Origin of the sequence: Streptomyces cinereoruber (assembly GCF_009299385.1) — a bacterium.
GTDB classification, from domain to species: Bacteria; Actinomycetota; Actinomycetes; order Streptomycetales; family Streptomycetaceae; genus Streptomyces; species Streptomyces bikiniensis.
Map to the genome: position 1 here is coordinate 5621553 of NZ_CP023693.1, position 57325 is coordinate 5678877.

A 57325-nucleotide genomic window follows, 5' to 3' on the forward strand; every position below is an offset into this window, starting at 1 on the left:
GGAGAAGGGGGGCCATCACCGGTGATCGGACTTGCTCCGTGAGCTGGGGGTGGCCGCAGAGACCAGCGAGAAGCGACTGTTTACTAAAAACACAGGTCCGTGCGAAGCCGTAAGGCGATGTATACGGACTGACGCCTGCCCGGTGCTGGAACGTTAAGGGGACCGGTTAGTGACCTTTCGGGGTTGCGAAGCTGAGAACTTAAGCGCCAGTAAACGGCGGTGGTAACTATAACCATCCTAAGGTAGCGAAATTCCTTGTCGGGTAAGTTCCGACCTGCACGAATGGCGTAACGACTTCTCGACTGTCTCAACCATAGGCCCGGTGAAATTGCACTACGAGTAAAGATGCTCGTTTCGCGCAGCAGGACGGAAAGACCCCGGGACCTTTACTACAGTTTGATATTGGTGTTCGGTTCGGCTTGTGTAGGATAGGTGGGAGACTGTGAAACCGTGACGCCAGTCATGGTGGAGTCGTCGTTGAAATACCACTCTGGTCGTGCTGGATGTCTAACCTCGGTCCGTGATCCGGATCAGGGACAGTGTCTGATGGGTAGTTTAACTGGGGCGGTTGCCTCCCAAAGGGTAACGGAGGCGCCCAAAGGTTCCCTCAGCCTGGTTGGCAATCAGGTGTTGAGTGTAAGTGCACAAGGGAGCTTGACTGTGAGACCGACGGGTCGAGCAGGGACGAAAGTCGGGACTAGTGATCCGGCGGTGGCTTGTGGAAGCGCCGTCGCTCAACGGATAAAAGGTACCCCGGGGATAACAGGCTGATCTTCCCCAAGAGTCCATATCGACGGGATGGTTTGGCACCTCGATGTCGGCTCGTCGCATCCTGGGGCTGGAGTCGGTCCCAAGGGTTGGGCTGTTCGCCCATTAAAGCGGTACGCGAGCTGGGTTTAGAACGTCGTGAGACAGTTCGGTCCCTATCCGCTGTGCGCGTAGGAATATTGAGAAGGGCTGTCCCTAGTACGAGAGGACCGGGACGGACGAACCTCTGGTGTGCCAGTTGTCCTGCCAAGGGCATGGCTGGTTGGCTACGTTCGGGAGGGATAACCGCTGAAAGCATCTAAGCGGGAAGCCTGCTTCGAGATGAGTATTCCCACCTCCTTGAGAGGGTAAGGCTCCCAGTAGACGACTGGGTTGATAGGCCGGATGTGGAAGCCCTGTAAGGGGTGGAGCTGACCGGTACTAATAGGCCGAGGGCTTGTCCTCAGTTGCTCGCGTCCACTGTGTTAGTTCTGAAGCAACGAACTCCCTTTGCCGGTTGAGTTCGACAGTTTCATAGAGTTTCGGTGGTCATAGCGTTAGGGAAACGCCCGGTTACATTCCGAACCCGGAAGCTAAGCCTTTCAGCGCCGATGGTACTGCAGGGGGGACCCTGTGGGAGAGTAGGACACCGCCGAACACCTGCCCTTTTAGCTCAGTCGGTAGAGCGTCTCCATGGTAAGGAGAAGGTCAACGGTTCGATTCCGTTAAAGGGCTCTAGAGAAAAGGCTCCCGCCTTGTGGCGGGGGCCTTTTTGCGTTTCCCGGAAGAGGAACGAGTAAAAGGCGCCTTCCCCACAGGGAAGGCGCCGTGCCGTCAGCGGTCGTCCGGTTCGCGGAGGCGCATCGCGAGGATGGCCATGTCGTCCGAGGCGGGGGCCTGGGCGAAGCGTTCGACCGCGCGCAGGACGCGGGCCGCGACCGCGCCGGCCGTCAGGCCCGTACAGGTCTTGAGGACGTCGGCGAGGCCGTCGTCGCCCAGCATGCGGGAGCCCTCGCGGCGCTCCGTGACGCCGTCCGTGACGCACAGGAGGACGTCGCCCGGGTCGAGCGTGACCGTCTCCTCGTACAGCTCCAGGTCGTCCATGACGCCCAGGAGCGGCTGCGGTTCGGCCGCGGGGCGGACCGTGCCGTCCGGGCTGAGGCGCAGGGGCAGCGGGTGGCCGGCGCAGACGACCTTGAGGATCGCGGAGCCGTCCTCCTGCGGGCGCATCTCGCCGTACAGGAGGGTGAGGAAGCGGCTGCGGGCTCCCTCGTCGAGGATCGCCGCGTTCAGGCGCTCCAGGACCGCCGGGCCGCCCAGGCCCTCGCGGGCCAGGAGGCGCAGGGCGTGGCGGGCCAGGCCGGTGACGGCGGCCGCCTCCGGACCCGTACCGCAGACGTCGCCGATGGCGAACCCGTACGCGCCGTCGCTGATCGGGAAGAGGTCGTAGAAGTCGCCGCCGACCTCGTTGCCCTCGCCGGCCGCGCGGTAGATGACGTCCACCTCGACGCCCGGGATCTCGGGGAGGCCGGGCGGCAGGAGGCTGCGCTGGAGGGACTGGCTGATGGCCACGCGCTCCGAGTAGAGGCGGGCGTTGTCCAGGGCCAGGGCGGCCCGGCGGGACAGGTCCTCGGCGAGCTCCAGGATCTCCTGGCGGAAGTGGTCCTCGGAGGGCCTGCCGAGCGTCAGCATGCCGATGACCCTGTTCCGGGCCACCAGGGGCAGGACGACCGTCTCGCCGGCGACCGTGCTCGCCGTGGCCAGCGTGGCGTCGATGCCCGGCGCGTGCGGGCTCGACGGGTGGTCGAGAGCGTGGACCGAGGCGGTGAGCGCGGCCCGGTGGGCGGCGTCGCCCGGCGCGGTCCAGACCCGGGCGCCGGGCGTCGGCACCGGGTCGGGCGGCGCGATCGAGGAGAGCAGCTCCTTGAGGCCGTCGATGCGGTCCTCGTCCTCGTGGAGCACGTACGAGAGGTACGGGTCGGAGGACTGGTCGGCGATCGTGTAGACCGCGCACCAGGTCGCGAGGGTGGGGACCGTCATCTGGGCCATCAGGGCCAGGGTCTGGTCGCGGTCGAGGGTGCCGGCCAGGAGGTCGGAGGCCTCGACGAGGAAGCTGAGGGAGCCGCGGCGCAGCCGCTCCAGCTCACCGAGGCGGGCGGACTCCACGGCCAGGGCGATGCGGTCGGCGGCGAACTGGAGGCGGAGGGCCTCCTCGTTCGAATAGCGGTTCGCGGCCTCGGCGGCCACGCCCAGGGAGCCGGTGAGGCGGCCCTCGACCTTGAGGGGGACGGTGACCACCGAGCGCATGCCGGTGTCTTCCAGGAGCGGGACGGCTCCCGGGACGGCGGCCAGGTCCTCGTGGACGGCGGGCATCCGGGCGGAGCCGTACCGGCTGGCGCCGGTTTCCACGGGCACGCGCGCGAAGCGCTGGCGGGCGGCCGGGAGGCCGGTGGTGGCCCGCACCTCCAGCTCCGTCTCGTCGTCCGTGGCGAGGAGGAGGAAGGCGGCGTCGCCGTCGAGCATGTCGCGGGCGCGCTCGACCGTGCGCTGGAGCAGGCCGTCGAGGTCGTCGGGGGCCGGAGAACCGATGAAGACCTCGAACGGGTCGGCGGAGCGGTTCTCGGCGCCGTGATCGGCCGCGGGGCGCTGCGGGGTCTGCAGGACCGCCCGCTCGTGCTCGCGGACCAGGAGGCAGACCGTGGAGGGCTCGCCCTGGGAGTCGCGGACCCGCAGGTGCGAGGCGTAGACGGGGACGATCCGGCCGTCGGCGCAGCGGATGCCGTAGCTGCCCTCCCAGCGGGAGAGGCGCAGGGCCTCGGCGAGGCCGGTGCCGATGCCGGGGGTGTGGGGCCAGGCGGCGAGGTCGCCCAGGGGCTTGCCGGTGACCTGCTCGGAGGCGTACCCGAAGAGCTCCCCGGCATCCTCGTTCCAGGCGGTGATCGTGCCGCCACGGTCGATCTGGACGACGGCGACGCGGACGCGGCTGTCGGCGACCGGGAGGAGGGCGTCGGGGAGGACCGGGCCCGCGGAGCGGGTGCCGACGGGACGCTGCGGGAGGTCGAGGTGGAACCAGACGTGCTTGCGGGTGGGGGAGTAGTCGACGCCCCAGCGGTGGGCGAGGGCGGCGCAGAGCAGCAGGCCGCGGCCGTTCTCGCGGTCCGGGGACGCGAGGGTGCGGCCGCTCTGGACCGGGATCTCGCGCTCGGGGTAGCGGTCGGAGACCTCGACGCGGACGCTGTCGTCGGAACGCAGGCAGAGCACGTCGGCGGCGGTGCCGGCGTGGACGACGGCGTTCGTGACGAGCTCGCTGGTGAGGACGACGGCGTCGTCCACCAGTTCGGGGTGTCCCCAGCCCTGGAGGGTGTCCCGGACGAAGGCCCGTGCGGCCGCGACGGACCGCCCGACGGGCTCGAAGCTGGCAGTCGCCCGCGCGGTGATCACAGCACTCCTCGTACGCGTCTCGACGCCCGGCTCTGCCATGCTCGGTCTGTCCTTCCCGCTGCCCGGTGGTCGTGCGCGCACCACACCGTCCCCGCCGGGCGGACCGGGGCGGCTGGACAGCCGGATGCCAGGTTACTTACCTTCGCTGTCCGAGCGGATGCCGGTCACCGCTGATTCCGTCCCTCGGGGGTAGGGACGCCGTCGAAGCTGCCGAACTGTTATCGCCTGGTTCGGACACGGTGAAACACTGGGCAGGCTACCGGCAGAGCCGGAGCGGTACGGTCGACCCCTTTCGGGAGGGACACGGTGGAGTCTGGCACGGCGGCGCGACGCGGCGGAGGCAGCGGTACGCGCGCGAGGGGCGGGCGTTCCCGTGGGGGGACGGTCCAGGTGGACGCCGCGGCGCTGGAGCGGTTGCTCTCCGCGCTGGTGTCGATGCGGGACGGGAACTTCCGCAGGCGGCTCACGGTGTCCGGCGACGGGGTCATGGCGGAGATCTCCGCCGTGTTCAACGAGGTCGCGGACCGGCAGATGCACGTGACGGGGGAGCTGTCGCGGGTACGGCGGGTGGTCGGGCGCGAGGGCAAGCTGTCCGAGCGCCTGGAGGCCGGGGCCAGCGAGGGGGCGTGGGCGGCGGCGATCGAGGCCGCGAACGCGCTCGTGGACGACCTGGCCCGGCCGGTGTCCGAGGTGGGACGGGTGCTCTCGGCGGTGGCCGAGGGCGACCTGGAGCAGCGGATGGACCTGCGGTCGGAGGGTTCCGACGGGACGGTCCGGCCGCTGCGGGGCGAGTTCCTGAAGGTCGCGCGTACCGTCAACAACCTCGTCGACCAGCTGTCGGTGTTCGCCTCCGAGGTGACCAGGGTCGCCGTCGAGGTGGGGACCGAGGGGAAGCTGGGCGGTCAGGCGCAGGTGCGCGGGGTGTCCGGTTCGTGGAAGGACCTCACGGACTCGGTCAACACCATGGCGAACCAGCTGACGGCCCAGGTGCGGGACATCGCCCTGGTGACGACGGCGGTCGCCAACGGCGATCTGTCGCAGAAGGTCACGGCGAACGTGGCCGGCGAGATGCTGGAGCTGAAGAACACCGTCAACCGGATGGTGGACCAGCTGTCGTCGTTCTCCTCCGAGGTGACCCGGGTCGCGCGCGAGGTGGGCACCGAGGGCGAGCTGGGCGGTCAGGCCGAGGTGGCCGGGGTCGCCGGCGTGTGGAAGGACCTCACCGACTCCGTCAACACGATGGCGGGGAACCTCACCAATCAGGTGAGGGGGATCGCCGAGGTGACGACGGCGGTCGCCAACGGCGACCTGTCGCAGAAGGTGCGGGTCTCGGCGCGCGGCGAGATCGCGCAGCTCGCGGACACGATCAACCAGATGACCGAGACGCTGCGGACGTTCGCCGACGAGGTGACCCGCGTCTCGGGCGAGGTCGGCGCGCAGGGCCTGCTCGGCGGGCAGGCGCAGGTGCCGGGCGCGGCGGGCACCTGGAAGGACCTCACCGACTCCGTCAACACGGTCTTCCGGAACATCACCACGCAGGTGCGTGACATCGCGCAGGTGACGACGGCGGTGGCCAACGGTGACCTGTCGCAGAAGGTCACGGTCGACGTGGCCGGGGAGATGCTGGAGCTGAAGAACACCGTCAACACGATGGTGGACCAGCTCTCCGCCTTCGGTTCCGAGGTGACCCGGGTGGCCCGGGAGGTCGGCGTCGAGGGTCTGCTCGGCGGCCAGGCCGAGGTGCCGGGCGCGGCGGGCACCTGGAAGGACCTCACCGACTCGGTGAACACGGCCTTCCGCAACCTGACCGGTCAGGTGCGCGACATCGCGCAGGTGACGACGGCGGTGGCCAACGGTGACCTGTCGCAGAAGGTCACGGTCGACGTGGCCGGGGAGATGCTGGAGCTGAAGAACACCGTCAACACGATGGTGTCGCAGCTGTCGTCCTTCGCGGACCAGGTGACCCGGATGGCCCGGGACGTGGGCACCGAGGGCCGGCTCGGCGGCCAGGCGCGCGTGGACGGCGTCTCCGGGCGCTGGCGGGAGCTCACCGACTCGGTGAACTTCATGGCCGGGAACCTGACCTCGCAGGTGCGGCAGATCGCGCAGGTGACGACGGCCGTGGCGCGCGGCGACCTGTCGCAGAAGATCGACGTGGACGCGCGCGGCGAGATCCTGGAGCTGAAGAACACCATCAACACGATGGTCGACCAGCTCTCCGCGTTCGCGGACCAGGTGACGCGGGTGGCCCGAGAGGTGGGCACCGACGGGCGGCTCGGCGGTCAGGCGCAGGTGCCCGGCGTGGCCGGTGTGTGGCGCGACCTGACCGACTCGGTGAACGGCATGGCCGGCAACCTCACCACCCAGGTCCGCAACATCGCCCAGGTCGCCACGGCGGTCGCGCGCGGCGACCTGTCGCAGAAGATCGACGTGGACGCGCGCGGCGAGATCCTGGAGCTGAAGAACACCCTCAACACGATGGTGGACCAGCTGTCGAACTTCGCCGAGCAGGTGACCCGGGTGGCCCGCGAGGTGGGCACCGAGGGCATCCTCGGCGGCCAGGCCGAGGTGCAGGGCGTCTCGGGCACCTGGAAGGACCTCACCCAGTCGGTGAACGGCATGGCGAACAACCTCACCATCCAGGTGCGGAACATCGCCGAGGTCACGACCGCGGTCGCCATGGGCGACCTGTCGAAGAAGATCACGGTCGACGCCCGGGGCGAGATCCTGGAGCTGGTGACCACCGTCAACACGATGGTCGACCAGCTGTCGAACTTCGCGGACGAGGTCACGCGCGTGGCCCGCGAAGTGGGTACGGAGGGCATCCTCGGCGGCCAGGCACGCGTGCGCGGGGTCACGGGCACCTGGAAGGACCTCAGCGACAACGTCAACCTGATGGCCAACAACCTGACCAGCCAGGTGCGGAACATCTCCCGGGTCTCGGCGGCCGTCGCCAACGGCGACCTGACCAAGAAGGTGACCGTCGAGGCGCGCGGCGAGGTCGCCGAACTCGCCGAGACCGTCAACACGATGGTGACGACCCTGTCGTCCTTCGCGGACGAGGTCACCCGCGTGGCCCGCGAGGTGGGCACGGAGGGCGAGCTGGGCGGTCAGGCCCGGGTGCCGGGTGTCTCCGGCACCTGGAAGGACCTGACCGAGTCGGTGAACTCGATGGCCGACAACCTCACCGGCCAGGTGCGGCAGATCGCCGCCGTCACCACCGCCATCGCCAAGGGCGACCTCACCAAGAAGATCGACATCGACGCCCGCGGCGAGATCCAGGAGCTGAAGAACACCATCAACACGATGGTCGACCAGCTGTCGAACTTCGCCGAGGAGGTCACCCGGGTGGCCCGCGAGGTGGGCACCGACGGGCAGCTCGGCGGCCAGGCCCGGGTCCGGGACGTCGAGGGCACCTGGAGCGACCTCACCGAGTCCGTGAACGAGATGGCCGGGAACCTCACCCGGCAGGTGCGGGCGATCGCCGCCGTCGCCACCGCGGTGACCCGCGGCGACCTGAACGTCAAGATCGACGGCGTGGACGCGGCCGGCGAGATCCAGGCACTCCAGGACAACATCAACACGATGATCGCCAACCTGCGGGACACCACCCTCGCCAACGACGAGCAGGACTGGCTCAAGAGCAACCTGGCCCGCATCTCCGGCCTCATGCAGGGCCGTCGGGACCTCGACGACGTCGCCTCGCTCATCATGAGCGAGCTGACCCCGGTCGTCTCGGCCCAGCACGGCGCCTTCTTCGTGGCGATGCCGACCGGCTCCGCCCACGGCGACGCCGAACTGGTCGGCGAGGGCGACGGCTCGTACGAGCTGCGGATGCGCGGGAGTTACGGGTACTCGCCCGGCTCCATGCCGACCTCGTTCCGGCCCGGCGAGACCCTCATCGGGACGGCCGCCGAGGAGAAGCGGACCATCCAGCTCAACGCGCCCCCCGGCTACCTGAAGATCTCCTCCGGGCTCGGCGAGGCCTCGCCCGCGCACGTGATCGTCCTCCCGGTCCTCTTCGAGGGGAAGGTCCTCGGCGTCATCGAGCTGGCCTCCTTCCAGCCGTTCACCCAGATCCAGCGGGACTTCCTCAACCAGATCGCCGAGCTGATCGCCACCACCGTCAACACCATCAGCGTCAACACCAAGACGGAGGTGCTGCTCAAGCAGTCCCAGGAGCTCACCGAGCAGCTCAAGGAGCGCTCGGCCGAGCTGGAGCACCGGCAGAAGGAGCTCCAGGGCTCCAACCTGGAGCTGGAGGAGAAGGCCGAGCTGCTCGCCCGGCAGAACCGCGACATCGAGGTGAAGAACACCGAGATTGAGGAGGCCCGGCAGGTCCTGGAGGAGCGGGCCGAACAGCTCGCCGTCTCCATGCGGTACAAGTCCGAGTTCCTGGCGAACATGTCGCACGAGCTGCGCACCCCGCTCAACTCGCTGCTCATCCTGGCCAAGCTGCTCGCGGACAACGCCGAGACGAACCTGACGCCCAAGCAGGTCGAGTTCGCGGAGACCATCCACGGGGCCGGTTCGGACCTGCTCCAGCTGATCAACGACATCCTCGACCTGTCCAAGGTCGAGGCGGGCAAGATGGACGTCTCGCCGACCCGGATCGCGCTCGTGCAGCTCGTCGACTACGTGGAGGCGACCTTCCGGCCGCTGACGGCGGAGAAGGGGCTCGACTTCTCGGTGCGGGTCTCGCCGGAGCTGCCGGCCACGCTCCACACCGACGAGCAGCGGCTCCTCCAGGTGCTGCGCAACCTCCTGTCCAACGCGGTGAAGTTCACCGACACGGGCGCGGTGGAGCTGGTGATCCGGCCGGCCGGCGCGGACGTGCCGCAGTCGATCCGCGAACAGCTCCTGGAGGCCGGTTCGCTGCGCGACCCGGAGGCCGACCTGATCGCGTTCTCGGTCACCGACACCGGGATCGGGATCGCGGCCGGCAAGATGCGGGTCATCTTCGAGGCCTTCAAGCAGGCCGACGGCACGACCAGCCGGAAGTACGGCGGTACGGGCCTGGGCCTGTCGATCAGCCGGGAGATCGCGCGGCTGCTCGGCGGCGAGATCTTCGCCGCGAGCGAGCCGGGCCGCGGCTCGACGTTCACCCTGTACCTGCCGCTGAACCCGACCGAACTGCCCGCGCCGGGCCACGGCCAGGGGGCGCAGGACGGCGAGGACCCGCAGCAGGGCGCCGAGGAGGGGACGGTCGGGGCCGTCCAGCCGTTCCCGCACTTCCCGTCGGCGCCCGTGCGGACGGAGGCGCGCTCCGGGGCCGGGGCGCTGTTCCGGCACCGCCGGAAGGCGGCCGCGGAGGCGTCCGGGGCGCGGGGCGCGGTGCCGGGGCAGTCCGGGCAGCAGCCCGTACCGGAGCGGGAGGGACCGGAGGAGGCCGCGCCGCGGCGCACCTTCGACTTCTCCGGCGAGAAGGTGCTCATCGTGGACGACGACATCCGCAACGTCTTCGCGCTCACCAGCGTCCTGGAGCAGCACGGGCTCGCGGTGCTGTACGCGGAGAACGGGCGGGAGGGCATCGAGGTCCTGGAGCAGCACGACGACGCGGCGGTCGTCCTGATGGACATCATGATGCCGGAGATGGACGGGTACGCGACGACGACCGCGATCCGGCGGATGCCGCAGTTCGCCGGTCTTCCGATCATCGCCCTGACGGCGAAGGCGATGAAGGGCGACCGGGAGAAGGCGATCGAGTCGGGGGCCTCGGACTACGTGACCAAGCCGGTCGACCCCGACCACCTGCTGTCCGTCATGGAGCAGTGGATGCGGCGGAAGTGACCCGGGCCGGGGCCGCGCGGCCCCGGCTTCCGCGGACGCGTCCCGGGGTCTTCGCCGGCGCGCTCCGGAAAGATCTCCGGCGTGCCGTCGCCACGGGCGTGTGAGGTGCCGGGATACGGGGAACCTTCTGGTCTCCTGCCGCGTTTTTCCTCTGTGCACAGTGACATCGCGGTGACAGGGTGTGGCGACGGGCGGGGTGCGGCTACGATGACCGGCACAAGGACGGACGGCGCTAGGGAGTCGTCTTCTGGGGCGGCGCCCGGTGCCTCCCCCGGTTCGGGGGACCGGGCGGAGCCGTTGCCGGGACGAGGAGGACGGGGCATGGTGCAGAAGGCCAAGATCCTCCTGGTCGATGACCGGCCGGAGAATCTGCTGGCGCTGGAGGCCATTCTCTCCGCGCTCGATCAGACGCTGGTGCGGGCATCGTCCGGGGAGGAAGCGCTCAAGGCGCTGTTGACGGACGACTTCGCGGTCATCCTGCTCGACGTCCAGATGCCGGGAATGGACGGTTTCGAGACCGCCGCCCACATCAAGCGGCGCGAGCGGACCAGGGACATCCCGATCATCTTCCTCACCGCCATCAACCACGGCCCCCACCACACCTTCCGGGGGTACGCGGCGGGCGCGGTCGACTACATCTCGAAGCCCTTCGACCCGTGGGTGCTGCGCGCGAAGGTCTCCGTCTTCGTCGAGCTCTACATGAAGAACTGCAAGCTGCGCGAGCAGGCCGCCCTGCTCCGGCTCCAGTTGGAGGGCGGCGGCGAGAGCGGCCACGGCAAGGAGTCCGCCGGTCTGCTCGCCGAGCTCTCCGCCCGGCTCGCGGCCGTCGAGGAGCAGGCGGAGGCGCTGTCGAAGCAGCTCGACGACGACTCGGCCGACGCGGCCGCCGTCGCCACCGCCGCGCACCTGGAGCGCAAGCTGACCGGTCTCCGGCGGGCCCTGGACGCCCTGGAGCCGGGCGCCGGCGCCGCGCCGACCCTGCCCAGCCAGAGCTGACGACTCGTCACGAAGCGCCCCGGTCCGTCACGGTCCGGGGCGCTTCGTCATGATGCGGCGTCAGCATCGCGCCTCCGTGCGGACGACACGAACGGGTGAGGCGGACAGCCGGTTCCCACACGGGTAACCTCGGCATCATGGCTTCACGTACGTCCGGCAAGGCCCAGGGCACGGCGGGCGCCGCAAAGCCGCGCGCCGGCCGTACGACGGGCGCCGCGAAGAAGGCGGCCCCCGCGAAGTCCCCCGCCAAACCGCCCGCGAAGAACCCTTCGGCGAAGAAGGCGCCGGCCAGAAAGGCCGCGCCCGGCAAGCGCGCGCCCGCGCGGAAGACCGCGGCGAAGAAGGTCCCGCCCCGTCCCGCGCCGTCCCCGACCGGGGGCGTCTACCGGCTCGTGCGCGGCGCCTGGCTCGGACTCGCCCACGCGGTGGGCGCGGTCTTCCGGGGCATAGGACGCGGCGCCAAGGGACTCGACCCGGTCCACCGCAAGGACGGTCTCGCATTGCTCCTCCTCGGCATCGCGCTGATCGTCGCCGTGGGCACCTGGTCCAATCTGCGCGGCCCGGTCGGCGACCTCGTCGAACTCCTCGTCACCGGGGCCTTCGGCCGGCTCGACCTGCTGGTGCCGCTGCTGGTCGGCGGGATCGGCGTGCGCCTGATCCTCTATCCGGAGCGGCCCGAGGCCAACGGCCGGATCGTCATCGGCCTCTCCGCCCTCGCCCTCGGCGTCCTGGGCCAGGTGCACATCGCGTGCGGCTCGCCCGGCCGCGGCGACGGCGCCGACGCCGTGCAGGACGCGGGCGGCCTGATCGGCTGGGCCGCGTCCCAGCCCCTCGTCTTCATGATGGGCGAGGTCCTCGCCGTACCGCTGCTGGTGCTGCTCACCGTCTTCGGCCTGCTCGTCGTCACCGCCACCCCGGTCAACGCGATCCCGCAGCGGCTCCGTGCCCTCGGCGTCAGGCTCGGGATCGTGGAGGCGCCGTACGAGCCGGCGGAGGTCGAGGAGTACGACGAGGACTGGCGGGACGCGGAGCCGGGCCCCGTACGGCCCGCCCGCCGCCGTGCTCCCGGCCCTGCGGAGCCGTACGACGTGGACCGGGCCGAGGCGGAGGTCCTTGAGCGGCGCGGCCGCTCGGCGCGCCGCCCCTCCCGGCGCGCCGGCTCCGAGGCCGGTCTCGACCCGGTGGACGTCGCCGCCGCGGCGGCTGCGGCGCTGGACGGCGCGGTCCTGAACGGCATGCCCCCGTCCCCGGTCGTCGCCGACCTGACCAAGGACGTCACCGCCGAGCGGAACGCCGCCGTGGCCGGGGAGGTCGCGGAGAAGGCGACCGCGCCCGTGCCGCCCGCCCGGGGCGAGGACTCGCGCGGCGGGGGCGTACCCGATCTGACCAAGCCCGCGCCCGAGCCGACCGACCTGCCCGCGCGGGCCGAGCAGCTCCAGCTCTCCGGCGACATCACGTACGCGCTGCCGTCGATGGAGCTCCTGGAGCGCGGCGGGCCGGGCAAGACGCGCAGTGCGGCGAACGACGCGGTGGTGGCGTCGCTGTCGAACGTGTTCGCCGAGTTCAAGGTGGACGCGGCGGTCACCGGCTTCACGCGGGGGCCGACGGTCACGCGGTACGAGGTGGAGCTCGGGCCGGCGGTGAAGGTCGAGAAGATCACGGCCCTGGCCAAGAACATCGCCTACGCGGTCGCGTCCCCGGACGTGCGGATCATCTCGCCGATCCCCGGCAAGTCCGCGGTCGGCATCGAGATCCCCAACAGCGACCGGGAGATGGTCAACCTCGGGGACGTGCTGCGGCTCGCGGACGCGGCCGGCGACGACCATCCGATGCTGGTGGCGCTCGGCAAGGACGTCGAGGGCGGCTACGTGATGGCCAACCTGGCGAAGATGCCGCACATCCTGGTCGCCGGCGCCACCGGCTCCGGCAAGTCCTCGTGCATCAACTGCCTGATCACCTCGGTGATGATAAGGGCGACCCCCGAGGACGTCCGGATGGTGCTCGTGGACCCCAAGCGGGTCGAGCTGACCGCGTACGAGGGCATCCCGCACCTGATCACCCCGATCATCACCAACCCCAAGAAGGCCGCCGAGGCCCTGCAGTGGGTGGTGCGCGAGATGGACCTGCGCTACGACGACCTGGCGGCCTTCGGCTTCCGGCACATCGACGACTTCAACGAGGCCATCCGGGCCGGCAAGGTCCAGCTCCCGCCGGGCAGCGAGCGCGAGCTGAGCCCCTACCCGTACCTCCTGGTGATCGTCGACGAGCTGGCCGACCTGATGATGGTCGCGCCCCGGGACGTTGAGGACGCGATCGTGCGCATCACCCAGTTGGCCCGCGCCGCCGGCATCCATCTGGTCCTGGCCACGCAGCGGCCGTCCGTGGACGTGGTCACCGGTCTGATCAAGGCGAACGTGCCCTCCCGGCTCGCCTTCGCGACCTCCTCGCTCGCCGACAGCCGGGTCATCCTCGACCAGCCCGGCGCCGAGAAGCTGATCGGCAAGGGCGACGGGCTGTTCCTGCCGATGGGGGCCAACAAGCCCGTCCGCATGCAGGGCGCCTTCGTCACCGAGCACGAGGTCGCCGCCGTCGTGCAGCACTGCAAGGACCAGATGACGCCGGTCTTCCGGGACGACGTCACCGTGGGCACCAAGCAGAAGAAGGAGATCGACGAGGAGATCGGCGACGACCTCGACCTGCTGTGCCAGGCCGCCGAGCTGGTCGTCTCCACCCAGTTCGGCTCCACCTCCATGCTCCAGCGCAAGCTGCGCGTGGGCTTCGCCAAGGCCGGCCGGCTGATGGACCTCATGGAGTCGCGGAACATCGTCGGTCCCAGCGAGGGCTCCAAGGCGCGCGACGTGCTCGTCAAGCCCGACGAGCTGGACGGGGTCCTCGCCGTGATCCGCGGCGAGTCGGGGGAGTAGGCGGGGTCCGGTGCAAGGGCGGGGCGGGCTTCGGCGCGGGGGGCGGGGCGGGCTTCGGTACGGAGCCGGGTATGGGTGCCGGAAGGCGGGGTACCCGTTCGAGACCCGGCCGAGACTCACTCGTAAGAAACGGGTGAGCAACCGTTTCCCCTGGCCGTACGTCAAGTTGGACGGAGGGACAGAAGGATGTCCCAGCCTCATGGCGTACAAACAGCACCCGCCCGGTTGCCCCACCCTTTCGTACCACCCATAGACTGAACGTCCAGCAGGTGGCTACACGCTCGAAAGGCGCTCTCGTGTCCATCGGCAACTCCCCCGAAGACGACCGGACCTTCCCGGCAGACGACCGGGAAGCGATCGGTCGTGCCCTCCAGCAGGCCCGTATCGCCGCCGGTCTCACCGTCGAAGAGGTCAGTGCCTCCACCCGTGTCCGGATCCCGATCGTGCACGCGATCGAGGAGGACGACTACTCGCGCTGTGGCGGCGATGTCTACGCCCGCGGCCACATCCGTACCCTCGCGCGCGCCGTCGGCCTCGACCCGGCTCCGCTGATCGAGCAGTTCGACGCCGAGCACGGCGGCCGTCCCGCACCCACCCCCGCCGCCCCGCTGTTCGAGGCGGAACGCATCCGCCCCGAGCCGCGCCGGCCCAACTGGACCGCCGCGATGGTCGCGGCCATCGTCGCCGTCGTCGGATTCGTCGGCTTCACGATGTTCGACGAGAACGACGCCCCGAAGGGGACCACCGCGGCCGACGGCGGCCCGGCGCCCGCCCCCGAGCAGGCGACCTCCGCCGCCAAGCCGAAACCGGTCAAGCCCGTCGCGCCCAAGCCCACCGAGAGCGCGATCGCCGCGGTCCCGCAGGACAAGGTCACGGTCAAGCTCTCCGCCACCGACGGCAAGAGCTGGATCTCGGCCAAGGCCCACGACGGCAAGATCCTCTTCGACGGGCTCCTCATGGAGGGCGAGTCCAAGACCTTCCAGGACGACGAGCGCGTCGACCTGGTCCTCGGCAACGCCGGCGCCATCGAGCTCTACGTCAACGGCAAGAAGGTCGCCGACACGTTCGAATCCGGCCAGGTCGAGCGGCTCACCTACACCAAGGGCGACCCCCAGGCCGGCTGAGCCGGTCCGGCGCCGCCGTGATGTGACCTCCGTCGCGCGGGTGAACCCTGCGCGACGGGGGAACGGCCGGGACGAAGTAGTCTTGAGCCCATGCCCGAACGCCGTACCGTCGCCCTTGTCACTCTTGGCTGCGCCCGTAACGAGGTGGACTCGGAGGAGCTCGCAGGCCGCTTGGCAGCGGACGGCTGGGAGCTCGTCGAGAACGCCGAGCAAGCCGATGTCGCCGTCGTCAACACCTGCGGATTCGTCGAGGCCGCCAAGAAGGACTCCGTCGACGCCCTGCTCGAAGCCAACGATCTGAAGGACCACGGCCGGACCCAGGCCGTCGTCGCCGTCGGCTGCATGGCCGAGCGGTACGGCAAGGAGCTCGCCGAAGCCCTCCCGGAGGCCGACGGCGTCCTCGGCTTCGACGACTACGCCGACATCTCCAACCGCCTCCAGACCATCCTCAGCGGCGGCAGCGTCGAGGCCCACACCCCCCGCGACCGGCGCAAGCTGCTGCCGCTCTCGCCCGTGGAGCGCCAGGAGGCCGCGGCCGCCGTGGCCCTGCCGGGGCACGGCGACGGCGCCGAGGCGCCCACCGACGCCCCGGCCGACCTGCCCGAGGGCCTCGCGCCCGCCTCCGGCCCGCGCGCGCCGCTCCGCCGGCGCCTGGACGCCAGCCCCGTCGCCTCCGTGAAGCTGGCCTCCGGCTGCGACCGCCGCTGCACCTTCTGCGCCATCCCCTCCTTCCGCGGCTCCTTCGTCTCGCGCCGCCCCTCGGACGTGCTGAACGAGACGCGCTGGCTCGCCGAGCAGGGCGTGAAGGAGATCATGCTGGTCTCCGAGAACAACACCTCCTACGGCAAGGACCTCGGCGACATCCGCCTCCTGGAGGGCCTGCTGCCCGAGCTGGCGGCCGTGGACGGCATCGAGCGCGTCCGCGTCAGCTACCTCCAGCCCGCCGAGATGCGCCCCGGCCTGATCGACGTCCTCACCTCCACCGAGAAGGTCGTCCCGTACTTCGACCTCTCCTTCCAGCACAGCGCCCCCGACGTGCTGCGGGCCATGCGCCGCTTCGGCGACACCGACCGCTTCCTGGAGCTCCTGGAGACCATCCGCTCCAAGGCCCCCACGGCCGGCGCCCGCTCCAACTTCATCGTCGGCTTCCCCGGCGAGACCGAGGCGGACTTCGCCGAGCTGGAACGCTTCATCACCCACGCGCGCCTCGACGCCATCGGCGTTTTCGGCTACTCCGACGAGGACGGCACCGAGGCCGCCACGTACGAGCACAAGCTCGACCAGGAAGTGGTCGACAAGCGGCTCGCCCACCTCTCCCGGCTCGCCGAGGAGCTCACCGCCCAGCGCGCGGAGGAGCGGATCGGAGAGACCCTGGAGGTACTGGTCGAGTCCCTGGACGAGGAGGACGGCTGGATCGGCCGCGCCGCCCACCAGGCCCCCGAGACCGACGGGCAGGTGGTCCTCGTCACCGCCGACGGCACGGACCCCGACCTGGCCCCGGGCCGTATGGTCAGGGCGAAGGTCGTCGGGACGGAGGGCGTCGACCTGGTGGCCGAGTGTCTTTTCGAGGAGGCGGGCAGATGACCGGAGTCCCGGCGTCCGCGACGGGCGGGACCGGTAGGCCGACGCCCCGCGGCAAGCTGGGCGCGGCGGCCGTCGACCAGGCCAGCCTGTGGAACATCGCGAACATCCTCACCATGATCCGGCTGGTGCTCGTGCCGGCCTTCGTGGTGCTGCTGCTCCAGGACGGCGGGCACGACCCCGCGTGGCGGGCCTGGGCCTGGGCGGCGTTCGCGGTGGCCATGATCACGGACGTCTTCGACGGGCACCTCGCCCGTACGTACAACCTGGTCACCGACTTCGGGAAGATCGCCGACCCGATCGCGGACAAGGCGATCATGGCGGCCGGTCTGATCTCCCTGTCCGCGCTCGGGGATCTCCCCTGGTGGGTGACCGCGGTGATCCTGGCCCGGGAGCTGGGGATCACCCTGATGCGGTTCTGGGTCATCCGGCACGGGGTCATCCCCGCCAGCCGCGGCGGCAAGATGAAGACCCTGGCCCAGGGCACGGCCGTCGGCATGTACGTGCTGATGCTCACCGGGCCGCTCGCCACCCTCCGCTTCTGGGTGATGACGGTGGCCGTCGTGCTGACGGTCCTCACCGGCCTCGACTACGTGCGCCAGGCCGTCGTGCTGCGGCGCCGGGGCCTCGCCGCCGAGCGGGCCGCCGCCGAGCGGTCGGAGGCGGCGGCACGATGACGGAGGCGGCCCGGGTGCTCGCGCTGCTCGCCGAACGCGGCCAGACGCTGGCCGTCGCGGAGTCGCTCACGGGCGGCCTGGTGGCCGCCGAGCTCACCGGAGTCCCCGGCGCCTCGGCGTCCTTCCGCGGGTCGGTCACCGCCTACGCCACCGCCCTCAAGCACGAACTCCTCGGCGTCGACGCGGCCCTGCTCGCGGAGCGCGGAGCGGTCGATCCCGAGGTCGCGTCGCAGATGGCGGCCGGTGTACGGGCCCGGCTCGGCGCCGACTGGGGCCTCGCGACGACCGGGGTCGCGGGCCCGGACCCGCAGGACGGGCAGCCCGTCGGAACCGTCTACGTGGCGGTCGCGGGCCCGGCCGGGGGCGTGTCCCGTGCGGGGTCTCCGGCAGGGTCCCCGGAGGGGATCCCGGTGGGGTCTCCGACCGGGAAAGTGGTCCCGTTGAGGTTGAACGGCGACCGCGGGGAAATCCGTAGGGAGAGCGTACGGATCGTGCTCGAACTGCTTCGCGAGGAACTCTCGGGAAATGTGCGGGCACAGGATACGGAACAGAACGGGGGGAATTGATGTTTGCAGCCCTGAGTGAACACGACATCGCTCCCCGCACGGCCGCGGCGCGAGGCGGTACGGTGGGGCGTGAAGGATGCGGCTACGCGGTCCGAGGAGGGAGCCACCGATGATTCTGCTCCGTCGCCTGCTGGGTGACGTGCTGCGTCGGCAGCGCCAGCGCCAGGGCCGTACTCTGCGCGAAGTCTCCTCCTCCGCCCGAGTCTCGCTCGGCTATCTCTCCGAGGTGGAGCGGGGGCAGAAGGAGGCTTCCTCCGAACTGCTCTCCGCGATCTGCGACGCGTTGGACGTACGGATGTCCGAGCTCATGCGCGAAGTGAGCGACGAGCTGTCGCTGGCCGAACTGGCCGAGTCGGCAGCAGCGAGCGAACAGGTGCCGGCACCGGTTCGTCCGATGCTCAATTCGGTGTCGGTGACGTCGGTGGCGGGTGTGCCCACCGAGCGGGTGACCATCAAGGCGCCCGCGGAAGCGGTCGACGTCGTCGCCGCCTGACCCGAAACGGGAGTGCAGCCCCGGTCGTGTCCCCACAGGGACGCCGACCGGGGCTTCATCCTTTTCCGGATTTGTTTGGGCAGGTTTGTTTGAGATGCCGGGTTCTGGTGAGCCGTGCCATGGTGGGGAAACGTTCGACTGGTTGGAGATTCCACATGTCTGTCGTGAAGAGCACGCTGTCCGAGGCCGACCTCAAGACGGTCGGCGACGCCCTCCAGGGAGCCCTTGTCGACCTTGTCGACCTCTCCCTGGTGGCCAAGCAGGTGCACTGGAACGTCGTCGGACCGCGCTTCCGCTCCGTCCACCTCCAGCTGGACGAGGTGGTCACCACGGCCCGCACGCACTCCGACACCGTGGCCGAACGTGCCTCCGCCCTGGGCGTCAACCCGGACGGACGAGCCGCGACCGTGGCGTCGTCGAGCGCGATCGGAACGGTGCCGGAGGGCTGGATCAAGGATGTGGAGGCGGTGCAGATCCTCGTCGATGCCCTCGGGGCCGTCACCACCCGGATGCGGGAGCGGATCGACGCGACCGGCGACCCCGACCCGGTCACCCAGGACATCCTGATCGCCCTCACGGGCGAGCTCGAGAAGCACGCGTGGATGTTCCAGGCGGAGAGCGTCTGAGGCGGGCCGGGGCGTGCTGATACGTGCGGTGCGCGCCGGGGCGGGCCCCGGTGCGCCCTCCCGCAGGGTGATCCTGCCGGTCTAGCGTCGACCGCGGGAGGCGGCCATGGTACGGCGACGGTTCCCGTCGGCAACGCTCGCGCTGGTCGCGGTCGGGCTGGCGGCCGGGGGGCTCTGGTGGTGGGCGGTCCTGCGCCTGCTGCTCGTCCCGGGCGAGACCGGGCCGGTCGAGGGCGTGATGGCCGCGAGTGGTTGGGGTCTGAGCCTGCTGCCCGTGCACGTGGCCGCCTCCTCGGGGCCGCCGGGCGCGCTCGTCCGGCGCCTCGGCAGGGCGCCGTGGCGCCGGTGGCGGGGAGCGGGATCCGGGTCGGCGTGAGCGGAGTGGGGCAGGACCCGCTGCCGCGGTTGTGGGGCTGTGGCGGACGGGTGAGGTGTTGCCGCGGTTGTGGGGTTGTGGCGGACCCATGACCGGACGATCAGACTGACGGGCTCGTGCCGGCGTCCTGCCGGTGCGGGCCCTTCTGGCATTCCGGGCACCAGTACGTGACCCGGTCCCCGAGTTCCGCCTTGCGGATCCGGGCGCCGCAGCGCAGGCAGGGGCGGCCCGCGCGGCCGTAGACGTGGAGCGGGGTGCCGGGGCGGCGCACGGTGGTGACCCGTTGATCCGGGTGGTCCTTGTTGAGGTCGAGCAGACGGTGGGCGGTCGCCACCAGGCGGGCGGGGACGTCGGGCTCCAGCTCGCCCACGGGGAGCCAGGGGGTGACGGAGGCGAGGAACGCCAGCTCCGACTTGTAGATGTTGCCGATGCCGGCCAGGTTGCGCTGGTCGAGGAGGGCCTCCCCGAGCGTCCTCGCCGGATCGGCCGTCAGTCTGCGCACGGCCTCCTCCGGATCCCAGTCGGGGCCGAGCAGGTCCGGGCCGAGATGGCCCACGACGCGGGACTCCTCATCGGTGCGCAGGAGCTCCACGATCGGGAGCCGGTAGCCGTACGCGGTGGACTCCGCGTTCCCGAGGACGGCCCGGATCTGGTGCTCGGGGCCGCCGCGGGGGCGCTCCCCGGTGGCGTACACCCGCCAGGCGCCGTCCATCCGCAGGTGGGTGTGGAGGGTGAGGCCGCCCTCGATCCGGGCGAGCAGGTGCTTGCCGCGCGGGGTGACGTCGAGGAGCGTGCGGCCGGTGAGGTCGGCCGTGGCGAACCGGGGCACCCGCAGGTCCGAGCGGGTGAGCACCCGCCCGGCGAGTGCGGCGTGCAGACGGCGGGCGACCTGCCAGACGGTGTCTCCTTCGGGCACGGCCCTCCTTCGGGGACGGTTCCGGGATCTTGGGGCGGTGGGCTGTGGGTGGTGGGCGGGGCCCGTCCGGCGGATCGAGGGGCACGGCGCGCGGCCTCCGACCGTGATCCGCCGGGCAGGCGTCAGGCGCGCAGGCGCAGGCCTCTCGGGGTGGCCAGGAAGCCCGCCGCCTCCAGGGGGCGGGCCAGCGGGGAGGTCAGGGCCGCGGCGCCGTTGAGCCGCTCCACCGTGACCGTGCCCAGGGAGCCCGCGCGGGCGGACGCGGCCAGGGCCTCGGCCGCCGCCGTCAGGGCCGGGTCGTCCGGATCGGTCGGCCAGGACAGGAGCGTCTTGCCGCCGCGCTCCATGTAGAGCGTCAGCTCGCCGTCGACCAGGACCACCAGCGCGCCCGCCTTGCGGCCCGGTTTGTGCCCGGCGCCGGTCGGCGGCTCGGGCCAGGACAGGGCGGCCCCGTACGCGTTCGCCGGGTCGGCCGCCGCGAGGACGAGGGCGCGCGGACCGGCCGCCGCCTCGACGCCCCGGTCACGGGCGGTCGCCGCGGCCCGCAGCCGGTCCACCGCGCCGTCCATCGCGAACTGGGCCGCGCCGAGACCTTCCACGACGTAGCCCCGGCGGGCCTGGCCGCTGTCCTCGAAGGCGGCCAGGATCCGGTACACGGCGGAGAAACCGCCCTCCACGCCCTCGGCGGCCACCGCGCCCCGGGTGACCACGCCGTGCCGGTCCAGGAGGGTGCGGGCCAGGGCGTGCGCCCGCTGGGTCGGCTCCGGTTCGCGCGGCGGCAGCAGCGACCAGCGGCCGGAGACCGTGGGCGGGCCCGTGCGGGACACCGGCCGGGCGGACGCGGTCAGGGTGCCGTACCGGCCGCGGGGGACCGTGCGGCGCGCGCGGTGTGCGGTGGAGCCGGCCGTGCGGCCCGAGCCGAGCAGCGCGCGCAGCGGGGCGAGGGTGTCGTTGGTGAGCCGGCCCGACCAGGCCAGGTCCCAGAGCGCGTCGGCGAGCTGGGGGTCGGTGGCGTCCGGGTGGGTGGTGGCCCGGACCTGGTCGGCGATCTGACGGAAGAACAGGCCGTACCCGCCGGAGAGGGCGGTGAGCACCGACTCGTGCAGCGCGGACAGCTCCAGCGGGTGCGGCGGGGGCAGGAGCAGGGGGGCCGCGTCCGCGAGGTACAGCGAGACCCAGCCGTCCTTGCCGGGCAGCGAGCCCGCGCCCGCCCACACCACCTCGCCGGTGGTCGTCAGCTCGTCCAGCATCGCCGGGGAGTAGTCCCGGACCCGGGACGGCAGGACCAGCTTCTCCAGGGCGGAGGCCGGGACGGGCGCGCCCTGGAGCTGCTCGACCGCCCGGGCCAGGCCGTCGATGCCGCGCAGGCTGTTGCTCCCCAGGTGCTGCCACTGCGGCAGGAAGGAGGCGAGGGCCGCCGGGGGCACCGGCTCCAGTTCGTGGCGCAGGGCCGCGAGGGAGCGCCGGCGCAGTCGGCGCAGGACGGTGGCGTCGCACCACTCCTGGCCGATGCCGGAGGGGTGGAACTCGCCCTGGACGACCCGGCCGGACGCGGCGAGCCGCTGGAGGGCGCCGTCGGTGACGGCCGTGCCCAGGCCGAAGCGCTCACCGGCCAGGGAGGAGGTGAACGGGCCGTGCGTGCGCGCGTACCGGGCGAGGAGGTCGCCCAACGGGTCCTTGACCGGCTCGGTGAAGGCCTCGGGGACGCCGACCGGCAGGGCCGTGCCCAGGGCGTCCCTGAGCCGGCCCGCGTCCTCGATCGCCGCCCAGTGCTCCCGGCCCCCGATCCGCACCCGGATGGCACGCCGTGCCGTTTCCAGCTCGTCCGCCCAGTCCGGCTCGGCGCCGCGCTCGGCCAGCTCGGCGCCGGTGAGGGGCCCCAGGACCCGCAGGAGATCGGCGACGCCCTCCACGTCCTTGATCCGCCGGTCCTCCGTCAGCCACTGGAGCTCCCGCTCCAGCTCCGTCAGGACGTCCGCGTCGAGCAGCTCGCGCAGCTCCGCCTGGCCGAGCAGCTCCGCGAGCAGCCGGGAGTCCAGGGAGAGCGCGGCGGCCCGTCGCTCCGCGAGCGGCGAGTCGCCCTCGTACAGGAACTGCGCCACGTATCCGAAGAGCAGCGAGCGGGCGAAGGGGGACGGCTCGGGGGTGGTGACCTCGACGAGGCGGACCCGGCGGGCCTCGATGTCGCCCATCAGCTCCGTCAGGCCCGGCAGGTCGAAGACGTCCTGGAGGCACTCGCGGACGGCCTCCAGGACGATCGGGAACGAGCCGAACTCGCTCGCCACCTGGAGGAGCTGGGCCGCGCGCTGCCGCTGCTGCCACAGCGGGGTGCGTTTGCCCGGGTTCCGCTTCGGCAGCAGCAGGGCGCGGGCGGCGCACTCGCGGAAGCGGGAGGCGAACAGTGCGGAGCCGCCCACCTGGTCGGTGACGACCTGCCCGATCTCGCCCTTGTCGAACAGGGCGTCGGCCGCGCCGACGGGCGCCTTGTCCGGGTCGTACGCGGTGTCCGCGTGCCGGCTCGGGTCGACCGGCTCGTGGTCGAGGAGGTCCAGGCCCATGTCCAGGCCCATCAGGTCGGCGTCCGGAAGGCGCAGCACGATGCCGTCGTCCGCGTGCATCACCTGCGCGTCCATGCCGTACCGCTCGGCGAGCCGGGCGCCGAGCGCCAGCGCCCACGGGGCGTGCACCTGAGCCCCGAACGGGGAGTGGATGACGACCCGCCAGTCCCCGAGCTCGTCCCGGAAGCGCTCGACCAGGATCGTGCGGTCGTCCGGCACGTGGCCGCAGGCCTCGCGCTGCTCCTTGAGGTACGCCAGGACGTTCTCGGCGGCCCACGCGTCGAGCCCGGCGGCGAGGAGCCGCAGCCGGGCGTCCTCGTCCCCGAGGGCGCCGACCTCGCGGAGGAACGCGCCCACCGCCCGGCCCAGTTCGAGCGGGCGGCCCAGCTGGTCGCCCTTCCAGAACGGCAGCCGTCCCGGCGCACCGGGTGCGGGGGTGACGAGGACCCGGTCCCGGGTGATGTCCTCGATCCGCCACGAGGTGGTGCCGAGCGTGAACACGTCGCCCACCCGCGACTCGTACACCATCTCCTCGTCGAGCTCCCCGACCCGGCCCCCGCCCTTCTTGGGGTCGGAGCCCGCCAGGAAGACTCCGAACAGGCCCCGGTCGGGGATCGTGCCGCCCGAGGTGACGGCGAGCCGCTGCGCGCCCGGCCGGCCCGTGACCGTCCCGGCGACCCGGTCCCAGACCACGCGCGGGCGCAGTTCGGCGAAGGCGTCCGAGGGGTACCGCCCCGCCAGCATGTCGAGGACGCCCGTGAACGCCGACTCGGGCAGTGAGGCGAACGGCGCCGCCCGGCGCACCACCGCGAGCAGGTCGTCCACCTGCCAGGTGTCGAGCGCGACCATCGCGACCAGCTGCTGCGCGAGCACGTCCAGCGGATTGGCGGGGATCCGCAGGGATTCGATGGCCCCCGACCGCATCCGCTCGGTGACCACGGCCGCCTGCACCAGGTCGCCCCGGTACTTGGGGAAGACCACGCCCGTGGAGACCGCGCCGACCTGGTGGCCGGCGCGGCCCACCCGCTGGAGCCCGGAGGCCACCGAGGGCGGCGACTCGACCTGCACGACCAGGTCCACCGCGCCCATGTCGATGCCCAGCTCCAGGCTGGAGGTGGCCACCACGGCGGGCAGCCGGCCCGCCTTCAGGTCCTCCTCGACCTGGGCGCGCTGTTCTTTGGACACCGAGCCGTGGTGGGCCCGGGCGAGCAGCGACGGGGCGCCGTGCGCCGCCCCCGACTGGGCCATGATCTCGGCCGGGGGAGCCCCCTCGGGCACGGGCTCGCCGGTCGCCCGCTCGTACGCGATCTCGTTGAGCCGGTTGCACAGGCGCTCGGCCAGACGCCGGGAGTTGGCGAAGACGATCGTGGAGCGGTGTGCCTGCACCAGGTCGGCGATCCGCTCCTCGACGTGCGGCCAGATCGACGGCTTGTCGCCGCCCTCCTTGCCCTCGGAGGCCGGGGAGCCGCCCAGCTCGCCCATGTCCTCGACGGGGACGACGACGGAGAGGTCGAACTCCTTGCCCGACGGCGGCTGCACGATCTCCACGGCGCGCCCCGGCGACAGGTAGCGGGCCACCTCGTCGACCGGCCGGACCGTGGCGGACAGGCCGATCCGGCGCGCGGGCCGCGGCAGCAGCCCGTCGAGCCGCTCCAGGGAGAGCGCCAGGTGCGCGCCCCGCTTCGTGCCCGCGACCGCGTGGACCTCGTCCAGGATGACCGTCTCCACGCCCGCGAGGGCGTCGCGGGCGGCGGAGGTCAGCATCAGGAACAGCGACTCGGGGGTGGTGATCAGGATGTCCGGCGGCTTGGTCGCGAGCGTCCGGCGCTCGGCGGCCGGGGTGTCGCCGGAGCGGATCCCGACCCGGATGTCCGGCTCGGGCAGCCCGAGCCGCACCGACTCCTGGCGGATGCCGGTCAGCGGGGAGCGCAGGTTCCGCTCGACGTCCACCGCCAGGGCCTTCAGCGGGGACACGTACAGCACGCGGCAGCGCTTCCTGGCCTCGGCGGGCGGGGGCGCGGACGCCAGCCGGTCCAGGGAGGCGAGGAAGGCCGCCAGCGTCTTGCCCGAGCCGGTCGGGGCGACGACCAGCACGTCGGAGCCCGCCCCGATGGCGGTCCAGGCGCCCTCCTGCGCCGCCGTGGGCGCGGTGAAGGCCCCGGTGAACCAACCACGGGTCGCGGGGGAGAACGAGTCGAGCGCGGACCTGACCATGCCCCCATCGTGCACCCCGACACTGACAACCGCCGGGACCTGTGGAAAACCGTCCGGACGGCGCTGCGGCCGTCACCCTCCGGTGTGAAAGGACCAAAGCGGCGGGCCCGCGCGCCCCTGGCGCAGAATGGGAGGCATGGCGAGCGGGGAACGGGCACGGTACTGGCAGTACCCCGAGCTGCCCGGGGTCGACCTGCTGCACGCCCACTACGTCCGCAAGGCCTTCGCCCGCCACACCCACGAGACCTTCGTCTTCGCCGCGATCACCGAGGGCGTCGAGGCCTTCCACCACCACGACGAACTGGTCCACGCCGGGCCCGGCCAGATCGCCCTGGTCAACCCCGACACCCCGCACACCGGCCACGCGGGCGTCCCCGAGGGCTGGACCTACCGCACGATCTACCCCGACGCGGAGATCGTCCGGTCGATCGCCGCCGACACCCTCGCCCTGCGCGGCTCGGCCGGCTTCACCTCGCCCGTCATCGACGACCCGTACGCCGCACGGCTCGTCGTCGGCGTCCACCGGGCCGCCGAGGAGGGCAACGCGCTCGCCGCCGACAGCCTGCTCCGGCTCGTCACCGCCCGGATGCTGCGCAGTCACGGCGGCCTGATCACCCCGCTCCCGCCCCGCTCGGCGGGCGCCCGGAACGCGGCACGCGCGCGTGAGGTCCTGGAGGGCCGGATGGCCGGGCCGCCGACCCTGGAGCGCCTCGCCGCCGAGCTGGACACCAGCCCCTTCGCCCTCCTCCGGGCCTTCCGCGACACGTACGGGATGCCGCCGCACACCTGGCTCACCGACGCGCGCGTGCGCCGGGCACGGAGGCTGCTCGACGCCGGCGTCCGCCCGGCGGAGGCGGCCGCCGCCGTCGGCTTCACCGACCAGTCTCACCTCAACCGGCACTTCACCCGCAGCGTCGGGGTACCGCCGGGCGCCTACCAGCGCGCGCGTGGCGGAGGAAAACCCGCGGGACCGGGCGGGCCCGGCAGGTCTCGCGGGTCCGGCTGACCCGGTTGCCCACCGGACCCGACCGGGCCGGACGCCTGTCCGCCGGGCCCCGCCGGCCCGTCCGACCCGGCGCAAGAACGTACAAGACCCGAGCGGCCCGGCAGCCGTAGCGTCCCTGGCGTGGCAGAACAGACAGCATCCCCCGTGATACGCGACGACGCCCCGGCCAAGCCCGACGCCGCCGTCGTCCGCGACGCCCTCGGCGTCGGCGTCGCCGTCGGGCTCTCCGGCTTCGCCTTCGGCGTGACCTCGGCGGGCTCCGGGCTCGGCCTCCTCCAGACCTGCGTCCTCAGCCTGCTCGTCTTCACCGGCGCCTCGCAGTTCGCCCTCGTCGGCGCGCTCGCCGCGGGCGGCAACCCCTTCACGGCCGCCGCCGGGGCGTTCTTCCTGGGCACCCGCAACGCCTTCTACGGGCTGCGGCTCTCCCAGCTCCTCGCCCTGCCGAAGGCCGTCAGGCCCCTCGCCGCGCACTGGGTGATCGACGAGACCACGGCGGTCGCGCTCGCCCAGCCGTCCCGCCGGGCCGCCCGCGTCGGCTTCACCGTCACCGGGCTCACGCTGTACGTCCTCTGGAACGTCACCACGCTCCTCGGGGCGCTCGGCGCCGAGGCGATCGGGGACACCGCCGCCTGGGGGCTCGACGCGGCCGGACCCGCCGTCTTCCTGGCCCTGCTCGCCCCCATGCTCACGTCCGCGACCGAGCGGGCCACCGCCGGCCTCGCCGTCCTGCTCGGCCTCGGCCTGCTTCCCGTGCTCCCCGCCGGGGTGCCGGTCCTCGCGGCCGCCCTCGCCGCGCCCGCGGTGCTCTGGGCACGCGGCCGGCGCGCCGCGTCCACGACCGGCACCACCGCGACCGGATCCACGATTGGCACCACCGCGGCCGGATCCGAGACCGGCCCCACGGCCCGACGAGAAAAGGACTCCCGATGAACGTCTGGATCGCGATCGCCCTCACCGTCGCCGGGTGCTACCTGGTCAAGCTCGCCGGGCTGCTCGTCCCCGCCGGAGCGCTGGAACGCCCGCTCGTCCAACGGCTCGCGGCGCTGCTCCCCGTCGCCCTGCTCGCGGCGCTCACCGCGCAGCAGACGTTCAGCACGGGCGGCGACCTCGTCCTGGACGCCCGGGCCGCCGGACTCGCCGCGGCCGCCGTCGCGCTCGTCCTGAGGGCGCCGTTCCTGGTCGTCGTGGGCGCCGCCGTCGCCGTCACGGCGGGGGTACGGGCCCTGGGCTGGTGAGACCCGGCCCGGAGGCCGTACCCACGGGATCGGGACGGCCCGGCTCCGGCCCGTACACCCGGCTCTGCTCCCGTACACCCGGAACCCGGCCCGTAACACCCGGCATCCGCCCCGTCAGCCGACGGAACGCCCGTGCGCGCGGAGGGTGCGCAGGGCCTCGACGGTGACGATCGGGCGCCATTCCAGGGCCGTGCCGGGAGCCCAGGCGGGCCAGCGGATCGGCCAGCCGCCGTCCTCCTCCTGGTCGGCCGCGAGCCGGTCGAGCGAGCGGGCCATCTCCTCCTCCGTGAACCAGCGCGCGGCCAGCGAGTCCGGCACGCGCGCGTAGTCGTGCGGAAAGTGGTGCTCCCCGGGCGCGTACCCGTCCGCCACCGGCCAGTCCTCCAGACGGTCCGGGTCGAGCACGGCGAGCCCCTGCTCCCGGACGAGCCGGCCGAGGCGGTCGGCGGCCGCCTCCGCGCGCGGGCGGTCCGGGGCCCCGTCGAGGAAGGCGACGGCGGCCTGGACCTCGTACGGGTGGGACTTCTCCAGGGACTCCACGACCGACCAGCAGAACTCGGTGGCCCGGAACAGCCACGCGTGCCACACCTGGTTGCGGTGGAGGAGCCCGACCACCGGGCCGGTCGAGAGCAGCGCGCTCGGCGGCTGGTCGACGACCGGCACGAAGGGGGCCGAGGGATAGGGCCGCTGGGAGGGGTGGATCGCCGGGAGGGCGCCGTCGTGCGTGGACACGGCCGTGAGGTACCGGCAGATCCGCTCGACCCGCGGCCCGCCGCAGCGGCCGATGGAGTCCAGGACCCGCAGCGCGTGCGCGGTGTGCAGCGGTTGGCTGACGGGCCCGCGCAGATCCGGTTCGAGCGCGTGACCGTACCCGCCGTCCTCGTTCAGGTACGCCGTGAGCGCCGTCTCGACCTGATCCGCGCCACCGCGTTGGAAGTGGTAGGCGAACCGGCGCTGTTCGAGGACGCGGGCCGTGAGCCAGACGAAACGCTCGGCGCGGGCCAAGGGGGTCGGGGACGCAGAGGGGAGGGGTTTTTCGGCCATGCTCCGACCGTAGGGCGGAAAGTCGCGCTGACAAGGGCCGCGGAGCGGGCTGCACTCTTGGGAGCGGGATACTGGGGGCATGCGGTTGACGATTTTCTGGGAACGGATGGCCGACCACTTCGGTGCGTCGTACGCCGAGTCCTTCGCGAGCGACCATGTGATGGCGGAACTCGGGGGCCGGACCGTGCGGGAGGCGCTGGACGCCGGCTGGGAGGCCAAGGACGTGTGGCGCGCCGTCTGCGCCGCGGTGGACGTGCCCGCCGACAAGCGCTGACCCGTCGCCGGTCCGCCCGGGAGCGGACCACTGGGGAACGGACCGCCGGGGAGGAATGTCCGCGCGGTGCGCGAGACTGGCGGGGTGGCCCCGACTGACGACAGCGACGACAAGACCGACAAGACCGACAAGACCGACGAGGCCCGTGGTGCCGGAAAGCCCCACGGCTCCGACGCGATCACCGGCGCGCCCGGCGGCACCGGCAGGACCGGGTCGACCGACGTGACGGTTTCCGCTTCCCCGGCCCCGGCTGCCGGGCCCGAAGCGAGCGCTCCCGGGGCCGTGCCCCCGGATCCCACCGCGCGGATGCCGCGCTGGCTGCCCCGCGCGTTCGTCCTGGCCTTCGCGCTCTACGCCTGCTTCCTGCTGGGCAACTGGGCCTTCCACCAGCTCGTCGGCCTCCTCGTCAACATCCTCCTGGCCTTCTTCCTCGCCCTCGCCATCGAACCGGCGGTCGGGCGCATGGCGGCGCGCGGGATGCGCCGGGGCCTCGCCACCTTCCTCGTCTTCCTCGCCGTCCTCGTCTTCGGCGTCGGCTTCGTCGTCCTCCTGGGATCGATGCTCGCCGGACAGATCGTCGACATGGTCGAGAACTTCCCCCAGTACCTCGACTCGCTGATCAAATGGATCAACGACAGCTTCCACACGGACCTGTCGAGGGTCGAGGTCCAGGACAGCCTGCTCAAGTCCGACTGGCTGCAGAGGTACGTGCAGAACAGCGCGTCCGGCGTCCTCGACGTCTCCACCACCGTCCTCGGCGGCCTGTTCCGGCTCCTCACGATCTTCCTGTTCTCGTTCTACTTCGCGGCCGACGGGCCCCGGCTGCGGCGCGCGCTCTGCTCCGTCCTGCCGCCCGCCCGGCAGGCCGAGGTGCTGCGGGCGTGGGAGATCGCGGTCGACAAGACCGGCGGCTATCTGTATTCGCGCGGCCTGATGGCCCTCATCTCGGGCGCCGCGCACTTCGTGCTCTTCGAGATCCTGGACGTGCCGTACGCCCCGGCGCTCGCCGTGTGGGTCGGTCTGGTCTCGCAGTTCATCCCGACCATCGGCACCTATCTGGCCGGCGCCCTGCCGATGCTGATCGCCTTCACCGTCAACCCCTGGTACGCGGTGTGGGTGCTCGGCTTCGTCGTGGTCTACCAGCAGTTCGAGAACTACGTCCTCCAGCCCAAGCTCACCTCGAAGACCGTGGACATCCACCCGGCGGTGGCCTTCGGTTCGGTCATCGCGGGCACGGCGCTGCTCGGGGCCGTCGGCGCGCTGATCGCGATCCCGGCCGTCGCCACCCTGCAGGCCTTCCTCGGCGCGTACGTGAAGCGGTACGACGTGACGGACGACCCGCGCGTCCACGGCCACCGCAGGTACGGCGAGGCGGTGGTCGCCCGGCTGCAGAAGGCCCTGCACCACAAGAAGGAGTCCGCGTCGGAGGAGTGAGGCGTTCCGGTCCGCCCCCCGGGAACGCGGGCCTCAGAGGTACGAGGGGCGGGTCACCCGGTGCCGGAAGGCGTACCAGGTCCAGGCCTGGACGGCCACGAGCAGGGGGGTGACGACGAGGAGGGCGGGCACGAGCAGGGCGAGCGTGGCGGGGTCCGCCGCCCGTTCGGCCAGCGGCAGCGCGGCCCCCGCCCAGAGCGGCAGCCCGGCGAGCAGGACGCCGGTGAGCGCGAAGGACTGCCACGGGTGTCCGGTCCGCCCGACGAGCCGGCGGGCCCGCTCGTACGGCGTTCCCGTGAGCCGCAGCACGGCGAAGCCGAGGCCGTGCGCGGCGAACAGCGCGGCCACGGCGAGGGAGGTGAGGACCGCCGTGGGGCCGGTCGCCGGGGTGTACGGACGCCCGGTGAGCAGGGCGGCGAGCAGCCACCCCCAGGAGAGCGCGACGGTCCAGCTCCCGCAGGCCACGGCGGCGTCGCAGCCGGCCCGCCAGCGGGGTCCGGCGCCCCGGCCGCGCGACCAGAGGCCCGTGTCGCGCACGATCCAGCCGGCGAGCAGGGCCACGACGACCGGGAACTGACCGCTCAGGAGATCCCCTTCGAGGGCGGGGAAGCAGCCGACGAGGATCCCTGCGGCGGCGACCAGCCAGACCTCGTTGCCCAGGAAGAAGGGGGCGAAGGAGGCGAGGACGAGCCGCCGCTCGCGGTCGTTCCGGCCGAGCCAGGGGGCGAGCATGCCGGTGCCGACGTCCGCCCCGGCGAGGACGAACCAGCCCGCGGTGAAGAAGGCGAGCAGGGCGATGGCCAGGGTCTCCACGGGGGCTCCTCTTCTCGGAGGTTTCTGGGGGGACTTCTTGGAGGCTTCTTGGGATCGGGACGGGGGGTCAGTAGCGCGGGGCCGGCAGCGCGTCGGCCGGGTCGGGTGTCCCGTCCGGCCCGTCGCCGGGGGCCGGGCGCTCGTCGTGGCCTAGACCGGAGTCGACGGGACCGCGGCGGGCGTGCCGGACCAGGAGCCGGGCGTCGAGGACGGCGAGCAGCACGAAGAGGGTGGTGAAGACGGTGAGGGAGAGGCGCATGGCGCCGGGGGAGAGGTCCGAGACCGCGTCCTCCGTCTTGAGGAGCCCGTACACCACCCAGGGCTGCCGGCCCGCCTCCCGGAACACCCAGCCGCTGATCATCGCGAGGTACGGCAGCGGCACGGCCGCCATCAGGACGACGTGCCAGAGCCGGAACCGGAAGACGGCCTTCTTGAAGCAGGCCAGGATCACCCCGGCGAAGCACAGGTACATCATCAGGGCGAAGCAGAGGAGCATCACCAGGCCGCCGCCTCGGGTCCACGCCTCCGAGGGCACGTAGTCGCCCGGCCCGAAACGTTCCGTCATCTCCGCCTGGAGGCGCGCGACCTCGGCCGCCTTCCCGCTGAAGACGGCCGACTTCATCGGCTGGAACGTGGTGAGGGACCCGAGCTGGAGCCCGCCGAAGACGGCCGCCGCCATCAGCGCGGGCGCCGACAGGAACACCCCGATGCGCAGGCTGCGGCCGAAGAACTCCCACTCGGGGCTGCGGCGGAAGAGGTGGTACGCGCTCACCCCGGCCATGAAGAAACCGGCGGTGAGCAGTGCCCCCGCCAGGACGTGGCCGAAGGCGAGGAGGGCGGAGGGGTTGGTGAGGACGGCGACCGGGTCGTCGAGCACGAGCCCGCCGTCCTCGGAGCGGTACCCCACGGGGCGGTTGAGGAAGCCGTTGGAGACGAGGATCCAGTACGCCGACAGGTAGGCGGTCAGGACGACGATCCAGATCGCGGCCAGATGGGCCCAGCGGTTGAGCCGGTGCCAGCCGAAGATCCACAGGCCGAGGAAGGTCGACTCGACGAAGAACGCCACGACCGTCTCGACGGCGAGGGAGGCGCCCAGGACGTTGCCCGCCTCGTGCGTGAGCCCGCTCCAGGCCATGCCGAACTGGAACTCCATCACGAGGCCGGTGACGATCCCGACCGCGTAGTTGATCACGTACAGCTGGCCCCAGAAGCGCACCATGCGCGCGTGGAGCGGGTTTCGGCCGAGCGTCGCCCATGTCTGGAGCACCGCCACGACCGTCGCGAGGCCGAGGGTGAGGGCGACGAAGAGGAAGTGGCCGCCGGCGGTGAGGGCGAACTGCAGCCGCGCGAGATCGAGTACGTCCTGGTTCACCCGTCCAGCGTCGGCGTAGGGCTCGGGGCCCGGCGTCGGCCCGGGGTGGACACCGGCCGTACCCCGGTGGTTGCGCCGGTCCACGCGCGCGTACTCCGTGGGTTGTTCCCCCGGGCTCCTTCCCCCTAGGGGGAGGGGTCAGGCCAGCCAGCCCGGCGTGATCATCCCGGACTCGTACGCCAGGATCACCAGCTGCGCCCGGTCCCGCACGGCCAGCTTGGTCATGATCCGGCTGACGTGGGTCTTGGCGGTGGCGGGGGAGAGGACCAGACGGCCGGCGATCTCGTCGTTGGAGAGCCCCGCGCCCACCAGGCCGAGGACCTCGCGCTCCCGCTCGGTGAGGGCGTTCAGGCGGGGGCTCGGGTCCGGCTGCCGCTCGGCGCGCCCGGCGAACTCGGCGATCAGGCGGCGGGTCACGGCCGGGGAGATCAGGGCGTCGCCGCGCGCCACGACCCGTACCGCGTGCAGCAGTTCCATCGGCTCGGTGTCCTTGACGAGGAAGCCCGAGGCGCCGGCGCGCAGCGCCCCGTACACGTGGTCGTCCGCGTCGAAGGTGGTCAGGATGACCACCCGGACCCCTTCGAGCCGTTCGTCGGCGGTGATGCGGCGGGTGGCTTCGAGCCCGTCGAGCACCGGCATCCGGATGTCCATCAGGACCACGTCCGGGCGCAGTTCGCGGGCGAGGCCGATCGCCCGCTCCCCGTCGCCGGCCTCCCCGACGACCTCGATGTCCTCCTCGTCGGAGAGGATCGACCGGAAACCGGCCCGGACCAGGGTCTGGTCGTCGGCCAGCACGACACGGATCATCGGGGCGCCCTCCCGGGGGCTCTTCTCGGGTACGGAACGGGTCATCGGGTGTTCTCCCGGGGGCCTTCCCCGGGGGCGGAAGGCACGGCGTACGGCAGTCGGGCGTCCACCAGGAAGCCGCCGTCCCTCCCGTTCCCCGCGGTCAGTTCGCCGCCGAGCGCGCGGGCCCGCTCGGCCATGCCCCGGATGCCGCTGCCCAGCGGGCGGTCCTCCGGGGCGCCCTCGCCGTCGTCCGCGATCCGCAGCCGCACCGCGTCCGGGCCCCAGTCGAGGCCGATGTCCACGGTCCTCGCGCGCGCGTGCCGGGCGATGTTCGTCAGGGACTCCTGCACGATCCGGTACGCGGCGAGGTCGACGGGCGGCGGCAGCGGCGCGGGGGCGCCCGTGACGCCCGTACGGACGTCGAGGCCGGCGCTCCGGGCCCGTTCGGCGAGGTCGCCGAGGAGCGCGAGGCCGGAGGAGGCGGGGGTCGTCGGGGTGGGCTCGTCGGCCCGGCGCAGCACCCCCAGGGTCGCCCGCAGCTCGCGCAGCGCGTCCTTGCTGGTGGCCCTCACCGCCTCCAGGGCCTCGGTCGCGGCGGCGAGTCCGGCCTCGGGGGCCGGCTTCTTGCCGAGCCGGTGCAGCGCGGCCCCGGACTGCACGTTGATCAGCGAGATGCTGTGGCCGAGGACGTCGTGGACCTCGCGGGCGATCCGCAGCCGCTCCTCGGCGGCGCTCTGCCGGGCCCGCGCCTCCTGCTCCCGCTCGGCGGCCAGCGCCCGCTGCTCCACCTCGTGGAGGTAGGCGGCCCGGGTGCGCTGGGCCCGGCCCACGGCGACCAGGCTGATCAGCCAGCCGGCCAGCATGGCGAGCGAGGTGTCGTCGATCTGCCGGTGTCCCGGCTGCTGCCGGATCTCGCCGGCGCCGACCGCGAGCAGGGTGACGGCGCCGAGGGCGACGGCGGCGGCGAAGCGCCCTTCGGCGGCGGTCGTGTAGAGGGCGAGCGCGAAGGCGATCATGAGTGGGCCGTCCTGGGCGGACAGCGGGTAGTAGACGGCGCAGGCGAGCAGCGTGACGACGGCGGTGGCGACCGGCCGCCGCCGCCGGAAGTACAGGGCCCCGCAGCCGGCCAGGACGAGCGCCCAGCCGAGCGCCGCGCGGAGCGGGGGCTCGCTCGCGCGGAGCCCCGCGACGAGCGTCCAGACCGCCACCACGAGCAGGACGGCGCCGGCCACGAGGGCGTCGGCGGCGCGCGGTGACGGGCGGCCGCCGCCGGAGGGGCGGAGGGGGAGGGGCATGCGTCGAAGGATAGGGCGGAGGGCGGGACCCGGGAGTATTCGCGCAGTTGGGTAGTCAATAAAGTGAGTATGGTGGGGGCGGGTGCGGCACGGCTCGCGGGTCTGCCCGCCCGCCGGGTCGGTTGCTGGGAGAGAGCGGGGGTCCGATGACGGACGGCGCGTTTCTGCGGTACGTCGCGCTGGGGGACAGCCAGACGGAGGGCGTCGGCGACGGCGACGACGCCGGTGGCCTGCGCGGCTGGGCGGACCGGCTCGCCGAACTGCTCGCCAGGGACCGGCCGGGCACGCTCTACGCCAACCTGGCCGTACGGGGCCGCCTCGCCGGGCAGGTGCGCGCCGATCAGCTCGCCCCCGCCCTCGCGCTCCGGCCGGACCTGGCCACGGTCGTCGCCGGGTTCAACGACCTGCTGCGGCCCGGGTTCGACGCGGACGCGACGGCCGGGCACCTGGAGGAGATGTTCGCCGCGCTGACCGGGCAGGGCGCGCGCGTGGCGACCCTGACCTTCCCCGACGTCGGCCGCATCACCCCGCTGGCCCGGCCGCTCGTCCCCCGCGTCCAGGCTCTCAACGCGCGCGTCCGGGAGGTCTCGGGCCGGTACGGCGTCGTCGTCGTGGAGACCGGTCACCATCCGGTCGTCACCGACCCCCGGCTGTGGAGCCCCGACCGGCTGCACGCCGGACCGCTGGGACACGCGCGCATCGCCGCCGCCGTCGCCGAGGCCCTCGGCCTGCCCGGCGCCGACGACGCCTGGACCCGCCCGCTGCCGCCGCCGGACGTCCCCCTCCCCGCGGGCCTCCGCGCCGAACTGCGCTGGGCCGGGTCCTTCCTGGGGCCCTGGCTGGGCCGGCGGCTGCGCGGCCGCTCGTCCGGCGACGGCCGCGGGGCCAAGCGGCCGGAGCTGCTGCCGGTGGTACGGAGCTGACGCGGCTCCCGGCGTCGTCCTCGTCCGCCCCCGGGGCGGTCCGGCGGGCGCGAGGCGTCGCCGCGCTCGTGGGCCGCGTCGGTCCGGGCGGCGGAGATTCCGGCGCAGGGCGGCGATGGCGGGGAAGCGGGGTCCAGATGTCCCCGGAGGGCTCGGTGCGACCATCGCGGGGACCCCTCGACGCGGTGGTCCGGGCCCGCGTGGCGCGCTTGACACTAAAATCGAACATCCATTCTCATGGAGGTCCGGCCCTTGGAATCGCGGGGTTGTCGCGGGGTTTTCCACAGGGCGGGCGGGACGCCGGGGCCCATTGTCAGTGGCAGGGGTTAGCGTCTTTCACATGAAGCGATCGACTCAAGCAAACCGGGTGGAACCCATGGCAGGAACCGACCGCGAGAAGGCGCTCGACGCCGCACTCGCACAGATTGAACGCCAATTCGGCAAGGGCGCCGTGATGCGCATGGGCGACCGCACCCAGGAGCCGATCGAGGTGATCTCCACCGGCTCGACCGCCCTGGACGTCGCCCTCGGCGTCGGTGGACTGCCGCGCGGCCGTGTCGTGGAGATCTACGGACCGGAGTCCTCCGGCAAGACGACCCTGACCCTGCACGCCGTCGCCAACGCGCAGAAGGCCGGCGGCCAGGTCGCCTTCGTCGACGCCGAGCACGCCCTCGACCCCGAGTACGCCAAGAAGCTCGGCGTCGACATCGACAACCTCATCCTGTCCCAGCCGGACAACGGCGAGCAGGCCCTCGAGATCGTCGACATGCTGGTCCGCTCCGGCGCCCTCGACCTGATCGTCATCGACTCCGTCGCCGCGCTCGTCCCGCGCGCGGAGATCGAGGGCGAGATGGGCGACTCGCACGTGGGCCTCCAGGCCCGCCTGATGAGCCAGGCCCTCCGGAAGATCACCAGCGCGCTCAACCAGTCCAAGACCACCGCGATCTTCATCAACCAGCTCCGCGAGAAGATCGGCGTGATGTTCGGCTCGCCGGAGACCACGACCGGTGGCCGCGCCCTCAAGTTCTACGCCTCGGTGCGCCTCGACATCCGCCGCATCGAGACCCTCAAGGACGGCACGGACGCGGTCGGCAACCGCACCCGCGTCAAGGTCGTCAAGAACAAGGTCGCGCCCCCCTTCAAGCAGGCCGAGTTCGACATCCTCTACGGCCAGGGCATCAGCCGCGAGGGCGGCCTGATCGACATGGGCGTCGAGCACGGCTTCGTCCGCAAGGCCGGCGCCTGGTACACCTACGAGGGCGACCAGCTCGGCCAGGGCAAGGAGAACGCCCGCAACTTCCTGAAGGACAACCCCGACCTCGCCAACGAGATCGAGAAGAAGATCAAGGAGAAGCTGGGCGTCGGCGTCCGTCCCGAGGCCCTGTCGGCCGAGCCGGGCGCGGACGCGGCGGCCACGGACGCGACCGGCGCGGACGACGCCGCCAAGAGCGTCCCGGCACCCGCGGCCAAGACCGCGAAGGCGACCAAGGCCACCGCGGTCAAGAGCTGAACCGGTGACCGGTCGTACCGAATGGCCGGGTGACGGCCCCGACTCGTCGAGGGCCGAGAAGGAGCCGTCACCCCAGGATCCGGCCGAGCGGGCGCGCGCGATCTGCCTGCGCCTGCTCACCGGGACCCCCCGCACGCGCAAGCAGCTGGCCGACGCGCTGCGCAAGCGGGAGATCCCCGACGAGGTCGCGGAAGAGGTCCTCTCCCGCTTCGAGGACGTCGGGCTCATCGACGACGCCGCCTTCGCGGGGGCCTGGGTGGAGTCCCGCCACCACGGCCGGGGCCTCGCCCGTCGCGCCCTCGCCCGGGAGCTGCGCACCAAGGGCGTCGAGCCCACCCTCATCCAGGAGGCGGTGGACCAGCTCGACTCCGAGCGGGAGGAGGCCACGGCCCGCGAGCTCGTGGCCCGCAAGCTGCGCGCCACCCGCGGCCTGGACCGCGACCGGCGACTGCGGCGGCTCGCCGGCATGCTGGCCCGCAAGGGGTATCCCGAGGGCATGGCCCTCCGCGTCGTCCGGCAGGCGCTGGAGGCGGAGGGCGAGGACACGGACGGGCTGGACGAGTCCTTCTGACACGGGGGCAGAAGGACTCGCCACTTGTCCGGTCCGGCGGGCGGTGAGGGCTGCCCGGCCCGGTGGGCACCGAATGCCTGGTCGGTCCGGCGGGTGGTGAAGACCCGGTGGGCTCGGCGGACGGCGGGGTTCCAGCCGGTTCGGTGGGTGGTGACTGTCTGTCCGGTCCGGCGGGCGGTGAGGATCCGGCCGGCCCGATGGCCGGTGAGGACCCGGCCGGTTCGGCAGACGGTGAGGACCCGGTCGGCTCGGTAGGGAGAGGGCCCGCCGGTCGTGTCAGCCCCGGGCCGCCGGGAGGAGGACCGGGAGGCCGGCGGCCTTCCAGGCCTGGAAGCCGCCGATGAGGTCCGTCGCCCGGTGCAGGCCCAGGCGGCGCAGGGACTCGGCCGCGAGGGAGGAGGCGTAACCCTCGTCGCAGAGGACCACCACCCGCAGGTCGTGGCTGTCGGCCTCCGCCGCGCGGTGGCTGCCCAGCGGGTCGAGCCGCCACTCCAGCTCGTTGCGCTCCACGATCAGCGCGCCCGGGATCAGCCCGTCCCGCTCCCGCAGGGCCGCGTAGCGCGTGTCCACCAGGAGCGCGTCACCCGCCTCGTACGCCTCGTGGGCGGCCCGGGGATCGATCCGGTCGAGGCCCGCTCTGACCTGCTCCAGAAGCGCGTCGATGCCCATCCGCTCCGCCACCCGTTCCCTCCGCTCCCTCTGTTCCACCAGCTCTTCCCGGTCCACCGGCTCCTCCCGCTCTCTCCACTCCCCGCTCACTGCCAGTCCTCCGGGCGCTCGACCTGTTCCAGGCGGAGCACCGGGCCCGTCCGGCTGAAGCGCCGGATCAGCGGGAGCGGCGGATGGTAGGCGTGTACCGACACGGCGTGGGTGTCCGGGGACTCGTTGAGCACCTCGTGCACGTGGTGGCGGCCGAAGGCCCGCCCCGCGCCCTCCCCCAGCCGGCGGGAGCGGTCCACCCCGTCGGCCAGCTCCAGGGTCTTCCAGCCGCTCGCCGGCAGCCGGACCGCGAGCGCGTTCTCGGTCAGGGTCCCGCGCGCGGTCGCGAAGGCGCCCTGCGACTCGGCGTGGTCGTGCCAGCCGGTGCCCGTGCCGGGCGGCCAGCCGATGAGCCAGGCCTCGCTGCCGCCGGGGCCGTCGAGCCGTACCCAGGTACGGCCCTCGGGGTCGAGCGGCAGGGAGGCGATCAGTTCCCGATCGGCGGCCGTGCGCCGGACGAAGTCGAGCAGCTCGGCCGCCGTCGGAGCGCCCGGAGCCGACGGGGCGGAGGCGGGAGCGGGGGCGGTGGGTGGAAGTGAAGTGGCGTGCTGGGACACGGGTGACCGTCCTGGGGTTCGCGAAGAGCGCGCGACGGCACACGGCACACGGCACGCACGGACCCGCGTCGGCGGACGACGCGGAGGGGTGCGGCGAGGGTGCGGCGCGGCGCGCGGGGAAGGGGCGAGATCAGCGGGACGGGCGACACACGCAGCCCGCGTAGCGGAGGAGGTCCATGTGGACCCTCCGCCACAGGCGCACATCGGTGTCGGTCACGTTCCGGAGTACACCACGCGTCCCCGGCGGAATCAATGCATGTCCGCCGTGCGGTCGCTCCCCACGGGCGCCCCCGAGGACTTCCCGGAAGCCGTCCCGGAGGATCTCTCCGAGGACACCCCGGCGGGCTCCCGGTCGGTGAGGGGGCCGCCACGGGCCGCGTCCGCCGCCTCGTACAGCTCCTCGGGGCGCACCCCGGAGAACGCGGCCACGAGGTGCCCGTCGGGCCGTACGAGGAGGACGGCGTGGGCCGGAGCCCCCGGGTAGGCCTCCGACACCAGGACCTCGGACCGCACCGGAAGGGCGCGCACGGCCTCCTCCAGGCGGGGCATCACCCCGGCGGTCCGCCAGTGGCGCCGGTCCCACACCCCCGTGCCGGGCGCGATCAGGAGGACCAGGAGCCGGCCCCGGCCGAGCCGGTCCCGGAGCCGTACGGTCGTGCCGTCGGGGGCGGTCACGCGGACGTCCTCGACGGGGGCGCCCGGCGGGGTCCCGACCGGGATCTGCCCGTCGGCGTACGGAGGTGCGAGGGGGGAGTGCGGGTACGCGGGAGGCGCGCCCAGCGGGCCGCGCCCCACGTGCCCGTCGGTCAGCAGGGCGTCGTGGCCGCGCGTGGCCCCGGGCAGGTACGTCCGCAGGCCCCCGCCGCCGCGCAGCACCGGCAGCGACTGGTCCGCCGCCCGCAGCCGGGTGGCCACGGCCGCCCGCCGCTCGCTCTGGTAGCTGTCGAGCAGCCGGTCCGAACCGCCGTGGTGCCAGGTGAGGGCGAGCTTCCAGGCGAGGTTGTCCACGTCCCGCAGGCCCTCGTCGAGCCCCTGGGTGCCGACCGCGCCGAGCAGGTGCGCCGCGTCCCCGGCGAGGAGGACCCGGTCGACCCGCCAGCGCCGGGCCAGCCGGTGGTGCAGCGTGTGCACCCCGGTGTCGATGAGTTCGTACGGGGGCGTCACCCCGTCGCACCAGCCGGCCAGGGTCTCGCGGATGCGGGCGATCAGCGCGTCCGGGGTGACCAGGTCGCCGCGCGGCGGCAGCAGCCAGTCGATCCGCCACACGCCGTCGGGCAGCGGGCGCGCGCCGATCTCCTCGGCGGCGCCGCGCCACGGCGGCTGACGGTGCAGCAGGGCCTCGCCGGGCCATGGGAGTTCGGTGCGCAGCGCGGCGACGGCGTGCCGTTCCACCGCCGTACGGCCGGGGAAGCGGATGCCGAGCAGCTTGCGCACCGTCGAGCGGGCGCCGTCGCAGCCCACGAGGTGGCTGCCGCGCCACCAGGTGCCCGCCGGGCCCCGGGTGTGGGCGACGACCCCGTCCCGGTCCTGTTCGATGGTGTCGAGCCGGGCCTCGGGGACGAGTTCGACCAGCTTCTGCCGGGCGATGGCGTCGCGCAGGCCGCGGGCCAGGGCGTGCTGGGGGATGTGCAGCGGGGCGGCCGGGGCGGCGGGCGAGGCGGGGTCCTCGGACCACTCCTCCGTACCGCCGAGGCCCAGGTCCAGCTCCAGGTGGCGTACCACCTGGCGGCGGCGCATGCCGCGCCAGCCGACCCAGCGGACCCCCTCGTCACGGAGGGTCGTGCAGCCGAGGCGTTCGACCATCGCGGCCATGTCGGCGCGCAGGACGACGCTCCGGGCCGGGCGGGGCTCCTCCTTGCCGGGGCCCTCGTCGAGGACGACGCTGGGCACGCCCTGCGCGGCGAGCGCGAGGGAGAGCGCGAGACCGACCGGTCCCGCACCCACGATGATCACCGGGTCCACGGCGCGGCTCCTGAAGGCCGGACGGTCATGAGGGCAGCACGGTCGAGTGTGGCACGGGCCCGGTGGTTGATCACAGACCGTATGCAACCCACTGGGGGTGCCCGCGTCAAGCGACGGGGTGGGCGCGGTGCGGCCGTCCTCGAACGGGTGCGGCGAACGGCGGTGCGGCGCCGTGTGGACGGTGGGACGACACCCACCTGCCGGGGCCGATGTGGCACTCACTCACCGGGACCGATGCGGAGCCCGGCCCGGCCTGAACCGATCCGATTCGGCCCAGCCCAGCCCAACCTGATCCAACCCAGCCTGGCCCGGCCCGGCGGCGCATGCGAAAGGGCGGGCCGGACGGCCGACCTCGTGTCGGTGCCGTCCCGCCCGCCCCCGTGGTTCCGGGACCCTCGCGGGTGACCCGTCGTGCAGAGGGACCCCGCAGGGTCACGCCTCGCTGACGGCCTCCGCCGGGGTCTTGCCGGTCTTCGTGACCGCGCTCTCGGTGACGCCGGCCGTCTTCCGGCCCTGCCGCAGCCGCCGCTCCAGCCGGCCGGCCAGGGTGGTCAGGGCGAAGTTGAGGGCGATGAAGATCAGCGCGATGACCGTGAAGGTGGCGATCGTGTTGGCGCCGTAGTTGGCCGTGATCTGCCGGTTCTGGCTGAGCAGTTCGGGGAAGCCGAGCAGGGCGCCGCCGAGCGCGGTGTCCTTGACGATCACGACGAGCTGGCTGACCAGGGCCGGGAGCATGACGGTCACGGCCTGCGGGAGCAGCACGTACAGCATGGTCTGGCCCTTGCGCATGCCGAGCGCGACGGCCGCGTCGCCCTGGCCCCGGGGCAGCGAGAGGACGCCGGCCCGGACGACCTCGGCGATGACCGAGGCGTTGTAGAGGACCAGGCCGGTGACGACCGCGTACAGCGGGCGGAAGTCGGAGCTCACGGGCGTGAACTGCGCGTACACGGCGCTCGCGAACATCATCAGGAGCAGGACCGGGATGGCGCGGAAGAACTCCACGACCGTGCCGACGGGCACCCGCACCCAGCGGTGGTCGGAGAGCCGGCCGATGCCGAGGAGGGCGCCGAGCGGCAGCGCGATCAGGATGGAGAGCGCGGCGGCCTTGAGGGTCTCGACCAGACCCGGCAGCAGGTACGTCGTCCAGACCCGGACGTCGGTGACGAACGGGCTCCACTTGTCGGCGTCCAGCTGGCCCTTGTCGGCGAGCGCGGAGAGCACCCACCAGGCCAGCACGGCGAGGACCGCGAGGAAGCCGGCCGTGTAGAGGACGTTGCGCCGCTTGGCGCGCGGGCCGGGGTTGTCGTACAGGACGGAGCTCATCGCTTCACCGCCAGTCGCTTGGCCGCCCAGCCCAGAACGAGGCCGGTGGGGAGGGTGAGGACGATGAAGCCAAAGGCGAAGATCGCGAAGACCGTGAAGAGCGCCTGGGCCTCGTTCTCGATCATCTCCTTCATCAGGAACGCCGCCTCGGCGGCGCTGATGGCCGCCGCCACGGTGGTGTTCTTGGTGAGGGCGATGAGGACGTTGGCGAGCGGGGTCACCGCGGCGCGGAAGGCCTGCGGGAGCACCACCAGGGTGAGGACCTGGAAGAAGCTCAGGCCGAGCGCGCGGGCGGCCTCGGCCTGGCCCGGCGGCACCGTGTTGATGCCGGAGCGCAGCGCCTCGCAGACGAACGTGCCGGTGTACGCGACCAGTCCGAGGATCGCGAGGCGGAAGCCGATCTCCTTGAAGTCGGAGCCGCCGAGTGTGACCCCGAGAGTCTGGTCGAGGACCAGGGAACAGGCCACGATGACCACGGTCAGCGGGGTGTTCCGGACGAAGTTGACGTACGCGGTGCCGAAGGACCGCATGAGCGGGACCGGGCTGACCCGCATGGCGGCCAGAGCCGTGCCCCAGATCAGTGAGCCGATCGCCGAGTAGAAGGCGAGTTGCGCCGTCACCCAGAAGGCGCCGAGCAGGTCGTACTGCCCGGAATCAAGAAAGTCGAACACGATGCCCCGCGCTCTCCCCTGGTGGTCGGTCGGTGTGGAGGCCGCCGGGGTGGCGGCGGCCGGTGCCGGAGTGACGGCCGTCCCGCACGGGGACGGCCGTCACTGTGGAGGCGGGGTGGATCAGCCCTGGACCTTCGGCGCGGGCTCGTACTTGTAGCCGGACGGACCGAAGTGCTCCTTGACGAGCTTCTCCCAGGTGCCGTCGGAGACCATCTTCTCCAGCGCCTTGTTGATCTTGCCGCGCAGCTCGTCGTCGCCCTTCTTGAGGCCGATGCCGTAGTTCTCGTCGCTCATGCGCAGGCCGGCGAGCTTGAACTTGCCCTGGTGCTCCTTCTGCGAGGCGTAGCCCGCGAGGATGGAGTCGTCGGTGGTGAGGGCGTCGACGCGCTTGTTCTGCAGGCCGGTCAGGCACTCGGAGTAGCCGCCGAGCTGCTGGAGGTCGGCATCGGGGGCGAGCTTGTCGCGGACGTTCTGCGCGGAGGTCGAGCCCGTGACCGAGCAGAGCTTCTTGGAGTTGAGGTCCTCGACCTTGGTGATCGAGGTGTCGTCGGCGCGCACGAGCAGGTCCTGGTGGGCCAGGAAGTACGGACCGGCGAAGTCGACCTCCTTCTTGCGCTTGTCGTTGATCGAGTAGCTGGCGACGATGAACTTCACGTCGCCGTTCTTGATCAGGTTCTCGCGCTCGGCGCTCGGCGCCTGCTTGAAGTTGATCTTGTCCTCGGTGTAGCCGAGCTCCTTGGCCACGTAACGGGCGACGTCGACGTCGAAGCCGACGTACTTGCCGTCCGGGGTCTTCAGGCCCAGGCCGGGCTGGTCGAACTTGATGCCGACGGTGATCTTGTCGCCGTTGCTCCCGGAGTCGGACCCGCCACCACAGGCCGTCGCGGTCAGCGCGAGCAGGGCGACGGCCGCGACGGCGGCGGGGGTGTTGCGAAGCTTCATCGAGGAAAGTCCCTTGGCTAGGCGTGAGTTGGGAAGAATAGGTCCGAACTCGCTCAGTGGTGAAGGATCTTGGAGAGGAAGTCCTTGGCGCGGTCGCTGCGCGGGTTGCTGAAGAACTCCTCGGGAGAGGCCTGTTCGACGATCTTCCCGTCCGCCATGAAGACGACCCGGTTGGCGGCGGAGCGCGCGAAACCCATCTCGTGGGTCACGACCACCATCGTCATGCCGTCCCGGGCCAGCTGCTGCATGACCTCCAGGACCTCGTTGATCATCTCGGGGTCGAGGGCCGAGGTCGGCTCGTCGAAGAGCATGACCTTCGGGTCCATCGCGAGCGCGCGGGCGATCGCCACGCGCTGCTGCTGACCGCCGGAGAGCTGGGCCGGGTACTTGTCCGCCTGCGTGCCCACGCCCACCCGGTCGAGCAGTGCGCGCGCCTTCGCCTCGGCGGCCTTCTTCTCCGTCTTCCGGACCTTGATCTGCCCCAGCATCACGTTCTCGAGCACCGTCTTGTGCGAGAACAGGTTGAACGACTGGAACACCATGCCGACGTCGGACCGCAGCCGGGCGAGCTCCTTGCCCTCCTGCGGCAGTGGCTTGCCGTCGATGGTGATGGTGCCGGAGTCGATGCTCTCCAGCCGGTTGATCGTGCGGCACAGCGTCGACTTGCCGGACCCCGACGGTCCGATGACGACCACGACCTCGCCGCGGGTGATCGTCAGATCGATGTCCTGGAGGACATGCAGTGCGCCGAAGTGCTTGTTCACGTCGGACAGTACGACCAGGTCGTCCGCGGCGCGCGGGGTGTCCTGCGGACCCTTGGACAGGGCGTCCTTCGGATCCTTCGACACTGACTCTCCGCTCATCGGCCTCTTGCTCCGTCCTCCTCGGTTGGGGAGGACACTAGAGACCGGATGTGACGAGCGTCATCACATCTGAGCGGAAATTGAGGATAACGATCCGGCCGCAACCGGACACACCGCGTGAAGGCGACACCGGCCCCCGTACCAGGTGCATCACGGAAACGCCCGCGTAACGGGGGGACACTTGACTGTGACGCCCACGTCCGGTGTTCATGCTCTGGTACCACCTGGTACACAGAGACCCGGCAAGGGCGCCCGGCGCCCGGCGCGAGCGCCACGGAACGGCGCGGAAAGCGCGAACGGCGCGAACGACACGGAAGATCACGGAGGAGGTACGCATGCGACTGCTGCTCGTGGAGGACGACGACCACGTCGCCGCCGCCCTCTCCGCGATCCTCGCGAAGCACGGCTTCGCCGTCACCCACGCCCGCAACGGCGAGGAGGCGCTCCAGGCCGTCCTGCCCACCGCGCACGGCGAGCGCCCCTCGTACGGGGTGATCCTGCTCGACCTCGGCCTGCCCGACCAGGACGGCTACCAGGTCTGCGGCCGCATCCGGAAGCTCACCACCACCCCGGTGATCATGGTGACCGCGCGCGGGGACGTGCGCTCCCGGATCCACGGCCTGAACCTCGGCGCCGACGACTACGTCGTCAAGCCCTACGACCCCGGCGAGCTCCTCGCCCGCATCCACGCCGTCAGCCGGCGCAGCACCGGCCCCGAGGAGACCGGCGGGACCCCCGGGACCACCGACGGGACCCGGCTGCGCCTCGGCTCCGTCACCATCGAGCTGCCCACCCGCCGGGTCAGCGTCGAGGGCGAGAGCGTCCAGCTGACCCGCAAGGAGTTCGACCTCCTCGCCCTCCTCGCCCAGCGGCCCGGCGTCGTCTTCCGCCGCGAGCAGATCATCAGCGAGGTCTGGCACACCAGTTGGGAGGGGACCGGCCGCACCCTGGAGGTGCACGTCGCCTCCCTGCGCTCCAAGCTGCGGATGCCCGCCCTGATCGAGACCGTGCGGGGCGTCGGCTACCGCCTGGTCGCCCCCGCCGCGTAACCGCCCGGCGGCCCCTCCGTGCGCACCCGACTCCTCCCGCTGCTCATCGTCCTCATGGCCGGCGTGCTCCTCGCCCTGGGCTTCCCGCTCGCCGCCAGCCTCGCCGCCTCCGAACAGCAGCGGGTCATCGTCGACCGGCTCGACGACGCCGCGCGCTTCGCCGCCCTCGCCCAGTACGTCGACAAGCGCAGCTTCGGCAACGACGAGCGGCTCGTCACGCTCGGCGGCGAACTCGCCAGCTACCACGACGTGTACGGCATCCGGGCCGGGAGCTTCTACCGCGACAACCGGTCCATGGCCGCCGCCCCCGAGGAGTGGGTCGTCCCGTACGACGGGGAGGCCAGGCGCGCCTTCAACGAGGCGCTGCTCGGGCGCCGCAGCCACGACCCGCCCCAGGTGTGGCCCTGGCAGCCCCACGCGCGGCTCGCCATCGCCTCCCCGGTCGTCCGGGACGGCGACGTCGTCGCCGTCGTCGTCACCGACTCGCCCACCGGCCAGCTCCGCTCCCGCATCCTGCGCGGCTGGCTGCTGATCTTCGCGGGCGAGGCCGCCGCGATGCTGCTCGCCGTCGGCGCGGCCTTCCGGCTCACCGGCTGGGTGCTGCGGCCGGTCCGCGTCCTCGACGCCGTCACCCACGACATCGCCACCGGCCGGATGAACTCCCGGGTCGCCGCCGCCGGGGGCCCGCCCGAGCTGCGGCGCCTCGCGCACTCCTTCAACGAGATGGCCGACCACGTCGAGGAGGCCCTCGAACAGCAGCGGGCCTTCGTCGCCGACGCCTCCCACCAGCTGCGCAACCCGCTCGCCGCGCTGCTCCTGCGGATCGAGCTGCTCGCCCTGGAACTGCCCGAGGGGAACGAGGAGATCGCCTCCGTACGGACCGAGGGCAAGCGGCTCGCCCAGGTCCTCGACGACCTCCTCGACCTGGCGCTCGCCGAGCACGCGGCGGCCGAGCTCAGGCTCACCGACGTCGGCGCGCTCACCGCCGAGCGGGTCGCGTCCTGGCGGCCCGTCGCCGAGGACAAGGGGGTCGTCCTGGAGGGGAAGTGCGGGGCGGTCACGGCCTGGGCGGACCCGGTGGCCCTCTCCAGCGCCCTCGACGCGGTGATCGACAACGCGCTGAAGTTCACCCCGGCCGGGGAGGAGGTCACGGTCACGGTCGTCCCGGACCGGACGAGCGTCGCCGTCGTCGTCGCCGACCGCGGACCCGGCCTCACCGAGGAGGAGCTGGGCCGGGTCGGCGACCGCTTCTGGCGCTCGGGCCGGCACCAGAACGTCAAGGGCTCGGGCCTCGGCCTCTCCATCGCGCGCGTCCTGCTGACGGCGGGCGGGGGCGGGGTGGCCTTCGCGCCGAACGCACCGCACGGCCTGCGGGTGACGGTCACCGTCCCCCGGCACGCGCCCGCGGACGCGCGGGACCAGGGCCTCACCGAGCGGTAGCGGCAGTGGCCCGAAGCGGTGCCGTCAGGGCTTCACCGAGCGGTAGTAGCGGCGGGCGCCCTCGTGGAGCTCCAGGGGGTCCGTGTAGACGGCGGTGCGCAGGTCCACCAGCTGGGCCGGGTGGACCTGGCGGCCGATCCCGTCCCTGCTCCTGATCACCGTACGGGTGAAGCCCTCCACCAGGTCCGCGTCGGCCTCCTCCGTGGTGACCAGGAGGTTCGCCACGGCCAGCGTCTCGACCCGCTGCCCGTCCTGCGCCTTCGCGTACGCGTCGGCCGGGATCACCGCCGAACGGTAGTGGCGGGTCGACTCGCCGACGTCGTGCAGTTGCCCGACCAGCTCCGCGTCCAGCGGGATCAGCCGGACCGGGGTGCGCTCGGACAGCTTCTGCACCGCACCGGTGGGCAGCCCGCCCGACCAGAAGAAGGCGTCCAGCTCGCCGCGCTCCAGGAGCTCCGGCATGGTGTCGATGCCCGCCGGGACCGCCTTCACGTCCCGTACGGGGGCCAGACTGGCCGCCGCGAGGACCCGGTCCGCTATCAGCCGCACGCCCGACCCGTCCTGGCCCACGCCGACCCGCAGACCCTTCAGGTCCTGCACCTCCTGCAGCGACGACCCCTTGCGGACCACGAGCTGCACGTAGTCGTCGTACAACCGGGCGCAGCCGCGCAGCCGCTCGAAACCGGGCCGGCGCTCGCGCTGGTACTGGGCCACGGCGTCGGCCGTGGCGATGGTGAAGTCCGCCTCGCCCGACGCCACCCGCGCCAGGTTCTGCTGGGAACCCTCGCTGTCCGTGAGCCGTATCGACACCTCGGGCAGGTCCTGGGCCAGGGCGTGCTTGAGGAGGTCCCCGTACTGCTGGTACACGCCGCTCGGGACGCCCGTGCTGAAGGTGATCGAGCCGCTGGACGCGGGAGGGCCGAAGGGGGCCAGCCACCACACCAGCACCCCGCACAGCGCGAGCAGCGCGGCCGTGGCCGCCAGGGCACGGCGGCGGGCGGCGCGGGAGAGGGAGGCGAACATGGGCCGATCCTGCCAGCCCACCTCGGCTCCTGGCCAGGGACGGCCGCGCCGCTCGCGGTGTACGGGCCCGGAGTGCGCTCCGCCGAAGCGGTGAGCGGCCCGGGCGGCGCGGACCGCGCCGTGTGTCCTGCCGGGGCGGTGGTGCCCCGGCGGTTAGCGTCGGAAGGCGTTCGGTGATCTTGAGGACAGTCCCCTGTCCGCCCCTGGCGTCCCCCTCCGAACGCACCGCTCCCGTCCGTCCCCGTCCCGCCGCGGCGGCCTCCGCGCGGTCGCGGCCGGGCCCCTGCGATCCCACCCGCCCGTCCGGGCGCCCGGAGGGCCGGGCCACCGTCGTACCCGTCCCCGCGTCCTCCGGGCGCTACGACTCCAGGTAGCGGAGCACCGCCAGGATCCGCCGGCTGTAGCCGTCGTTCGCGCGGTCGAGGTCCAGCTTGTCGAAGACGGAGTTGAGGTGCTTCTCCACCGAACTCAGCGAGAGGTGCAGCTTCGTCCCGATGGCCGTGTTCGTGTGGCCCTGCGCCAGTGCCTCCAGGACCTCCCGCTCCCGGGGCGTGAGCCGGGCCAGCGGATCGACGCGCGTGGTCCGTACGACCAGCCGCCGGACGACCTCCGGATCGATCGCCGCTCCGCCGGCGTGGATCCGGTCGAGCGCGTCGAGGAACTCCTCGACCTGCGCCACCCGGTCCTTCAGGAGGTAGCCGACCCGCTCGGCGCCCGTCGCGAGGAGTTCGGCCGTGTAGGCGCGCTCGACGTACTGCGAGAGGACGAGCACACCGGTCCCGGGCCACCGCTCCCGGATCTCGACGGCCGCCCGCAGCCCCTCGTCGGTGTGCGTCGGAGGCATCCGGACGTCCACCACGACGATGTCGGGCCGGTGCTCCCCGACCTCCCCGACCAGCGTCGACGCGTCCCCGAACGCCGCCAGGACCTCGTGGCCCTCCTCGACGAGCAGGCGGACCAGGCCCTCGCGCAGCAGGGTCGAGTCCTCGGCCAGGATCAGGCGCACGGCAGCTCCGCGGTGACGGTGGTCGGTCCCCCGAGGGGGCTGTGGACGCGCAGGACGCCGTCGAGCGCGGCGACCCGACTGCGGAGCCCCGTGAGCCCGCCGCCGGTCGGGTCCGCGCCACCCGTGCCGTCGTCCTCGATCCGGACGGTGAGCCGGGGCCCGTCGAGGGCCACCGCGACCGAGACCGCGGACGCCGAGGAGTGCTTGGCGGCGTTCGTCACGCACTCCGACACCACGAAGTAGGCGGCGGTCTCCACCGGCCGGGGCAGCGGGGCGCCGACCTCGAACCGGATCCGCAGCGGAAGGGGGCACCGCTCGGCGACCCCGCCGAGCGCCTCTTCGAGCCCGAGGCCGTCCAGTGCCGACGGGTACACCCGCCAGGCCACCTCGCGCAGTTCGGCCAGGACGCCCCGGGACTCCTCGTGGGCCTGGAGCAGCAGCGCGTCGGCCCGCTCGGGGTCGCGGCCCCGGCGGGCCCGGCCGATCAGCACGGCGAGCGCCACCAGCCGCTGCTGGATCCCGTCGTGCAGGTCGCGCTCGATGCGGCGCCGCTCGGCGTCCACGGCCTCGACGACGGCGGCCCGGCTGGCGGCGAGCTCGTCGATCCGCCGCCGGAGCAGTTCCCCCTCGGAGGGGCCGAAGAAAGCGCGGGCGGTACGGGCGTCGAGCGCGGCCAGCGAGTGCAGGCCCTGGACGTCGAGGAAGAGCAGCACCCCGCCGAGCAGGACCTGGACGAGCAGTTCGTCCCAGCCCAGGGTGCCCCGGACCGCTCCGGCGGCCAGGAGCCCCGCCAGGACCGCGCCGAAGCCGAGCAGACCGACGACCACGCCGCAGAGCAGCCCCGTGCCGACGCGGACCGCCAGATGGCGCAGGACCTTCCGGTCGGAGGCCTCGTAGTGCTCCGGGAAGCGGTCGCCGAAGAAGACGGAGCGGCGGGCCCGTTCCAGGGCGGTCAGCCGCCGCGCGCCGGCCGCCAGGACCCTCAGGGTGCCGGGCCGGGTGCGCGGCCGGAGCAGGAGCGGGCCGAGGACCGTACCGGCGACGAGGAAGTGGAGGGCGCCGGCCAGGGCGGTCGCGCAGCCGAGGAGGGTGCCCAGGGCGCGGGAGGGGAAGGCCGTACGGGCGGTGGCGGTGGACCCGTCCCCACCGGCGTCCGCCACCGACCGCCCGGACGTGACGTCCGCCGAGCTCTCCCGCACCGAACCCCCTTGAGCGCGGTCCGAGGCTAGTGGACCCGTACCGCCCGGACAAGATCGCCGGGGCCGCGCGGGGAGCGGGGCCGTACCGGTCGGGAGGAGGGCGGAGGACGAGGCCGTACCGGTCGGACGGAGGGCGGAGTGCGGGGCCGCACCCGCCGGGCGGAGAGCCGGGTTCACGAGGCGCGCCGGTGCCGGGCCCCGCGTCCGCGCAGCCGGACCGCCACGTACGCCGCGACGGCGACCAGGACGAGGACCAGGACGGCCTTGGACAGGACGCCGACGTACCCCTCCACGAGGTCCCACCGGTCGCCCAGCCAGTAACCGGCCATCACGAGGATCCCGTTCCAGACGAGGCTGCCGAGCGTGGTGAGCGCGACGAAGAGCGGCAGCGGCATCCGCTCGACGCCCGCGGGCACCGAGATCAGGCTGCGGAAGATCGGCACCATCCGGCCGAGCAGGACGGCCTTGGTGCCGTGCCGGGCGAACCACTCCTCGGTGCGGACCAGGTCCGAGGCCTTCACCAGGGGCAGCCGCGCCCAGATCACGTGCATCCGCTCCCGGCCGAAGAGCGCCCCGATCCAGTAGAGCGCCACCGCCCCGGCCACCGAGCCGAGCGTCGTCCAGAACAGCGCCGACGCCAGGCTCAGCACGCCCTGACCGGCGGCGAAACCGGTCAGGGGCAGGATGACCTCGCTGGGCAGCGGAGGGAAGAGGTTCTCCAGGGCGATGGCGAGCCCGGCTCCCGGGCCGCCCATCGTGTCGACGAGCCCGGCGGCCCAGCCGGCGACACCGCCCGCGGGCTCTCCGGCCAGTGCCAGGGGGGTGGAGTGGACGAAGGAGGCGATCGGCATGGCGGGGCTCCAGGGCGAGGCGTCGGGGCTCCGGGGACCTTCGCCCCGGTACTCCTCCACGCTAGGAATCCGGCCTCCGCGCCGGTACGGGGCTTCCCGTCCGGCCACCCCGCGGAAAACCGCAGGGCGCGGGGAGACTGCCGGGGCCCGGCAAGACGGGGCGCCGTTCGGTGCGCGCCGCACCCGTGTCGGGGCCGGTCGCGGCCCCCTTACGGTGCCGGGGGAACGACAGGACGACGAAACGCGACCGAGGGGGAACCCATGAGGAACGAGTACGGCGCGGCCATCGCCTCCGCCGCCACGGGCCCGCTCCGGGCGGTGACCGCGTGAACAGCGACGAGCCCGTCTTCAAGAAGAGCCGCTGGGGAACGAACCGGTACGTCTACAACGCGAACAACCCCGTCGGCCTCGCCCTCATCGTCATCAGCACCGTCCTGTGCCTCGGCATGCTGCTGCTCATGGAGAACCGGGCAGGCCCCTTCGCCCCGACGCCGGAGCCCACGTGGTACCCGGCCCCGACCGAGGAGGCGTGGTCGCCCACGCTCCTCCCGCAGGAACCGTACGAGACCGAGACCACGATCACGCCCTGACCCGAACGAGCCCAGGCGACGGCAACGACGTGGCCGTCCCCGTGCGTCCGGTAGCCCGTCAGCCGACGGAAAGGGGGCCGTCCCGGACCGCCTACCCTTGACGCATGACGAGCAGCAGCGACCGGAGCACCGCAGTGAGCGTTGACGGCACCAAGACCTATGAGATCCGCACCTACGGGTGCCAGATGAACGTCCACGACTCCGAGCGGCTCTCCGGTCTGCTGGAGGAGGCGGGTTACGTACGGGCCCCCAAGGGAGCCGACGGCGACGCCGACGTCGTCGTCTTCAACACGTGCGCGGTCCGCGAGAACGCCGACAACAAGCTGTACGGCAACCTCGGCCGGCTCGCCCCGATGAAGACCGCCCGCCCGGGCATGCAGATCGCCGTCGGCGGCTGCCTCGCCCAGAAGGACCGCGACACCATCGTCAAGAAGGCCCCCTGGGTCGACGTGGTCTTCGGCACGCACAACATCGGCAAGCTGCCGGTCCTCCTGGAGCGCGCCCGCGTCCAGGAGGAGGCGCAGATCGAGATCGCCGAGTCCCTGGAGGCCTTCCCCTCCACGCTGCCGACCCGCCGTGAGTCCGCCTACGCCGCCTGGGTCTCGATCTCCGTCGGCTGCAACAACACCTGCACCTTCTGCATCGTCCCGGCCCTGCGCGGCAAGGAGGAGGACCGCCGGCCCGGCGACATCCTCGCCGAGATCGAGGCGCTGGTCGCCGAGGGCGTCTCCGAGATCACCCTGCTCGGCCAGAACGTCAACGCGTACGGCTCCGACCTCGGCGACCGCGAGGCGTTCTCCAAGCTGCTGCGCGCCTGCGGACAGATCGAGGGCCTGGAGCGGGTCCGCTTCACCTCCCCGCACCCCCGCGACTTCACCGACGACGTGATCGCGGCGATGGCCGAGACCCCGAACGTCATGCCGCAGCTGCACATGCCGCTCCAGTCCGGCTCGGACACGATCCTCCGCGCGATGCGCCGCTCGTACCGCCAGGAGCGCTTCCTCGGCATCATCGAGAAGGTCCGCGCGGCCATCCCGCACGCGGCCATCTCCACCGACATCATCGTGGGCTTCCCCGGCGAGACCGAGGAGGACTTCCAGCAGACGATGCACACCGTCCGCGAGGCCCGCTTCGCGAACGCCTTCACCTTCCAGTACTCCAAGCGCCCCGGGACCCCGGCGGCCGAGATGGAGGGGCAGATCCCCAAGGAGGTCGTGCAGGACCGCTACATGCGGCTAGTCGCGCTCCAGGAGGAGATCTCCTGGGAGGAGAACAAGAAGCAGGTCGGCCGCACCCTGGAGGTCATGGTCGCCGAGGGCGAGGGCCGCAAGGACGGCGCCACCGACCGCCTCTCGGGCCGCGCCCCCGACAACCGGCTCGTCCACTTCACCAAGCCGGACGAGGAGGTGCGCCCCGGCGACGTCGTGACCGTCGAGATCACCTACGCCGCCCCGCACCACCTCCTCGCCGAGGGCCCGGTCGCGTCGGTGCGCCGCACCCGCGCGGGCGACGCCTGGGAGAAGCGCACCGCCGAGAAGCCGAAGGGCGTCCTCCTGGGCCTCCCCAAGATCGGCGTCCCGGCCCCCCTCCCGACGGCCGACGTCCCGGCTTGCGGGGCCCACTGAGGCGGGAGCCGCTGGAGCAGGGCCTACTGAGGCCGGGCCCACTGAGCCCGGCCTCCGGGGTTCGCCCCGGGCGGCCGGGAAGCGCCCCCAGGGCCGGTCCCCGTCCCCGTCCCCCACCGTCCCGGCGCAGTAAGGTGCGGATCATGCTTGTCGCCGCAGCCGTCTGCCCCTGTCCGCCGCTCCTCGTGCCCGAGGTCGCGACCGGCGCCGCCACCGAGCTGGACGCCGTCCGGACCGCCTGCGCGGACGCCGTCGGACTGCTCGCCGCCGCCCGCCCGGACCGGCTGTACGTCGTCGGGCCCGCGACCGGCGGCGCCGACGGCGTCTTCCCGGCCGGCACCACGGGCTCCTTCGCCGGATTCGGCGTCGACCTCTCCGTACGCCTCGGCGACGGCCCGGCCGGCGACCGCACCCTCCCCGCCCCCCTCGCCGTCGGGGCCTGGCTCCTGGTCCGGGCCCGCTGGTCCGGCGCGCCCGTCGAGGGACTGGGGGTGGGGGAGGAGACCCCGGCCGAGGCCTGCGCCGCCACCGGCCGCGAGCTCGCCGCCTCCGCCGAACGCGTCGCCCTCCTCGTGATGGGCGACGGCAGCGCCTGCCGGACGGTCAAGGCCCCCGGCTACCTCGACGAGCGGGCCGCCGGGTTCGACGCGGAGGCCGTCCGCGCGCTCGGTGGGGCCGACGCGCCCGCGCTGCTCGCCCTCGACACGGGGCTCGCGCGCGAACTGAAGGTCTCCGGCCGCGCCCCCTGGCAGGTCCTCGCGGGCGCCGCCGAGGGCGCCGGGCTCGACGGCCGACTGCTCCACGAGGACGACCCCTACGGGGTGGAGTACGTCGTCGCGGCCTGGTCCTGAGCCACCCCGAGCCGTCCCGGGAGCATTCCCGGCACGACACGCGACACACGACACGGCGGAGGGCCGCGGAGCACATCGCTCCGCGGCCCTCCGCCGTCATGCCGTGCCGGGCGACCGTCAGGCGGCCGGCGGCGGCGTCACACCGCCACCCCCGGTCCCGGTACCGGTCCCCGGAGTGCCACCGGTCCCGGGCGTTCCGCCGGTCCCGGGCGTTCCGCCGGCGCCGGGCGTGCCATCGGCCCCCGGAGCGCCACCGTCCTTGTGGCCCATCCGGTCGATCGCCCCCTTCGCCTTGTCCGTACCGGAATGGATCTTGTCGCTGTACTTGCCCTTGGTCTTCTCGTCGACCACCCTCGCGGCCTTGTCCAGGCCCTGGTCGATCTTCTCCCCGTGCTGCTGCGCCAGATCGGCGACCTTCTCCTTGGCCGGGCCGAGCTTGGCCTTCAGCGAATCCATGAGACCCATGGGGGCACCTTCCCTCCGCGGACCCTCGCGGGCCCGTCCTCGTGTCCTGTCCCCGGCGCCCGGGGGCCTGCCTACGCGCCTTCGGCCGCCTCGGCGCCCTCCGTACGGACCACGTGCCCGCTCTTCACCGAAGAACGCGCGACCGCGTCCGCCTTCTCGCGCCACCCGGGGCGAGCACCTATGGCAAAAACTTGCCAAAACGCCCATATCCACTCCACAGCGTACTCGGAGGGGAGGGCCCCCGCGACGACCGGTGACCGGGTGCCGCGTACGAGGAAACGAGGCCGGAGGGGACCCGTCACGCGACTCGTTCGGGGACGGGTCCGGAGGTTTGCGAGACTGGGGCGGTGAGAAGCGCAGCTCCCGCCCCGCGGGTCATCGCCGTCGTCGGCCCCACGGCGGCCGGAAAGTCCGATCTGGGTGTCTTCCTGGCCCAGCAGCTCGGCGGCGAGGTCGTCAACGCCGACTCGATGCAGCTGTACCGCGGGATGGACATCGGAACCGCCAAACTGACGCCCGAGGAGCGCGGCGGCGTCCCGCACCACCTCCTCGACGTCTGGGACGTCACCGAGGCCGCCAGCGTCGCCGAGTACCAGCGCCTCGCCCGCGCCGAGATCGACCGGCTGCTCGCCGCCGGCCGCACCCCGGTCCTCGTCGGCGGCTCCGGCCTCTACGTACGGGGGGCCGTCGACGCCCTGGAGTTCCCCGGCACCGACCCCGCCGTCCGGGCCCGTCTGGAGGCCGAGCTCGAAGAGCGCGGCCCCGGCGTCCTGCACGCCCGCCTTGCCGGGGCCGACCCCGAGGCGGCCCGCGCGATCCTGCCCGGCAACGGGCGCCGCATCGTCCGGGCCCTCGAAGTGATCGAGATCACCGGCAAGCCCTTCACCGCCAACCTCCCCGGCCCCGACTCCGTCTACGACACCGTCCAGATCGGCGTCGACGTGGCCCGCCCCGAACTGGACGAACGCATCACCACGCGCGTGGACCGGATGTGGGAGGCCGGCCTCGTCGACGAGGTGCGCGCCCTGGAGGCGCGGGGGCTGCGCGAGGGCCGCACCGCCGCCCGCGCCCTCGGCTACCAGCAGGTCCTCACGGCGCTCGCGGGGGAGTGCACCGAGGACGAGGCGCGCGCCGAGACCGTACGGGCCACCAAGCGCTTCGCCCGCCGCCAGGACTCCTGGTTCCGCCGCGACCCGCGCGTGCACTGGCTCAGCGGAGCCGCCGAGCACCGGAGGGAACTCCCGCGAGAGGCGCTGTCGTTGGTCGAACGAGCGGTTACAGCCTGATCACGTGATGGCATCGGGACGCCCTGCCCGTCATCCCGGCGGTCGGGAGCGTGCCATCATCGAGCATCGATCGACCAAGTGGAGTCCGAGTGGGGAGGGCGCGTGGCGATGGAGGCCGGCCCTCGCGACAGAGAACAGCACGAAGCGGTCCTCGGCGACCCGACGGCGGCCCCTTCGGGTGACCTGCCGGGCGACCCGCCGGACGAGCCCCCGCTCCGTCCGGCGGACGACGTCCCGGCCGTGGCCCCGGGGCTGACCCCGGACGGCCCCGACGACGCGGTCGGCACCGCCGTCGTGGTGGACGCCGACGAGGTCGAGGTCGAGCTGCGCCCCCAGCGGCGGCTGCGGATCTGGCAGCTGGCCCCGATCGTGGGCCTCGCCGCCGTCGGCTCGCTCATGTTCGCCTTCCCGCTCGCCTTCGGCTCCGGGGACGGCGGCGCCGTCGTCGCCATGCTCGGCCTGCTCATCAGCTCCTGCGCGGCGGGCTGGGGCGTGATGGCCGCCCGCAAGGTCGGTCACACCTGGCCCGGACTCCCGGCGCGCGGCTCCGGCGAGCGCCCCGACTGGCGCGTCCTCGCCCTGTACGTGGCGACCATCGGGGCCCTGGTGGCCCTCGCGGTCTGGCGCGTGGCCCGCCTGCGCTGACCCCGCTGCCGGGGCCGGGAGCCGATCCTCCGGTACGGCACCGGTCCCGTACGCACCCGCGTGCACGCCCCGTACAGTTGATCTCGTGACCAGCACGCAGACCTCCCCGCTCCGTTTCCTCAAGGGCCACGGCACTGAGAACGACTTCGTGATCGTCCCCGACGCGGAGAACGCCCTCGACCTGCCCCCCGCCGTCGTCGCCCGGCTCTGCGACCGGCGGGCCGGCATCGGGGGCGACGGGCTCCTGCACGTCGTGCGCAGCGCCGCCCACCCCGAGGCCCGGCACCTGGCCGACGAGGCCGAGTGGTTCATGGACTACCGCAACGCCGACGGCTCGGTCGCCGAGATGTGCGGCAACGGGGTCCGGGTCTTCGCCCGCTACCTGGAGCACGCCGGGCACGTCACCGCCGGCGAGGTGGCCGTCGCCACCCGCGGCGGGGTCAAGCACGTGCACCTCGACAAGGACGGCACCGTCACCGTGGCCATGGGCCGCGCGGTCCTCCCCGAGGCCGCCGCCACGATCACCGTCGACGGCCGCAGCTGGCCCGCCCGCAACGTCAACATGGGCAACCCGCACGCGGTCGCCTTCGTCGAGGACCTCGACCACGCCGGAAACCTGCTCACCGAGCCCGCCTACGCGCCCGCCTCCGTCTACCCGGACGGGGTCAACATCGAGTTCGTCGTCGACCGGGGCCCCCGCCACGTCGCCATGCGGGTCCACGAGCGCGGCGCCGCCGAGACCCGCTCCTGCGGCACGGGCGCGTGCGCCGTCGCGGTCGCCACCGCCCGCCGGGACGGCGCCGACCCCGCAGAGAGAGGCACCCCCGTCACGTACACCGTCGACGTCCTCGGCGGGACCCTGGTCATCACCGAGCACCCCGACGGGCGGATCGACATGACCGGCCCGGCCGTCATCGTCGCCG

Annotated in this window: 47 protein-coding genes, 1 tRNA gene and 2 rRNA genes (2 of these 50 only partly in view); 29 read left to right on the forward strand and 21 right to left on the reverse strand. The window is 72.8% G+C overall.

Annotated features, from left to right (window positions below; translation table 11 throughout):
* From CP977_RS25480 to CP977_RS25490, 3 genes are all read left to right on the forward strand, one after another.
* A 23S ribosomal RNA gene (locus tag CP977_RS25480) occupies window positions 1-1212 on the forward strand; it begins 1911 nt to the left of the window's first position.
* 76 nt (window positions 1213-1288) lie between these two features.
* Window positions 1289-1405, forward strand: a 5S ribosomal RNA gene (gene rrf / locus CP977_RS25485).
* A gap of 4 nt (window positions 1406-1409) precedes the next feature.
* Window positions 1410-1482 (forward strand) — tRNA-Thr (locus tag CP977_RS25490).
* Window positions 1483-1581: 99 nt separating this feature from the next.
* Here the strand turns inward: CP977_RS25490 and CP977_RS25495 are convergent.
* Entirely contained in the window at window positions 1582-4227 is a 2646-nt protein-coding gene (locus tag CP977_RS25495) for a SpoIIE family protein phosphatase (RefSeq protein ID WP_109184141.1), read from the reverse strand.
* Window positions 4228-4494: 267 nt separating this feature from the next.
* Here CP977_RS25495 and CP977_RS25500 point away from each other — a divergent pair, with 267 nt between their 5' ends.
* The 10 genes from CP977_RS25500 to CP977_RS25545 all read left to right on the forward strand — a co-directional run bounded on the left by CP977_RS25500 (window position 4495) and on the right by CP977_RS25545 (window position 19341).
* Window positions 4495-9978, forward strand: a complete 5484-nt coding sequence (locus CP977_RS25500) for a HAMP domain-containing protein (protein ID WP_183953397.1) — start codon at window positions 4495-4497, stop codon at window positions 9976-9978.
* Between the two features lie 321 nt (window positions 9979-10299).
* Window positions 10300-10974, forward strand: a complete 675-nt coding sequence (locus CP977_RS25505; protein WP_053646858.1) for a response regulator — start codon at window positions 10300-10302, stop codon at window positions 10972-10974.
* Between the two features lie 137 nt (window positions 10975-11111).
* A complete protein-coding gene (locus CP977_RS25510) occupies window positions 11112-13898 on the forward strand; it encodes a DNA translocase FtsK (protein WP_152370865.1) in 2787 nt (928 codons plus the stop codon).
* A gap of 296 nt (window positions 13899-14194) precedes the next feature.
* Window positions 14195-15022, forward strand: a complete 828-nt coding sequence (locus CP977_RS25515; RefSeq protein ID WP_062751909.1) for a helix-turn-helix domain-containing protein — start codon at window positions 14195-14197, stop codon at window positions 15020-15022.
* A gap of 90 nt (window positions 15023-15112) precedes the next feature.
* Window positions 15113-16606 carry a 30S ribosomal protein S12 methylthiotransferase RimO gene (rimO, locus tag CP977_RS25520; protein ID WP_062751908.1) on the forward strand — a complete coding sequence of 498 codons (1494 nt, stop codon included), beginning with the start codon at window positions 15113-15115 and terminating at the stop codon, window positions 16604-16606.
* Window positions 16603-17280, forward strand: a complete 678-nt coding sequence (gene pgsA, locus CP977_RS25525; RefSeq protein WP_062751907.1) for a CDP-diacylglycerol--glycerol-3-phosphate 3-phosphatidyltransferase — start codon at window positions 16603-16605, stop codon at window positions 17278-17280. Before rimO ends, pgsA begins: the two co-directional genes overlap by 4 nt.
* On the forward strand, window positions 17277-17846 hold the full coding sequence (locus CP977_RS25530; protein ID WP_062751906.1) for a CinA family protein: 570 nt from the start codon (window positions 17277-17279) through the stop codon (window positions 17844-17846). Before pgsA ends, CP977_RS25530 begins: the two co-directional genes overlap by 4 nt.
* A gap of 109 nt (window positions 17847-17955) precedes the next feature.
* Complete coding sequence (locus CP977_RS25535; RefSeq protein ID WP_030221417.1) at window positions 17956-18339, forward strand: helix-turn-helix domain-containing protein; 384 nt, start codon at window positions 17956-17958, stop codon at window positions 18337-18339.
* Window positions 18340-18494: 155 nt separating this feature from the next.
* Complete coding sequence (locus tag CP977_RS25540; RefSeq protein ID WP_062751905.1) at window positions 18495-18965, forward strand: Dps family protein; 471 nt, start codon at window positions 18495-18497, stop codon at window positions 18963-18965.
* 106 nt (window positions 18966-19071) lie between these two features.
* Complete coding sequence (locus CP977_RS25545) at window positions 19072-19341, forward strand: hypothetical protein (protein ID WP_109184143.1); 270 nt, start codon at window positions 19072-19074, stop codon at window positions 19339-19341.
* Between the two features lie 100 nt (window positions 19342-19441).
* Here CP977_RS25545 and CP977_RS25550 read toward each other — a convergent pair whose 3' ends face one another.
* Entirely contained in the window at window positions 19442-20257 is an 816-nt protein-coding gene (locus tag CP977_RS25550; RefSeq protein WP_109184144.1) for an Fpg/Nei family DNA glycosylase, read from the reverse strand.
* Between the two features lie 122 nt (window positions 20258-20379).
* Window positions 20380-25029, reverse strand: a complete 4650-nt coding sequence (locus CP977_RS25555; protein ID WP_152370866.1) for an Lhr family ATP-dependent helicase — start codon at window positions 25027-25029, stop codon at window positions 20380-20382.
* A gap of 136 nt (window positions 25030-25165) precedes the next feature.
* Between CP977_RS25555 and CP977_RS25560 the strand changes: the two genes are divergently transcribed.
* From CP977_RS25560 to CP977_RS25570, 3 genes are all read left to right on the forward strand, one after another.
* Window positions 25166-26035 (forward strand): AraC family transcriptional regulator, encoded by an 870-nt coding sequence (locus tag CP977_RS25560; protein WP_183953396.1) that lies wholly within the window; start codon window positions 25166-25168, stop codon window positions 26033-26035.
* 120 nt (window positions 26036-26155) lie between these two features.
* On the forward strand, window positions 26156-26965 hold the full coding sequence (locus CP977_RS25565; RefSeq protein WP_062751902.1) for an AzlC family ABC transporter permease: 810 nt from the start codon (window positions 26156-26158) through the stop codon (window positions 26963-26965).
* Entirely contained in the window at window positions 26962-27270 is a 309-nt protein-coding gene (locus CP977_RS25570) for an AzlD domain-containing protein (protein WP_062751901.1), read from the forward strand. The genes CP977_RS25565 and CP977_RS25570 overlap by 4 nt, the downstream gene beginning before the upstream one ends.
* Window positions 27271-27384: 114 nt before the next feature.
* On the opposite strand, the gene CP977_RS25575 is transcribed toward CP977_RS25570, so the two are convergent.
* Complete coding sequence (locus CP977_RS25575) at window positions 27385-28314, reverse strand: hypothetical protein (protein ID WP_062751900.1); 930 nt, start codon at window positions 28312-28314, stop codon at window positions 27385-27387.
* Between the two features lie 79 nt (window positions 28315-28393).
* Here CP977_RS25575 and CP977_RS25580 point away from each other — a divergent pair, with 79 nt between their 5' ends.
* Complete coding sequence (locus tag CP977_RS25580; protein ID WP_030221389.1) at window positions 28394-28588, forward strand: DUF3046 domain-containing protein; 195 nt, start codon at window positions 28394-28396, stop codon at window positions 28586-28588.
* Between the two features lie 306 nt (window positions 28589-28894).
* Window positions 28895-30022: an AI-2E family transporter gene (locus CP977_RS25585; RefSeq protein ID WP_109184908.1), complete on the forward strand. Its 1128-nt coding sequence runs from the start codon at window positions 28895-28897 to the stop codon at window positions 30020-30022.
* Between the two features lie 33 nt (window positions 30023-30055).
* On the opposite strand, the gene CP977_RS25590 is transcribed toward CP977_RS25585, so the two are convergent.
* The 4 genes from CP977_RS25590 to CP977_RS25605 all read right to left on the reverse strand — a co-directional run bounded on the left by CP977_RS25590 (window position 30056) and on the right by CP977_RS25605 (window position 34291).
* A complete protein-coding gene (locus CP977_RS25590; RefSeq protein ID WP_062751898.1) occupies window positions 30056-30835 on the reverse strand; it encodes a cytochrome d ubiquinol oxidase subunit II in 780 nt (259 codons plus the stop codon).
* Between the two features lie 67 nt (window positions 30836-30902).
* On the reverse strand, window positions 30903-32207 hold the full coding sequence (locus CP977_RS25595) for a cytochrome ubiquinol oxidase subunit I (RefSeq protein WP_152370867.1): 1305 nt from the start codon (window positions 32205-32207) through the stop codon (window positions 30903-30905).
* Between the two features lie 138 nt (window positions 32208-32345).
* Window positions 32346-33014, reverse strand: a complete 669-nt coding sequence (locus tag CP977_RS25600) for a response regulator (protein ID WP_109184909.1) — start codon at window positions 33012-33014, stop codon at window positions 32346-32348.
* A 41-nt stretch (window positions 33015-33055) separates the two neighbouring features.
* Complete coding sequence (locus tag CP977_RS25605; protein ID WP_152370868.1) at window positions 33056-34291, reverse strand: sensor histidine kinase; 1236 nt, start codon at window positions 34289-34291, stop codon at window positions 33056-33058.
* 146 nt (window positions 34292-34437) lie between these two features.
* On the opposite strand from CP977_RS25605, the gene CP977_RS25610 reads away from it, so the two are divergent.
* The 3 genes from CP977_RS25610 (at window position 34438) to recX (ending at window position 37295) form a co-directional block, all read left to right on the forward strand.
* Entirely contained in the window at window positions 34438-35214 is a 777-nt protein-coding gene (locus CP977_RS25610) for an SGNH/GDSL hydrolase family protein (RefSeq protein WP_152370869.1), read from the forward strand.
* Between the two features lie 376 nt (window positions 35215-35590).
* A complete protein-coding gene (recA, locus tag CP977_RS25615; RefSeq protein WP_062751894.1) occupies window positions 35591-36724 on the forward strand; it encodes a recombinase RecA in 1134 nt (377 codons plus the stop codon).
* Between the two features lie 4 nt (window positions 36725-36728).
* Complete coding sequence (recX, locus tag CP977_RS25620) at window positions 36729-37295, forward strand: recombination regulator RecX (RefSeq protein WP_030221366.1); 567 nt, start codon at window positions 36729-36731, stop codon at window positions 37293-37295.
* Window positions 37296-37571: 276 nt separating this feature from the next.
* Here the strand turns inward: recX and CP977_RS25625 are convergent, their stop codons facing one another.
* The 8 genes from CP977_RS25625 to CP977_RS25655 form a co-directional block, all read right to left on the reverse strand.
* Window positions 37572-37964, reverse strand: coding sequence for a rhodanese-like domain-containing protein (locus tag CP977_RS25625; RefSeq protein WP_183953402.1), 393 nt, complete (start codon window positions 37962-37964; stop codon window positions 37572-37574).
* Between the two features lie 86 nt (window positions 37965-38050).
* On the reverse strand, window positions 38051-38611 hold the full coding sequence (locus tag CP977_RS25630) for a cupin domain-containing protein (protein ID WP_109184149.1): 561 nt from the start codon (window positions 38609-38611) through the stop codon (window positions 38051-38053).
* Between the two features lie 130 nt (window positions 38612-38741).
* Complete coding sequence (locus tag CP977_RS35565; protein ID WP_356322043.1) at window positions 38742-38828, reverse strand: putative leader peptide; 87 nt, start codon at window positions 38826-38828, stop codon at window positions 38742-38744.
* Window positions 38829-38860: 32 nt separating this feature from the next.
* The gene (locus tag CP977_RS25635) at window positions 38861-40573 is read right to left on the reverse strand and encodes an FAD-dependent monooxygenase (protein WP_152370870.1); all 1713 of its coding nucleotides are present in this window, start codon (window positions 40571-40573) and stop codon (window positions 38861-38863) included.
* A 432-nt stretch (window positions 40574-41005) separates the two neighbouring features.
* Window positions 41006-41896, reverse strand: coding sequence for an amino acid ABC transporter permease (locus CP977_RS25640; protein WP_152370871.1), 891 nt, complete (start codon window positions 41894-41896; stop codon window positions 41006-41008).
* Complete coding sequence (locus tag CP977_RS25645; protein WP_109184152.1) at window positions 41893-42567, reverse strand: amino acid ABC transporter permease; 675 nt, start codon at window positions 42565-42567, stop codon at window positions 41893-41895. Before CP977_RS25645 ends, CP977_RS25640 begins: the two co-directional genes overlap by 4 nt.
* A 120-nt stretch (window positions 42568-42687) precedes the next feature.
* Window positions 42688-43509: a glutamate ABC transporter substrate-binding protein gene (locus tag CP977_RS25650; RefSeq protein ID WP_152370872.1), complete on the reverse strand. Its 822-nt coding sequence runs from the start codon at window positions 43507-43509 to the stop codon at window positions 42688-42690.
* Window positions 43510-43562: 53 nt separating this feature from the next.
* The gene (locus CP977_RS25655) at window positions 43563-44372 is read right to left on the reverse strand and encodes an amino acid ABC transporter ATP-binding protein (RefSeq protein ID WP_372460781.1); all 810 of its coding nucleotides are present in this window, start codon (window positions 44370-44372) and stop codon (window positions 43563-43565) included.
* Between the two features lie 335 nt (window positions 44373-44707).
* Here CP977_RS25655 and CP977_RS25660 point away from each other — a divergent pair, with 335 nt between their 5' ends.
* Together CP977_RS25660 and CP977_RS25665 are read left to right on the forward strand one after the other, a co-directional pair.
* Window positions 44708-45421, forward strand: a complete 714-nt coding sequence (locus tag CP977_RS25660; protein ID WP_062751888.1) for a response regulator transcription factor — start codon at window positions 44708-44710, stop codon at window positions 45419-45421.
* An 18-nt stretch (window positions 45422-45439) separates the two neighbouring features.
* On the forward strand, window positions 45440-46861 hold the full coding sequence (locus tag CP977_RS25665) for a sensor histidine kinase (RefSeq protein ID WP_152370873.1): 1422 nt from the start codon (window positions 45440-45442) through the stop codon (window positions 46859-46861).
* Between the two features lie 24 nt (window positions 46862-46885).
* Here CP977_RS25665 and CP977_RS25670 read toward each other — a convergent pair whose 3' ends face one another.
* The 4 genes from CP977_RS25670 to CP977_RS25685 form a co-directional block, all read right to left on the reverse strand.
* Window positions 46886-47884: a TAXI family TRAP transporter solute-binding subunit gene (locus CP977_RS25670; RefSeq protein WP_152370874.1), complete on the reverse strand. Its 999-nt coding sequence runs from the start codon at window positions 47882-47884 to the stop codon at window positions 46886-46888.
* A gap of 358 nt (window positions 47885-48242) precedes the next feature.
* Window positions 48243-48890, reverse strand: a complete 648-nt coding sequence (locus CP977_RS25675; RefSeq protein WP_062751885.1) for a response regulator transcription factor — start codon at window positions 48888-48890, stop codon at window positions 48243-48245.
* Window positions 48881-50089, reverse strand: coding sequence for a sensor histidine kinase (locus tag CP977_RS25680; protein ID WP_372460782.1), 1209 nt, complete (start codon window positions 50087-50089; stop codon window positions 48881-48883). Before CP977_RS25680 ends, CP977_RS25675 begins: the two co-directional genes overlap by 10 nt.
* 173 nt (window positions 50090-50262) lie before the next feature.
* Window positions 50263-50940, reverse strand: a complete 678-nt coding sequence (locus CP977_RS25685) for a DedA family protein (RefSeq protein ID WP_152370875.1) — start codon at window positions 50938-50940, stop codon at window positions 50263-50265.
* A gap of 326 nt (window positions 50941-51266) precedes the next feature.
* On the opposite strand from CP977_RS25685, the gene CP977_RS25690 reads away from it, so the two are divergent.
* From CP977_RS25690 to CP977_RS25700, 3 genes are all read left to right on the forward strand, one after another.
* Window positions 51267-51530: a hypothetical protein gene (locus CP977_RS25690; protein ID WP_062751883.1), complete on the forward strand. Its 264-nt coding sequence runs from the start codon at window positions 51267-51269 to the stop codon at window positions 51528-51530.
* A gap of 104 nt (window positions 51531-51634) precedes the next feature.
* Complete coding sequence (gene miaB, locus CP977_RS25695; protein ID WP_109184155.1) at window positions 51635-53155, forward strand: tRNA (N6-isopentenyl adenosine(37)-C2)-methylthiotransferase MiaB; 1521 nt, start codon at window positions 51635-51637, stop codon at window positions 53153-53155.
* Between the two features lie 143 nt (window positions 53156-53298).
* Window positions 53299-54006, forward strand: a complete 708-nt coding sequence (locus CP977_RS25700) for a class III extradiol dioxygenase subunit B-like domain-containing protein (protein ID WP_062751881.1) — start codon at window positions 53299-53301, stop codon at window positions 54004-54006.
* A 117-nt stretch (window positions 54007-54123) separates the two neighbouring features.
* On the opposite strand, the gene CP977_RS25705 is transcribed toward CP977_RS25700, so the two are convergent.
* Window positions 54124-54471 (reverse strand): antitoxin, encoded by a 348-nt coding sequence (locus CP977_RS25705; protein WP_152370876.1) that lies wholly within the window; start codon window positions 54469-54471, stop codon window positions 54124-54126.
* 347 nt (window positions 54472-54818) lie between these two features.
* Here CP977_RS25705 and miaA point away from each other — a divergent pair, with 347 nt between their 5' ends.
* The 3 genes from miaA to dapF all read left to right on the forward strand — a co-directional run.
* The gene (gene miaA, locus CP977_RS25710; RefSeq protein WP_062751879.1) at window positions 54819-55757 is read left to right on the forward strand and encodes a tRNA (adenosine(37)-N6)-dimethylallyltransferase MiaA; all 939 of its coding nucleotides are present in this window, start codon (window positions 54819-54821) and stop codon (window positions 55755-55757) included.
* 108 nt (window positions 55758-55865) lie between these two features.
* Window positions 55866-56402 carry a hypothetical protein gene (locus tag CP977_RS25715; RefSeq protein WP_109184157.1) on the forward strand — a complete coding sequence of 179 codons (537 nt, stop codon included), beginning with the start codon at window positions 55866-55868 and terminating at the stop codon, window positions 56400-56402.
* Between the two features lie 85 nt (window positions 56403-56487).
* Window positions 56488-57325 carry the 5' portion of a diaminopimelate epimerase gene (gene dapF / locus CP977_RS25720; RefSeq protein ID WP_152370877.1) on the forward strand. Its footprint extends 80 nt past the window's final position, so only the first 838 of its 918 coding nucleotides appear in the window; its start codon is at window positions 56488-56490; its stop codon lies beyond the right edge, outside the window.

What these genes read in the sequence shown, in the direction of transcription:
- CP977_RS25495 (WP_109184141.1), bottom strand. Translation starts at nt 4,227, where the DNA reads ATGGCAGAGCCGGGCGTCGAGACGCGTACGAGGAGTGCTGTGATCACC.
- CP977_RS25505 (WP_053646858.1), top strand. Translation starts at nt 10,300, where the DNA reads ATGGTGCAGAAGGCCAAGATCCTCCTGGTCGATGACCGGCCGGAGAAT.
- CP977_RS25510 (WP_152370865.1), top strand. Translation starts at nt 11,112, where the DNA reads ATGGCTTCACGTACGTCCGGCAAGGCCCAGGGCACGGCGGGCGCCGCA.
- rimO (WP_062751908.1), top strand. Translation starts at nt 15,113, where the DNA reads ATGCCCGAACGCCGTACCGTCGCCCTTGTCACTCTTGGCTGCGCCCGT.
- pgsA (WP_062751907.1), top strand. Translation starts at nt 16,603, where the DNA reads ATGACCGGAGTCCCGGCGTCCGCGACGGGCGGGACCGGTAGGCCGACG.
- CP977_RS25530 (WP_062751906.1), top strand. Translation starts at nt 17,277, where the DNA reads ATGACGGAGGCGGCCCGGGTGCTCGCGCTGCTCGCCGAACGCGGCCAG.
- CP977_RS25535 (WP_030221417.1), top strand. Translation starts at nt 17,956, where the DNA reads ATGATTCTGCTCCGTCGCCTGCTGGGTGACGTGCTGCGTCGGCAGCGC.
- CP977_RS25540 (WP_062751905.1), top strand. Translation starts at nt 18,495, where the DNA reads ATGTCTGTCGTGAAGAGCACGCTGTCCGAGGCCGACCTCAAGACGGTC.
- CP977_RS25545 (WP_109184143.1), top strand. Translation starts at nt 19,072, where the DNA reads ATGGTACGGCGACGGTTCCCGTCGGCAACGCTCGCGCTGGTCGCGGTC.
- CP977_RS25555 (WP_152370866.1), bottom strand. Translation starts at nt 25,029, where the DNA reads ATGGTCAGGTCCGCGCTCGACTCGTTCTCCCCCGCGACCCGTGGTTGG.
- CP977_RS25560 (WP_183953396.1), top strand. Translation starts at nt 25,166, where the DNA reads ATGGCGAGCGGGGAACGGGCACGGTACTGGCAGTACCCCGAGCTGCCC.
- CP977_RS25570 (WP_062751901.1), top strand. Translation starts at nt 26,962, where the DNA reads ATGAACGTCTGGATCGCGATCGCCCTCACCGTCGCCGGGTGCTACCTG.
- CP977_RS25575 (WP_062751900.1), bottom strand. Translation starts at nt 28,314, where the DNA reads ATGGCCGAAAAACCCCTCCCCTCTGCGTCCCCGACCCCCTTGGCCCGC.
- CP977_RS25580 (WP_030221389.1), top strand. Translation starts at nt 28,394, where the DNA reads ATGCGGTTGACGATTTTCTGGGAACGGATGGCCGACCACTTCGGTGCG.
- CP977_RS25585 (WP_109184908.1), top strand. Translation starts at nt 28,895, where the DNA reads ATGCCGCGCTGGCTGCCCCGCGCGTTCGTCCTGGCCTTCGCGCTCTAC.
- CP977_RS25600 (WP_109184909.1), bottom strand. Translation starts at nt 33,014, where the DNA reads ATGATCCGTGTCGTGCTGGCCGACGACCAGACCCTGGTCCGGGCCGGT.
- CP977_RS25605 (WP_152370868.1), bottom strand. Translation starts at nt 34,291, where the DNA reads ATGCCCCTCCCCCTCCGCCCCTCCGGCGGCGGCCGCCCGTCACCGCGC.
- CP977_RS25610 (WP_152370869.1), top strand. Translation starts at nt 34,438, where the DNA reads ATGACGGACGGCGCGTTTCTGCGGTACGTCGCGCTGGGGGACAGCCAG.
- recA (WP_062751894.1), top strand. Translation starts at nt 35,591, where the DNA reads ATGGCAGGAACCGACCGCGAGAAGGCGCTCGACGCCGCACTCGCACAG.
- CP977_RS25625 (WP_183953402.1), bottom strand. Translation starts at nt 37,964, where the DNA reads ATGGGCATCGACGCGCTTCTGGAGCAGGTCAGAGCGGGCCTCGACCGG.
- CP977_RS25640 (WP_152370871.1), bottom strand. Translation starts at nt 41,896, where the DNA reads ATGAGCTCCGTCCTGTACGACAACCCCGGCCCGCGCGCCAAGCGGCGC.
- CP977_RS25650 (WP_152370872.1), bottom strand. Translation starts at nt 43,509, where the DNA reads ATGAAGCTTCGCAACACCCCCGCCGCCGTCGCGGCCGTCGCCCTGCTC.
- CP977_RS25655 (WP_372460781.1), bottom strand. Translation starts at nt 44,372, where the DNA reads ATGAGCGGAGAGTCAGTGTCGAAGGATCCGAAGGACGCCCTGTCCAAG.
- CP977_RS25660 (WP_062751888.1), top strand. Translation starts at nt 44,708, where the DNA reads ATGCGACTGCTGCTCGTGGAGGACGACGACCACGTCGCCGCCGCCCTC.
- CP977_RS25670 (WP_152370874.1), bottom strand. Translation starts at nt 47,884, where the DNA reads ATGTTCGCCTCCCTCTCCCGCGCCGCCCGCCGCCGTGCCCTGGCGGCC.
- CP977_RS25685 (WP_152370875.1), bottom strand. Translation starts at nt 50,940, where the DNA reads ATGCCGATCGCCTCCTTCGTCCACTCCACCCCCCTGGCACTGGCCGGA.
- miaB (WP_109184155.1), top strand. Translation starts at nt 51,635, where the DNA reads ATGACGAGCAGCAGCGACCGGAGCACCGCAGTGAGCGTTGACGGCACC.
- CP977_RS25700 (WP_062751881.1), top strand. Translation starts at nt 53,299, where the DNA reads ATGCTTGTCGCCGCAGCCGTCTGCCCCTGTCCGCCGCTCCTCGTGCCC.
- CP977_RS25705 (WP_152370876.1), bottom strand. Translation starts at nt 54,471, where the DNA reads ATGGGTCTCATGGATTCGCTGAAGGCCAAGCTCGGCCCGGCCAAGGAG.
- CP977_RS25715 (WP_109184157.1), top strand. Translation starts at nt 55,866, where the DNA reads ATGGAGGCCGGCCCTCGCGACAGAGAACAGCACGAAGCGGTCCTCGGC.